General features: G+C 72.9%; 60 protein-coding genes (2 of these 60 running past the window's edge). 36 read left to right on the top strand and 24 right to left on the bottom strand.

All coding sequences use genetic code 11. From position 1 onward, the window contains the following. Nucleotides 1-959, bottom strand: the 5' portion of a protein-coding gene (fes, locus tag HD597_RS23305) for an enterochelin esterase (RefSeq protein ID WP_253744808.1). Its footprint begins 139 nt before the window's first position; the window shows 959 of its 1,098 coding nt (coding positions 1-959); the start codon lies at nt 957-959; its stop codon lies beyond the left edge, outside the window. A gap of 142 nt (nt 960-1,101) precedes the next feature. Between fes and HD597_RS23300 the strand changes: the two genes are divergently transcribed. Beyond that, a complete protein-coding gene (locus tag HD597_RS23300) occupies nt 1,102-1,923 on the top strand; it encodes a siderophore-interacting protein (protein ID WP_253744807.1) in 822 nt (273 codons plus the stop codon). 23 nt (nt 1,924-1,946) lie between these two features. Here the strand turns inward: HD597_RS23300 and HD597_RS23295 are convergent, their stop codons facing one another. Continuing rightward, complete coding sequence (locus HD597_RS23295) at nt 1,947-2,402, bottom strand: MarR family winged helix-turn-helix transcriptional regulator (protein WP_253744806.1); 456 nt, start codon at nt 2,400-2,402, stop codon at nt 1,947-1,949. Between the two features lie 70 nt (nt 2,403-2,472). Here HD597_RS23295 and gap point away from each other — a divergent pair, with 70 nt between their 5' ends. Next, nucleotides 2,473-3,477, top strand: a complete 1,005-nt coding sequence (gap, locus tag HD597_RS23290; protein WP_253744805.1) for a type I glyceraldehyde-3-phosphate dehydrogenase — start codon at nt 2,473-2,475, stop codon at nt 3,475-3,477. A 52-nt stretch (nt 3,478-3,529) separates the two neighbouring features. Further along, nucleotides 3,530-4,345, top strand: a complete 816-nt coding sequence (locus HD597_RS23285) for an alpha/beta fold hydrolase (RefSeq protein ID WP_253744804.1) — start codon at nt 3,530-3,532, stop codon at nt 4,343-4,345. Here the strand turns inward: HD597_RS23285 and HD597_RS23280 are convergent. Then, entirely contained in the window at nt 4,287-4,646 is a 360-nt protein-coding gene (locus HD597_RS23280) for a YybH family protein (RefSeq protein ID WP_253744803.1), read from the bottom strand. The genes HD597_RS23285 and HD597_RS23280 overlap by 59 nt on opposite strands. Nucleotides 4,647-4,687: 41 nt before the next feature. Between HD597_RS23280 and HD597_RS23275 the strand changes: the two genes are divergently transcribed. Further along, on the top strand, nt 4,688-7,258 hold the full coding sequence (locus HD597_RS23275; protein ID WP_253744802.1) for a DUF6493 family protein: 2,571 nt from the start codon (nt 4,688-4,690) through the stop codon (nt 7,256-7,258). Between the two features lie 83 nt (nt 7,259-7,341). On the opposite strand, the gene HD597_RS23270 is transcribed toward HD597_RS23275, so the two are convergent. Further along, nucleotides 7,342-8,835, bottom strand: coding sequence for an MFS transporter (locus HD597_RS23270; RefSeq protein ID WP_253744801.1), 1,494 nt, complete (start codon nt 8,833-8,835; stop codon nt 7,342-7,344). Then, complete coding sequence (locus HD597_RS23265) at nt 8,832-9,434, bottom strand: NADPH-dependent FMN reductase (protein ID WP_253744800.1); 603 nt, start codon at nt 9,432-9,434, stop codon at nt 8,832-8,834. The genes HD597_RS23270 and HD597_RS23265 overlap by 4 nt, the downstream gene beginning before the upstream one ends. A 98-nt stretch (nt 9,435-9,532) precedes the next feature. Between HD597_RS23265 and HD597_RS23260 the strand changes: the two genes are divergently transcribed. Together HD597_RS23260 and HD597_RS23255 are read left to right on the top strand one after the other, a co-directional pair. Continuing rightward, a complete protein-coding gene (locus HD597_RS23260) occupies nt 9,533-10,138 on the top strand; it encodes a TetR/AcrR family transcriptional regulator (protein WP_253744799.1) in 606 nt (201 codons plus the stop codon). Nucleotides 10,139-10,187: 49 nt separating this feature from the next. Continuing rightward, on the top strand, nt 10,188-12,884 hold the full coding sequence (locus tag HD597_RS23255; RefSeq protein WP_253744798.1) for a DUF6493 family protein: 2,697 nt from the start codon (nt 10,188-10,190) through the stop codon (nt 12,882-12,884). 80 nt (nt 12,885-12,964) lie between these two features. Here HD597_RS23255 and HD597_RS23250 read toward each other — a convergent pair whose 3' ends face one another. Continuing rightward, a complete protein-coding gene (locus HD597_RS23250) occupies nt 12,965-13,369 on the bottom strand; it encodes a RidA family protein (RefSeq protein ID WP_253744797.1) in 405 nt (134 codons plus the stop codon). 93 nt (nt 13,370-13,462) lie between these two features. Here HD597_RS23250 and HD597_RS23245 point away from each other — a divergent pair, with 93 nt between their 5' ends. Continuing rightward, nucleotides 13,463-13,843, top strand: coding sequence for a winged helix-turn-helix transcriptional regulator (locus tag HD597_RS23245; RefSeq protein WP_253744796.1), 381 nt, complete (start codon nt 13,463-13,465; stop codon nt 13,841-13,843). Nucleotides 13,844-13,887: 44 nt separating this feature from the next. On the opposite strand, the gene HD597_RS23240 is transcribed toward HD597_RS23245, so the two are convergent. Further along, nucleotides 13,888-14,691 (bottom strand): SDR family NAD(P)-dependent oxidoreductase, encoded by an 804-nt coding sequence (locus HD597_RS23240; RefSeq protein ID WP_253744795.1) that lies wholly within the window; start codon nt 14,689-14,691, stop codon nt 13,888-13,890. An 85-nt stretch (nt 14,692-14,776) separates the two neighbouring features. Between HD597_RS23240 and HD597_RS23235 the strand changes: the two genes are divergently transcribed. The 3 genes from HD597_RS23235 (at nt 14,777) to HD597_RS23225 (ending at nt 16,379) form a co-directional block, all read left to right on the top strand. Beyond that, nucleotides 14,777-15,412 (top strand): TetR/AcrR family transcriptional regulator, encoded by a 636-nt coding sequence (locus tag HD597_RS23235; protein ID WP_253744794.1) that lies wholly within the window; start codon nt 14,777-14,779, stop codon nt 15,410-15,412. A 417-nt stretch (nt 15,413-15,829) separates the two neighbouring features. Next, nucleotides 15,830-16,066 (top strand): DUF6289 family protein, encoded by a 237-nt coding sequence (locus HD597_RS23230; protein ID WP_253744793.1) that lies wholly within the window; start codon nt 15,830-15,832, stop codon nt 16,064-16,066. A 76-nt stretch (nt 16,067-16,142) separates the two neighbouring features. Further along, nucleotides 16,143-16,379 (top strand): DUF6289 family protein, encoded by a 237-nt coding sequence (locus HD597_RS23225; RefSeq protein ID WP_253744792.1) that lies wholly within the window; start codon nt 16,143-16,145, stop codon nt 16,377-16,379. A 77-nt stretch (nt 16,380-16,456) separates the two neighbouring features. Here HD597_RS23225 and HD597_RS23220 read toward each other — a convergent pair whose 3' ends face one another. The 3 genes from HD597_RS23220 to HD597_RS23210 form a co-directional block, all read right to left on the bottom strand. After that, nucleotides 16,457-17,431: a serine hydrolase domain-containing protein gene (locus tag HD597_RS23220; RefSeq protein WP_253744791.1), complete on the bottom strand. Its 975-nt coding sequence runs from the start codon at nt 17,429-17,431 to the stop codon at nt 16,457-16,459. A 127-nt stretch (nt 17,432-17,558) separates the two neighbouring features. Beyond that, entirely contained in the window at nt 17,559-17,897 is a 339-nt protein-coding gene (locus HD597_RS23215; RefSeq protein WP_253744790.1) for a YciI family protein, read from the bottom strand. A 5-nt stretch (nt 17,898-17,902) separates the two neighbouring features. Further along, nucleotides 17,903-18,271, bottom strand: coding sequence for a YciI family protein (locus HD597_RS23210; RefSeq protein ID WP_253744789.1), 369 nt, complete (start codon nt 18,269-18,271; stop codon nt 17,903-17,905). 292 nt (nt 18,272-18,563) lie between these two features. On the opposite strand from HD597_RS23210, the gene HD597_RS23205 reads away from it, so the two are divergent. Further along, complete coding sequence (locus HD597_RS23205; protein ID WP_253744788.1) at nt 18,564-19,538, top strand: SDR family NAD(P)-dependent oxidoreductase; 975 nt, start codon at nt 18,564-18,566, stop codon at nt 19,536-19,538. 189 nt (nt 19,539-19,727) lie between these two features. Here HD597_RS23205 and HD597_RS23200 read toward each other — a convergent pair whose 3' ends face one another. Next, the gene (locus tag HD597_RS23200) at nt 19,728-20,885 is read right to left on the bottom strand and encodes an alkaline phosphatase PhoX (RefSeq protein WP_253744787.1); all 1,158 of its coding nucleotides are present in this window, start codon (nt 20,883-20,885) and stop codon (nt 19,728-19,730) included. Between the two features lie 218 nt (nt 20,886-21,103). On the opposite strand from HD597_RS23200, the gene HD597_RS23195 reads away from it, so the two are divergent. Then, nucleotides 21,104-22,099, top strand: coding sequence for a GTP-binding protein (locus tag HD597_RS23195; RefSeq protein ID WP_253744786.1), 996 nt, complete (start codon nt 21,104-21,106; stop codon nt 22,097-22,099). Nucleotides 22,100-22,193: 94 nt separating this feature from the next. Here HD597_RS23195 and HD597_RS23190 read toward each other — a convergent pair whose 3' ends face one another. Then, nucleotides 22,194-22,667, bottom strand: coding sequence for a VOC family protein (locus HD597_RS23190; RefSeq protein ID WP_253744785.1), 474 nt, complete (start codon nt 22,665-22,667; stop codon nt 22,194-22,196). Nucleotides 22,668-22,768: 101 nt separating this feature from the next. Continuing rightward, nucleotides 22,769-23,692, bottom strand: a complete 924-nt coding sequence (locus tag HD597_RS23185; protein WP_253744784.1) for an AEC family transporter — start codon at nt 23,690-23,692, stop codon at nt 22,769-22,771. Nucleotides 23,693-23,973: 281 nt separating this feature from the next. Here HD597_RS23185 and ctaD point away from each other — a divergent pair, with 281 nt between their 5' ends. Together ctaD and HD597_RS23175 are read left to right on the top strand one after the other, a co-directional pair. Then, complete coding sequence (gene ctaD, locus HD597_RS23180) at nt 23,974-25,551, top strand: aa3-type cytochrome oxidase subunit I (protein WP_253759459.1); 1,578 nt, start codon at nt 23,974-23,976, stop codon at nt 25,549-25,551. 4 nt (nt 25,552-25,555) lie between these two features. Further along, nucleotides 25,556-25,789, top strand: a complete 234-nt coding sequence (locus tag HD597_RS23175; protein WP_253744783.1) for a hypothetical protein — start codon at nt 25,556-25,558, stop codon at nt 25,787-25,789. A gap of 21 nt (nt 25,790-25,810) precedes the next feature. Here HD597_RS23175 and HD597_RS23170 read toward each other — a convergent pair whose 3' ends face one another. Then, nucleotides 25,811-26,188: a winged helix-turn-helix transcriptional regulator gene (locus HD597_RS23170; protein WP_253744782.1), complete on the bottom strand. Its 378-nt coding sequence runs from the start codon at nt 26,186-26,188 to the stop codon at nt 25,811-25,813. A gap of 88 nt (nt 26,189-26,276) precedes the next feature. Here HD597_RS23170 and HD597_RS23165 point away from each other — a divergent pair, with 88 nt between their 5' ends. Continuing rightward, a complete protein-coding gene (locus HD597_RS23165; RefSeq protein WP_253744781.1) occupies nt 26,277-27,050 on the top strand; it encodes an alpha/beta fold hydrolase in 774 nt (257 codons plus the stop codon). Here the strand turns inward: HD597_RS23165 and HD597_RS23160 are convergent. Both HD597_RS23160 and HD597_RS23155 read right to left on the bottom strand, forming a co-directional pair. Continuing rightward, nucleotides 27,043-27,534: a hypothetical protein gene (locus HD597_RS23160; protein ID WP_253744780.1), complete on the bottom strand. Its 492-nt coding sequence runs from the start codon at nt 27,532-27,534 to the stop codon at nt 27,043-27,045. The two genes, HD597_RS23165 and HD597_RS23160, sit on opposite strands and share 8 nt — an antisense overlap. A gap of 76 nt (nt 27,535-27,610) precedes the next feature. Beyond that, the gene (locus HD597_RS23155) at nt 27,611-28,015 is read right to left on the bottom strand and encodes a hypothetical protein (RefSeq protein ID WP_253744779.1); all 405 of its coding nucleotides are present in this window, start codon (nt 28,013-28,015) and stop codon (nt 27,611-27,613) included. A gap of 269 nt (nt 28,016-28,284) precedes the next feature. Here HD597_RS23155 and ppk2 point away from each other — a divergent pair, with 269 nt between their 5' ends. Beyond that, entirely contained in the window at nt 28,285-29,079 is a 795-nt protein-coding gene (gene ppk2, locus HD597_RS23150) for a polyphosphate kinase 2 (RefSeq protein ID WP_253744778.1), read from the top strand. Between the two features lie 213 nt (nt 29,080-29,292). Here the strand turns inward: ppk2 and HD597_RS23145 are convergent, their stop codons facing one another. Then, a complete protein-coding gene (locus tag HD597_RS23145) occupies nt 29,293-29,913 on the bottom strand; it encodes an L-threonylcarbamoyladenylate synthase (protein WP_253744777.1) in 621 nt (206 codons plus the stop codon). A gap of 112 nt (nt 29,914-30,025) precedes the next feature. Here HD597_RS23145 and HD597_RS23140 point away from each other — a divergent pair, with 112 nt between their 5' ends. Further along, entirely contained in the window at nt 30,026-30,547 is a 522-nt protein-coding gene (locus HD597_RS23140; protein WP_253744776.1) for a signal peptidase II, read from the top strand. A gap of 12 nt (nt 30,548-30,559) precedes the next feature. On the opposite strand, the gene HD597_RS23135 is transcribed toward HD597_RS23140, so the two are convergent. Continuing rightward, a complete protein-coding gene (locus tag HD597_RS23135; RefSeq protein ID WP_253744775.1) occupies nt 30,560-31,216 on the bottom strand; it encodes a CatB-related O-acetyltransferase in 657 nt (218 codons plus the stop codon). Nucleotides 31,217-31,262: 46 nt separating this feature from the next. Between HD597_RS23135 and HD597_RS23130 the strand changes: the two genes are divergently transcribed. Next, entirely contained in the window at nt 31,263-31,931 is a 669-nt protein-coding gene (locus HD597_RS23130) for a TetR/AcrR family transcriptional regulator (protein WP_253744774.1), read from the top strand. On the opposite strand, the gene HD597_RS23125 is transcribed toward HD597_RS23130, so the two are convergent. Further along, nucleotides 31,905-32,528, bottom strand: a complete 624-nt coding sequence (locus HD597_RS23125) for a TetR/AcrR family transcriptional regulator (protein ID WP_253744773.1) — start codon at nt 32,526-32,528, stop codon at nt 31,905-31,907. The genes HD597_RS23130 and HD597_RS23125 overlap by 27 nt on opposite strands. Nucleotides 32,529-32,595: 67 nt before the next feature. Between HD597_RS23125 and HD597_RS23120 the strand changes: the two genes are divergently transcribed. After that, entirely contained in the window at nt 32,596-33,366 is a 771-nt protein-coding gene (locus HD597_RS23120) for an SDR family oxidoreductase (RefSeq protein WP_253744772.1), read from the top strand. A 21-nt stretch (nt 33,367-33,387) separates the two neighbouring features. On the opposite strand, the gene HD597_RS23115 is transcribed toward HD597_RS23120, so the two are convergent. After that, nucleotides 33,388-33,861, bottom strand: a complete 474-nt coding sequence (locus tag HD597_RS23115; RefSeq protein ID WP_253744771.1) for a carboxymuconolactone decarboxylase family protein — start codon at nt 33,859-33,861, stop codon at nt 33,388-33,390. 153 nt (nt 33,862-34,014) lie between these two features. Between HD597_RS23115 and HD597_RS23110 the strand changes: the two genes are divergently transcribed. From HD597_RS23110 to HD597_RS23050, 13 genes are all read left to right on the top strand, one after another. Continuing rightward, nucleotides 34,015-34,353 (top strand): YciI family protein, encoded by a 339-nt coding sequence (locus HD597_RS23110; RefSeq protein WP_253744770.1) that lies wholly within the window; start codon nt 34,015-34,017, stop codon nt 34,351-34,353. 38 nt (nt 34,354-34,391) lie between these two features. Then, nucleotides 34,392-35,513, top strand: coding sequence for an RNA polymerase sigma factor (locus HD597_RS23105; RefSeq protein WP_253744769.1), 1,122 nt, complete (start codon nt 34,392-34,394; stop codon nt 35,511-35,513). 76 nt (nt 35,514-35,589) lie between these two features. Continuing rightward, nucleotides 35,590-36,021: an ester cyclase gene (locus HD597_RS23100; protein ID WP_253744768.1), complete on the top strand. Its 432-nt coding sequence runs from the start codon at nt 35,590-35,592 to the stop codon at nt 36,019-36,021. A gap of 195 nt (nt 36,022-36,216) precedes the next feature. Next, nucleotides 36,217-36,597 carry a hypothetical protein gene (locus HD597_RS23095; protein ID WP_253744767.1) on the top strand — a complete coding sequence of 127 codons (381 nt, stop codon included), beginning with the start codon at nt 36,217-36,219 and terminating at the stop codon, nt 36,595-36,597. A gap of 127 nt (nt 36,598-36,724) precedes the next feature. Next, nucleotides 36,725-37,318 carry a PadR family transcriptional regulator gene (locus HD597_RS23090; protein ID WP_253744766.1) on the top strand — a complete coding sequence of 198 codons (594 nt, stop codon included), beginning with the start codon at nt 36,725-36,727 and terminating at the stop codon, nt 37,316-37,318. Continuing rightward, nucleotides 37,315-38,817, top strand: a complete 1,503-nt coding sequence (locus HD597_RS23085; protein WP_253744765.1) for an FAD-dependent monooxygenase — start codon at nt 37,315-37,317, stop codon at nt 38,815-38,817. The genes HD597_RS23090 and HD597_RS23085 overlap by 4 nt, the downstream gene beginning before the upstream one ends. 207 nt (nt 38,818-39,024) lie before the next feature. Beyond that, nucleotides 39,025-39,483 carry a cupin domain-containing protein gene (locus HD597_RS23080; RefSeq protein ID WP_253744764.1) on the top strand — a complete coding sequence of 153 codons (459 nt, stop codon included), beginning with the start codon at nt 39,025-39,027 and terminating at the stop codon, nt 39,481-39,483. 47 nt (nt 39,484-39,530) lie between these two features. Then, nucleotides 39,531-40,004 carry a hypothetical protein gene (locus HD597_RS23075; protein WP_253744763.1) on the top strand — a complete coding sequence of 158 codons (474 nt, stop codon included), beginning with the start codon at nt 39,531-39,533 and terminating at the stop codon, nt 40,002-40,004. After that, nucleotides 40,001-40,867, top strand: coding sequence for an alpha/beta fold hydrolase (locus tag HD597_RS23070; protein WP_253744762.1), 867 nt, complete (start codon nt 40,001-40,003; stop codon nt 40,865-40,867). The genes HD597_RS23075 and HD597_RS23070 overlap by 4 nt, the downstream gene beginning before the upstream one ends. Before the next feature lie 166 nt (nt 40,868-41,033). Next, nucleotides 41,034-41,549: a DUF2243 domain-containing protein gene (locus tag HD597_RS23065; protein ID WP_253744761.1), complete on the top strand. Its 516-nt coding sequence runs from the start codon at nt 41,034-41,036 to the stop codon at nt 41,547-41,549. Next, nucleotides 41,546-42,325: a cytochrome c oxidase assembly protein gene (locus HD597_RS23060; protein ID WP_253744760.1), complete on the top strand. Its 780-nt coding sequence runs from the start codon at nt 41,546-41,548 to the stop codon at nt 42,323-42,325. The genes HD597_RS23065 and HD597_RS23060 overlap by 4 nt, the downstream gene beginning before the upstream one ends. Before the next feature lie 28 nt (nt 42,326-42,353). Further along, nucleotides 42,354-44,066 (top strand): FAD/NAD(P)-binding protein, encoded by a 1,713-nt coding sequence (locus tag HD597_RS23055; RefSeq protein WP_253744759.1) that lies wholly within the window; start codon nt 42,354-42,356, stop codon nt 44,064-44,066. A 199-nt stretch (nt 44,067-44,265) separates the two neighbouring features. Next, entirely contained in the window at nt 44,266-45,180 is a 915-nt protein-coding gene (locus HD597_RS23050; protein ID WP_253744758.1) for an iron-containing redox enzyme family protein, read from the top strand. An 80-nt stretch (nt 45,181-45,260) separates the two neighbouring features. On the opposite strand, the gene HD597_RS23045 is transcribed toward HD597_RS23050, so the two are convergent. Further along, nucleotides 45,261-45,587 carry a hypothetical protein gene (locus tag HD597_RS23045; protein WP_253744757.1) on the bottom strand — a complete coding sequence of 109 codons (327 nt, stop codon included), beginning with the start codon at nt 45,585-45,587 and terminating at the stop codon, nt 45,261-45,263. 62 nt (nt 45,588-45,649) lie between these two features. Here HD597_RS23045 and HD597_RS23040 point away from each other — a divergent pair, with 62 nt between their 5' ends. Next, complete coding sequence (locus tag HD597_RS23040) at nt 45,650-46,123, top strand: hypothetical protein (RefSeq protein WP_253744756.1); 474 nt, start codon at nt 45,650-45,652, stop codon at nt 46,121-46,123. 16 nt (nt 46,124-46,139) lie between these two features. Here HD597_RS23040 and HD597_RS23035 read toward each other — a convergent pair whose 3' ends face one another. Continuing rightward, nucleotides 46,140-47,777, bottom strand: a complete 1,638-nt coding sequence (locus HD597_RS23035; RefSeq protein WP_253744755.1) for a hypothetical protein — start codon at nt 47,775-47,777, stop codon at nt 46,140-46,142. Here HD597_RS23035 and HD597_RS23030 point away from each other — a divergent pair. Beyond that, complete coding sequence (locus HD597_RS23030; RefSeq protein WP_253744754.1) at nt 47,776-48,108, top strand: hypothetical protein; 333 nt, start codon at nt 47,776-47,778, stop codon at nt 48,106-48,108. The genes HD597_RS23035 and HD597_RS23030 overlap by 2 nt on opposite strands. 131 nt (nt 48,109-48,239) lie before the next feature. Beyond that, complete coding sequence (locus HD597_RS23025) at nt 48,240-49,343, top strand: enolase C-terminal domain-like protein (protein ID WP_253744753.1); 1,104 nt, start codon at nt 48,240-48,242, stop codon at nt 49,341-49,343. A 59-nt stretch (nt 49,344-49,402) separates the two neighbouring features. On the opposite strand, the gene HD597_RS23020 is transcribed toward HD597_RS23025, so the two are convergent. Next, complete coding sequence (locus HD597_RS23020) at nt 49,403-51,346, bottom strand: rhamnogalacturonan lyase family protein (protein WP_253744752.1); 1,944 nt, start codon at nt 51,344-51,346, stop codon at nt 49,403-49,405. Nucleotides 51,347-51,499: 153 nt separating this feature from the next. Here HD597_RS23020 and lgt point away from each other — a divergent pair, with 153 nt between their 5' ends. Continuing rightward, the gene (gene lgt / locus HD597_RS23015) at nt 51,500-52,339 is read left to right on the top strand and encodes a prolipoprotein diacylglyceryl transferase (RefSeq protein ID WP_253744751.1); all 840 of its coding nucleotides are present in this window, start codon (nt 51,500-51,502) and stop codon (nt 52,337-52,339) included. 496 nt (nt 52,340-52,835) lie between these two features. On the opposite strand, the gene HD597_RS23010 is transcribed toward lgt, so the two are convergent. Then, on the bottom strand, nt 52,836-54,070 hold the end of the coding sequence (locus tag HD597_RS23010; RefSeq protein WP_253744750.1) for a TIM-barrel domain-containing protein. The gene runs 1,594 nt beyond the window's last position; the window shows 1,235 of its 2,829 coding nt (coding positions 1,595-2,829); its start codon lies beyond the right edge, outside the window — the gene reads right to left on this strand; its stop codon occupies nt 52,836-52,838.

Below are 54,070 nucleotides of genomic sequence, written 5' to 3'. Positions count from 1 at the left end.
TCCCGCACCAGCATCCACTCCAGCGCGCCGGCCTCGACGTGGAAGCGCACCGGCAGCCGGGGCGCCCGCGCGTACCTGCCGGTCAGCCACTCGGGGTCGGCCTCGCTCCACCAGTACGAGCCGGACTGCGACAGCACGTTGCCGAACCGCTCGGGAGCCACGAACGCGGCGTAGGAGGCCGTCAGGCCGCCGAAGCTCTGCCCCGCGATCACGGTGAGGCCGGGGTCGGCGCTCGCCTGCCACTCGCGCTCCGCCCACGGCAGCAGCTCGCCGGCCAGAAAGCGGACGAACGGCTCGTGACAGGCCAGCTCCCGGTGCCGGGTGGACCGGTCGACGGAGTCGGGCATGAGCACGACCGCGGGCGGGAGGTGACCGTCGGCGATCAGGTTGTCGACGGTGGGGCCGATCCGCCCCGCCCACATCTCGCCGTCGAGCAGCACCACGACCGGGTACGGCCCCGTCCCGTGCTCCGGCGGCGTGTGGACCCACACGCGCCGCCCCGCCACCCCGGCCTCGGTCACGCGCCCCTGGGGAACGCCGGGCCTGGCGTCGCGGTAGGGCTGGGGCGGGGCCTGGGGGAGCTCCAGCAGCGACGACGGGTGGCGGTCGGGGGAGCTCGGGACCGTACGGGGATTGCGGGGGTCGGGCAGCGCGGCGCGCCTGGCCTTCAGCCACGAGTCCCGGTCGGTGCCGGGCAGCGTGGTGCAGGGGAGGATCTGGTAGCTGGCACGCAGGTCGGCGTCGAGCTCGTACGTCAGGTGCAGCAGGCCCGTCCCGGGCAGCGGGGTCATGACGTGACCCGTGATGTCGCCGGCGTGCCGGTCGCGGTCGGTCACGGTGTTGATCAGCACGACCGCGCGCTCGTCCGCGGAGGCGGCCTCCCACAGGAAGGTCACCCGGTACCTGCCCGGTGTGTCCGCGGGCTCGATGACGGGAGTGGCCGGGGATGGGGGCGTCATCTTCAAGACCTCCGGTCTGGCATCATAAGGTAAGGCTAACCTAAATTAGGTAGACCTTTCCTGGCCGCCGTGGCGTCGTCCTCGACGATCCGGTCACGGCCCCGGCCGCGAGCTGCCCCACCCCCCGACACGAGGACCCCGCATGGCCAGAAGCAACCTGCACAGCAACCGGATCAAGCCCCGGACCTCAGAACTGCTCGTCCTCCAGGTTCTCCGCCGCGAACGCCTGTCCCCGCACTTCGCCCGCGTCACGCTCGGCGCCGGCGACGTCAAGCGTTTCGTGCCCATGGGCTACGACCAGTGGTTCCGCCTCTTCCTCCCCGTCGCCGCCGACTCGCTCGCGCGCCTGCCGGACAAGCTGACCACCCTCGGCTACGCCAGGCTCCTGACGATCTCCAAGACCTCCCGGCCGGTGCTGCGCAACTACACCGTCCGGGCGTACCGCCCCGACGGGCCCGAGGGCCCCGAGCTCGACGTGGACTTCGTCCTGCACGGCTCGGCCGCCGGCGGCACGCCCGGGCCCGCCGCCCTCTGGGCCGAGACCTGCGCGCCCGGCGACAGCGTGGCACTCATTGACGAGGGCGTCGGCTTCAACCCGCCGCCGGGGACGCGCAGGGTCGCCCTCGTGGCCGACGAGAGCGGGCTGCCCGCGATGGCGGGAATCCTCGCCTCCCTTCCGCCGGACACCGTGGGGCACGCGCTGGCCGAGATCCCCTCACCCGAGGACCGTCAGCCGCTCCGCGCGCCCGACGGCGTCGAGGTGACCTGGCTCGTCCGCGACGACCACACCGCCGTGCCCGGCGCCCTCGCCCTGGCGGCCGCCGTCGCCCTGCCGCTGCCCGGCGAGCCCTTCTACGGCTGGGTGGTGGGGGAGTCGGCGCTGCCCACGGCGCTGCGCCGCCACTGGGTGCGTAACGGCGTGCCGAAGGAGCACATCATGTTCTGCGGCTACTGGCGCCACTGACCGCGGGGTCCCGGCGTCCGGGCTCAGCCGGGCCGCCGGGCGCGCCCGAGCTCGGCGAGCCGGGCGAGGGCGGGCAGCGCGCCGGCGATCGCCCGTCGCTGCTCGGCGCTCAGCTGGGCGAACAGCGGGGCCAGGTGGCGCGTCCGGTCCTCGTGACGGGAGCGGCCGATCCGGCGGCCGGCCTCGGTGATGTGGACGAGGACCGCGCGCCCGTCGGTGGGGTCGGGACGGCGCTCCACCAGCCCGTCGCGCTCCAGCCGGGTGACCAGCTGGGTGATGGCGGGCTGGCTGACCTGCTCGGTTCTGGTCAGGTCGGTCAGCCGCATGGGGCCGCCGCCGAAGGCGAGCGTGTCGAGCACCGACAGTGTCGTGAACGACAGCTTCTCCAGCATGGGCAGCCGGATGTAGAAGCGGTTGAAGTTCTCGATCGCCGCGGTGAAGGCGTCGACGTCCAGGTCGTCGTCGGAGCTGTCGTTCACGGCCACCACTATATATTGAGGATTTATATAAGATGCTTATGATGTAGGCCCGTTGAGAGGAAGGGCACACATGACTGTTCGAGTGGGCATCAATGGCTTCGGGCGCATCGGCCGCAACGTCTTCCGCGCGACGGCGGCCCGGGGCGCCGATCTGGAGATCGTCGCGGTCAACGACCTCGGCGACGTGCCGACCATGGCCCACCTGCTGGCCTACGACTCGATCCTGGGCCGCTTCCCCGGCGAGATCACCGCCGGGCCCGGCGTGATCCGCGCCGGCGAGACCAGCTTCAAGGTGCTGGCCGAGCGCGACCCGGCCGGCCTGCCGTGGGGAGATCTGGGGGTGGACGTGGTCATCGAGTCCACCGGCCTCTTCACCAGCGCCGCCAGGGCGCGCGCACACGTGGACGGCGGCGCCAGGAAGGTCATCATCGCCGCCCCGGCCAGCGGGGAGGATGTCACGATCGTGCTCGGCGTGAACGACGACGCCTACGACCCGCAACGCCACACGATCATCTCCAACGCCTCCTGCACCACCAACTGCCTCGGCGTGCTGGCGAAGGTGCTGCACGACGCGGTCGGCATCGACTCCGGCATGATGACCACCGTTCACGCCTACACCCAGGACCAGAACCTCCAGGACGCGCCGCACGAGGACCTGCGCCGCGCTCGTGCCGCGGCGCTCAACATCGTCCCCACCTCCAGCGGCGCCGCCAAGGCCATCGGCCTGGTCCTGCCCGAGCTCCAGGGCCGGCTCGACGCCTTCGCCCTGCGGGTCCCCGTCCCGACCGGCTCGGTCACCGACCTGACCGTCACCACCCGCCGCCCGACCACCGTGCGGGAGGTCAAGGACGCCTACGCCGAGGCGGCGGCGGGCCCGTACAAGGGCCTGCTGTCCTACACCGAGGCGCCCGTCGTCAGCGGCGACATCGTCACCGATCCCGCCTCCTGCGTCTTCGACGCCCAGCTCACCCGGGTGCTCGGCTCGCAGGTCAAGGTCGTCGGCTGGTACGACAACGAGTGGGGTTACGCCAACCGCCTCATCGACCTGGCCCTCATGGTCGGCCGCACCCTGTAGACGATCGGCGGCATGAGCGGCCTCAGCGCTGAAGTTTCACTATGTTGTGAATATGGTGAATCTTCCGTCCGTGCTCTCCCTTCAAGGCTGCGACCTGCGTTACGCCGACAGCGGCGGTGACGGCCTGCCGCTGGTGTTCTCGCACGGGGCCGGGGCCGACCACGTGATGTTCGACGCCCAGCGGGTGCACCTGCGGGACCGGGGGTATCGCGTCGTCGTCTGGGACCTGCGCGGCCACGGCCTGTCGCGCCCGGCCGGCGTCCCGTTCACCGCCGGGCAGGCGGTGGCGGACCTGTGCGCGCTGATCGGCCACCTGGCGCTGGACCGGCCGGTGCTCGTCGGGCAGTCGCTCGGCGGCAACCTCGGCCAGGCCGTCGTCCGGCGGCACCCCGGCCTGGCCCGCGCCCTGATCGTCATCGGCGCGACGTCGAACACGGCGCCGCTGTCCTGGAGGGAACGCCTGCTGGTGAAGGCTGCCGCGCCGATGTTGTCGGCGATGCCCGCCAGGAACCTCCCGGGGCTGATGGCCGACGCCTCTGCGGTCACCCAGGACGCGCGGACGGACGCCCGGCGGGCCTTCGGCCAGTTGTCGAAGAAGGAGTTCCTCCAGGTGTGGCGGGCGACCGTCGCGTTCCTCTCCCCGGACCCGGGCTATCGCACACCGGTGCCCCTGTGCCTGATCCGGGGAGAGCGGGACGGCACCGGCAACATCGCCGCGGCCATGCCCCGGTGGGCCGGGACCGAGAACGTCCAGGAGGTCGTCATCCCCGGCGCCGGCCACATCGCCAACCAGGACAACCCGCGGGCGGTCAGCGAGGCGATCGAGGCGTTCCTGCGGACCCTCCCGGTCCGGGGCCGTCCCGGATGACGCGCCGGATGACGCGCCGCCCAGGCGGTGCCGTGGGGTTGTCGATGACGTGGCGCCACCGCTCGTCCGCGCCGCGCCGTACGACGTCGGAGGCCGTGCCGCTCAGGTCCACCTCGTTGCCGTCGCGCGCGGTGCCGCGCATCGACCGGTCCACGATGAGCAGCGCGAGGTCGCCCGCGACGTACGCGTGGGGCGGGCGGGCCTCGACCGGGAGGCCGAAGCTCTGCAGGTGCCGGTCGGCGGCCGGCCGGGCGGGGCCGGTGACGGGATGGCCGGGCACGGGGAGCGGTCCCTCCCTCATGATCCCGGAATTGTCGTAACCGCTCGCTAGTGTCCCGGGGCATGGCACACGCGCTGGTGGCGCACTCGGGCGCCCACCCCTCACCCGCACCCGTGACCGCCTGGGAGGAGACCCTCGCCAGGGTCACCTCCGGCGACGCCACCGGGCTGGCGGCCTACCTGGTCACGCTCGACGAGCCGGGCCGCGGGAAAGTCGCGGCGGAGCTGCCCGGCTACGTGACGGCCACGGCGCGCACGGCCGGATGGCGGGAGTGGGCCCGGCAGGGCAGGCCGCTCCTGGTGGCCGGCGTGGCCTGCATGGGCGGCGCGTCCGCCGTGACGGCGTGGCTGTTCCGGCGCGAGCTGCCCCGATGGCTGAACGACGATGACGTCGAGCTGCTCGTCGGCCTGCTGCGGCGGCGGCCCGTGGAGTGGCAGGCCGACGTGGCCCGCCGCATCGCCGCCCGCATGCGCCTGCCGGAGCCGCGGCACTGGGCCGTCGCCGCCGCGCTCGTCCGCGAGACCGGCATCGAGCCGCCGGACGGCGAGCCGTTCATCGTCGGCTGGCTGCGCCGGCTGCACCCGGAGACGGCCGGGCGCGACCCGCTGGTGGCCGCGTACGGGCCGCGCATCCTCGAGCTCGACGCCCTCGCCCAGACCTCGCTCTGGCAGGTCGTCGAGACGGTCGTGCGCCTCGTCCACGACGGCCTGCTCGACCGCGCGGCCGTCATCGACGCCGTCGTGCGGCGGCTGCTGCGCGACGGCCCGGCGGCGCGGGCGGAGCTCGCCGGCCTGCACGACCGCCTCGACCTCGACATCGACGAGTCGGCCAGGCACACCAGGGACTACACGGGTCTGCTGCCCGCCGGCCCCGTCGCGGTGGCCGACGTGGCGCTGGCGCAGCTGCGGCGGCTGGAGGAGGCGGGGCGGCTGGAGGAGGAGCTGTTCGCCGAGGCGATGGCGGCGCTGGCGTTCCGGCCGGAGAAGAAGCTGCTGCGCGCGGCCATGTCGTGGGCGGGCGACGCGGTGCTGCGCGAGGCGGGCCGCGTGGACACCGTCCTCGGCACCCTCGCCACGATCTTCACTCAGGACACGCTCGCGCTGCAGGAACGCGCCGTCCGCCTGGCCGTCAGGCTCGCCCCGCAGGCCGGGCCCGCCGGCCGCGAGGCGGTCCGGCAGGCGGCGGCGGAGCTGCCGTCGCAGCTGCGGGAGCAGGTCTCGGCGGCGTACGGTGGCGGCATCGCCGAGGCGGCCCCGCCCGCCGCCCCGCCGCTGCCGGTGGGGGAGTGCCCGCCGCTGCCGCCGCCCATCGCCTCGCCCGAGGAGCTCGTCGTGGAGCTGGCCGCGTTCCGCTGGCCGCCCGACGTGTGGGTCTTCGAGCGCCTCCTGGCGGGCCTGGCCGAGTGGTCGCACCGCGACCCCGAACGGCTCAGGCAGGCACTGCGGCCGTGGTGGCACCCGTTCACCCCCAGCGCGTACGGGCACCATGGCCGCGAGTTCCACGAGAACCTGTTCATCGCCGTCCACCGGGCCTTCCTCGCCTTCGCCGCCCCCGAGCGGAGCAGGAAGCTGACGGCGCAGCCGCCGGGGCGGCGGCGCTACCCCGACGCGCCCGGCGCGCCGGAGCTGCTCTACCGGCGCCGCGCCCTGGAGCTGGTGACCCCCTTCGAGGAGGGCGCCGGCTATCCGATCCTGCTGGCCACGCCCACGGCGGGCAGCGGGCACGTCGAGCCGTCCGTGCTGCTCGACCGCCTGGAGCGGCAGGAGGCCGCCGGGGTGCGGGCCCTGCCGGCCGACCTGGCCCAGGCGCTGCTCCGGCTGCCCCGCCGGTTCGCGCCCGCCGACGTCGAGCGGGCCGCCCGGCTCACCTCGGAGGCGGGCCGTACGTGCGCCGCGTGGATGCGCGACGGCGGCATGCCCGACCCCGAGGCGACCGTGACCGTGCACGGCGCGGGTGACGACGTGCGGCTGCGGGCCTGGCTCGGCGCGCCCGACCCCGGCCTGCCCGGGGAGATCCGCGCCCTGTTCGAGGTGCAGGACGGTCACACGTACTCGCTGACCTGGTGGCCGCTCGCCCTCCCCGCCCACCGCGAGCTGGCGGCGGCCCATCTCGTCGGTTACCTGCCGTGGTCCATGGACGCCAACGACCGGCAGACGCAGGCGCTGATCGCCCTCGCCGCGGGCGACGGAGCCGTCGGCGCCGCCACCGCCCACGCCCTGGCGTACGGGATGGGGCACGTCAACCCGGCCGAGCGGGCCGCCGCGACCGACGCCTTCCTCACCCTCGCCGCCCGCGGCGAGACACCGGCCGAGGCTCTGGCCGCGGCGGTGACGTCCCTGGTCACGGCCGACCTCGTCAAGCTCAACCGGGTGGTCTCCGTCCTCGACGACGCCACGCAGGCGGGGGCGCACGAGGCGGTGTGGGCGGTGATCTCGGGTGTGCTGGCGGGCCTGCTGCCCAGGGAGGGGGAGCGTCCTCGCGCGGGCGCGGCCGATCTCCTGGCGGCGGGGGCTCGGGCGGCCAGGATCTCGGGCGTACGGGCGGAGCTGCCGGAGGTGGCGGCGGTCGCCGGCCGCAAGGGGTCGAGCCGCCTGGTGCAGGAGGCGCGGCGGCTGATCCGGCTCGTGGGGTGATCCGGCTCGTGAGGTCGCTCGTGGGTGATCGGCTCGCCGGCTGACTTCGGCTGGCCTGGGCTGGTCGTGGCTGGGCGGGTGGGCTACGGCAGCGCCGACGGCCGGGGTCGGGGCGCCGCGGGGACGGCCGCCGCCGCGGCGGCGCGTCCGGGGCGGGGCGCAGCGAGCAGCGCCCACACGGCCGGCGCGGCCACCGCGCACACCCCGCTCGCCCCCCACAGTGCCACCTGCCAGGCCCCGGTGAGCCACGAAGCCTCCACGGCCCGCCCGGCCCCGGCGAGGCTTCCCGCGAGGATGCGCGCGGCACGGTCGGGATCGCCGGCGCGGGCGTGCAGCCCGGTGGCGAGCGCCGTGCCGAACAGGGTGGTGGCCAGCGTGCCACCGCCCGCGCGCACGGTGTTGAGCAGCCCGGTGGCCATGCCGATCCGTTCCTGGGCGACCTGGTTCACGGCCTGCGCGTCGGTGATCCCGATCATCAGCCCCATCCCGGTTCCGAGCGTCGCCAGCGGGCCGAGCAGACCCGCCACGCCGAGATCGGGGCGCAGCGTGGTCAGCCAGGCGTTCCCCGCCGCGATCAGCAGCAGGCTCGCGGTGACCAGCGCGCGGGGCGGCACCCCGCGGTTGATCAGCAGCCCGCCCACCTGCGGAAGGAGCAGCACGGGTGTCGTGAGCCCCAGCATGATCAGCCCGGCGGCCTGCACGGGGAGACCGCCCGCGCCCTGCAGATAGGTCGGCAGGTACGCGGTCACCCCCGCGGGCCCGGCGGCCAGGACCAGGCCGGCCAGCGTCCACGCCACGAAGCGGCGATCACGCAGCAGCCCGAGATCCAGCACCGGATGCCGGGCCCTGCGCTCGACCAGCACGAACACCACCAGCATGGCCAGCCCCCCGGCCAGCGGCACCAGCACCAGGACACTGGCCCACCCGGCCGCCGCGGCCTGGTTGACGCCGAACATGGTCAGCCCGAGCGCGCCGATCAGCGCCAGCGCCCCGCCCACGTCGACGCGCGGCCTCTCCTCCGCCCGCGAATCGGCCATGGCGGCGGCGCCCGCCAGCATGAGCAGGCCGGCCCCGGCGAAGACGGCGAAGGCGGCCCGCCAGCCGAGCGCGCCCACCAGCCAGCCGGCCAGGCTCGGGCCGACGGCCATGCCGACGCCGGCCGTCGTGCCCATCGCCGCGTACGCCCGGGTGCGGGCGCGGCCGGTGAAGGCGCCGCCGAGCACGGCGCCGCCACCGGTCATCACCCCGGCGGCGCCGACGCCGGACAGGGTCCTGGCGACGTTCAGCGTCAGGATGTCGCCGGCGAGGGCGCTCGCCAGCGCGCCCGCGGTGTAGACGAGGGCTCCGGCGGCGAAGACCCGGCGCCGGCCGTACAGGTCGCCGAGCGACCCGGCCACCAGCATCATGGCGGCGGCCGCCAGGAAGTACCCCACCACCACCCACTGCAGGGCCGCTCCCGAAGCGCCGAGGTCGGCGCCGATCAGGGGGAGCGCGACGGTGGTGCCGGACATCAGCATCGGCAGCGTCAGGAAGCCGAGCAGCACCGCGGCCAGCGTCCCGGCGCGGCGGCCTGTCATGCCGCCGCCATCTGGTGGCGCAGCGTCCTCAGCGCCCCGGACCAGGCGATGACCTCGTCCAGCAGCTCCACCAGGGTCGGCTCCTGGTGCGGGCCCGGGGCGATCACGCCGGGCTCGGCCGGGTCGGTGATCTCGAAGTCGGTGAACGCGGACAGCGCCACCTGCGTGCGTACGTTGGCCACCTGCACCTCGGTCATGACCTGGCGCAGGTGCTCCACCGCGCGCACGCCGCCGTGCACGCCGTGGCTGACGAAACCGGCCGCCTTGTTGTTCCACTCGGCGAACAGGAAGTCGATCGCGTTCTTCAGCGCCGCGGGCGCCGAGTGGTTGTACTCCGGCGTGACGAACACGAACCCGTCGAAGGAGGCGACGGTTCGCGCCCAGCGGTTGGTGTGCGGGTGCCGGTAGTCGCCGAACAGGGCGGGCGCCGGCTCGTCCAGCACTCCCAGCCCGAAGCCGGCGAGGTCCACCACCTCGAAGGCGGCCTCGCTCGCCGCGACGGCGGGGTGGTGGCCGGCGACCTCGGCGACCCAGGCGGCCGTGACCGCGGTCCGGCGGTGGGGACGGGTGCTGCCGACGACGATGGCGATCCTGATCATGTCTGTCTCCTCGTGCTCTTCAGCGTGACGTCCGGTAAAGTACAACGAGCGTGGCAAAAAGTAAAACGCTCAATGTACTTTGATGGAGGCAAGCACCGGTGACCAGGGAAGACAAGCGCAAGGCGATCCTGTCCGGCGCCTTGACGGTGTTCGCCCGCGACGGCTACACCCGGGCCAGCGTCGACGCGATCGCCCGCGCGGCCGAGGTGTCGACGCGGACGATCTACAACCACTTCGCCGACAAGGCCGTGCTGTTCCAGGCGGTCATCCAGGAGAGCGCCGCGCGGGCCGCCGACGCGCAGCTCGCCGTGATCGAGCGCCACCTGCGCAAGGTGACCGACCTGGAGGCCGATCTCGTCGACTTCGGCCGCGAGATCGCCGCCCCCGCCGGTGACGGCCACGCCGAGCACTTCGCACTGGTACGGCAGATCAACGCCGAGGCCGGGCACATCCCGCAGGCCGCGATCGACACCTGGCAGGAGACGGGCCCGCGCCGCGTGCGCCGCGAGCTCGCCGGACACCTGCGCCGATGGACCGAACAGGGGCTCCTGCACGCCGAGGACCCCGACCGGGCCGCCGTCCACCTCCTGCTGCTGATCTCCGTCGCCGACCCGTCCTACCAGGGCGCCGTGCCCACGGAACGGGAGATCGCCGAGACCGTGACCTCGGGGGTCCGGGCGTTCCTGCACGGCTACCTCCGCTGATCGCCGGCCCGCCACGAGACTGTCGGTGCGGTGCCCTACTGTCGCCGCCATGACCAACGCCTGGGACGCGGTCCGCGCGGCCATCGACGCCGAGGACACCGCCGCCGTCGCCGCGCTGCTGATCGGGTTCGACGACGCGCAACGGCGCGAGGTGGCGCGCGAGCTGCCCCGATACCTGCCGGTGGTGCGGCGGGCCGGCGAGCGCCGGGACGCCGAGCGCGTTGCGGGCAGGCAGGGCTGGTGGCGGTCGCTGCACGCCGAGGCGGAGAGGGCGGACCGGAGCGTGTGGGACCTGCCCGGGTTCTCCGAGGGGCGGGTCCGCTGGTACGTGGGCGCTCGCTGGATCGAGGTCATGCGGGTGGCGGGAGCCGGGGCCATCGCCGGCGCCGCGGGCGTCGCCGCCTGGCTGAACAGGCGCGAGCTGGTCAGGGGCTGGGTTCCGGCCGAGCTCGACGACGTCCCGGCGATCCTCGACGTCGTCGCTGCCAGGCCGGTCGCCTGGCGGGAGGATCTCGCCGCACGGCTGGCGCTGCGCCTGCGCGCCGCCCGTCCCCAGGAGCGCGACGGGCAGGTCCTGCTGGCGCTCGCCCTGCTGCGCGCGACCGGGGTCGAGCCGCCCCGGCACGACCCGCTCACCCTGGCCTGGATCGCCGCCGCGCCGGTCGCGGACCTCGGCGTGGATCCGCTGCTCGACGCCATGGTGCCGAGACTGTTCGAGGCGGAGGGCGTGGGCCGGCTGCTGCGCCGCGACTACGAGCTCGGCCCCGCTCTGGCGGCGCTGGCCGCCGACGGCCGGATCAAGCGCGCCGCGCTGCTCGACGGCTGCCGCACCCGCTTCCTGCGCGGCGGCCAGGCCGCCGACCTGCTCTTCTTCGTGGAGCTGCACACCCGGCTCGACCCCGCGCCCGAGGAGGTCGCACCGCACGCGCGCGACTACGCGGCGATGCTCGCGCTCCCCGCCGCCAACGTCGCCGACCTGGCCTTACGGCAGCTCCGCCAGGCGGGGGTCACGCCGCCGGCGGAGGCCGCGGAAAGCCTGCTGTTCCGCTCGGAGGGCAGGCTCGTACGCGCCGGGCTGTCCCTGCTCGACCGGGTGCTCAAGGAGCCGTCCGAGGAGATCGACGCGTACGCGCCCGCGCTGGCCGCCGCGCTGACGAGCGGCTCGGCCGAAGCCCGGCAACGGGCGGTGAGGCTCGCCGTCGGACACGCGGGCCGGTTCGGGCCCGAGGCGACCGCGATGATCAGGGACATCGTGGCGACGCTGCCTCCCGGCCCGGGCGCGGCGCTGGCCGCCGCCTTCGGGGGTGAAGCGGCACCCGAGCCGCCGCGTCCCCGATTCCAGCCCCAGCCGTTGCCGGCCGTGCCCGAGCCCGAGCCGATGCCGCCGATCACGCACGCCAACGTCCTGGCCCGCGTCTCGCTGCGCGAGTCCGACTGGATGCAGCCCGAGCGGTGGCTCGACGGCTTCGTGCGGCTGGCGTCGGACGAGCGGCGGGAGTCACTGATCGCCGAGCTGGCACCGGTGGCCGCGCGCTGCCGGGACCAGGAGTACCGGCGTTCGACCTGGCATGACACCTCCACCTGGGCCGCCGCCATGGCGCGCGAGCTGATCGAGCCGGGAGCCGATCGCAGAGCCGTGCGGGGTGGGCGGGCCGATGCTGCGCGGCGCGTCCCGAAGACGAAACACCTCGCCATGGGGCGGCTCATGCCGCTGGCCCGCTTCGCCGAGGTCTACCAGTCGCTGCTGGAGGGCCGGATGCCGCCGTACCTGCTGGCCACGCCCACCCGCGCCAACGGGCTGCTGGACGCGGAGGCGCTGGTCGAGCGGCTGGAGGGCTACGAGCGCGACGGCGTGCAGGCGCTGCCGCTGGACCTGCGGCAGGCGCTGCTGCGGCTGGGCCGCGGCAGCGTGACCGCCGGCGCGGTGAGGCGGGCGGCGCTGCTCGCCGCCCCGGCCGGGCGCCGGGCGCACCGGTGGCTCACCGACCGCCCGGCTGACCCCGAGGTGGTGCTGCGCTGGACGACGGATCAGGACGATTCGTTCGTCGAGGCCGAGGTCGTGCTGGGGCCGGAGCACGCGGAGCTGTTCGGGGACCTGCCCGTGCCGGGCCCGGGGGGCGAGAGCTGTGAGCTGCTGCCGCCCGTCCCGCGCCCGGCAATCGAGAGCTGCGAGCTGCTGCTGCCCGTGCTCGCCGGGCACCGGGGGCTGGCGGCCGCGTTCTCGATCCGCGGCTTCATGCCGTACCGGGCGGTGAGCGAGCCCGCGGCCCGCGACCTCGACCGCCTGGTGCTCGCCGACGGCCCCGGCGGCCCCTGCCTGGCGCTGCTGCTGGCCCGTCACCTGCTGGAAGGGCCCGACGGTGACGGGGTGCGGCCGCTGCTGCTCCTGGCCGCCTCCGGCGGGCTGCCGGGTGCCGAGCTGGGCAGACAGCTGGCCGCCCTGCTCGAACGCGGCCAGGGCCGGGCCGCCGATGCCATCGCCGCGCTCACGGAAGCCGCCAGGCTGGGGGCGCACCGTGAGGTGTGGCAGGTCCTGACCGGGCTGCTGCCCGCGTACCTGCCCGGCACGGGGGAGCGGGCGACCGGCGCGCACGTGCGGCTGGTGCGGTTCGCCACCGAGGTGGCGGGGTGGACGGGCGCACGCGGGGAGCTGCCGGTGGTGGCCGGGCTGGCAGCACGGGCCCGTACCAGCGAGCTGGTCCGCCAGGCCCGCGACCTGCACGCCCTGCTCACCGGCCCGGCCTGAGCCGCAGGGCACGACCGCGCCGGACCGGTGGGCAGGCACGCCCTGCACGGCGACCTGGCGACGCGCCGGCGCCTGCCGGCTCAGTCGATGATCGCCGTGACCTCGGCCTCGACGAGGATGCCGGGCTCGAAGAGGATGTCCACGCCGATCAACGCGGCAGGCGGCGTGGCGAGGTCGAACTCGCGCGCCGCCTGCTCGACGCCCGCATTGAAGGCGTCGTACATCTCCCTCTTCCATCCCGCGGCGTACCACGTGAATCGCACGACGTCGTGAAACGTCGCCCCGGCCGCGTCGAGCGCCTTGGCGACGTTGCGGTACACCTGGGCGACCTGCCCGGCGAGATCGCCCGGCGCGACGAGCTCACCGTTCTCGTCCCAGGCCACCTGTCCCGCGATGTGCACCTGCCTGCTCCCGGTCGCCACCGCGACGTGGTGGTAGAGCGGGACGTGAACATGCCTGTCAGGGTTGATGAGCGAAACAGCCACCAGATCTCCAGTGCTCTCTTGTAGTTACTCAGGAACTGTAGGAGAGTGTACGCTGACGTGGAAGAACGCACTTTTCAGTGACTGGGGAACCAGATGGTGACCAAGCAGTTCAGCGGCCTGTCGGACGAGGCGGACCTGAGGCGCGCCGACTCCCTGGCGCGGGAGATCTTCTCCGACGTCGCCAACAAGTGGGCGTTGCTGATCATCGAGGCTCTCGGCGAGCGCACCCTGCGCTTCAGCGAGCTGCGCAACGAGGTCGAGGGCATCAGCCACAAGATGCTCACCCAGAACCTGCGCATGCTGGAGCGCAACGGCCTGGCCGAGCGGAAGGTGCACCCGACGGTGCCGCCGCGCGTCGAGTACACCCTCACCGAGCCGGGCCAGGCCCTGCGGGCGACGGTCGATCTGATCTGCGGCTGGACCCACGAGTACTTCGGCCACATCGAGTCCGCCCGCCGCCGCTTCGACACCTGAGCCGCCACTGACGGAACGCGGCCGCTTCGAGGCCCGAACGGCCTTCAGCCGAACGCGGCCAGCGCGACCGGCTGCCACTTCCGCCAGGTGGCGAGCCGTTCCTCGTACTCGGCCGCCACCGGCTCGAACGACTTGCCGAAGAAGATCCGCGCCGGCGGGTCATCGGTGTCGGCCAGCTCCAGGATCGGCCCGCGTGTCGCCTTCGGGTCACCGAGGTCCCACACGGGCTCGGTGGCCGCGCGGACCTCGGCGTAGTCGGGATGCTCGGCGCTGCTGCGGATGCTGCCGCCGCCGAAGTCGGTCGCGTAGGGTCCGGGCTCCAGGCAGATCACGTGGACGCCGAAGGGCGCGACCTCCTTGCGCAGTGACTCCGACATCCCCTCCACCGCCCACTTCGAGGCGTGGTAGCCGCCGATGCCGGGATAGGCGCGCACGCCGCCCTCGCTGGTGACCTGGATGATCCGGCCATGGCCCTGGGCGCGCAGGAGAGGCAGGACCGCCTGCGTGACCCACAACGTGCCGAAGAAGTTGGTCTCCATCTCGGCGCGGATCTCGGCCTCGGTCAGCTCCTCGACCATGCCGAAGTGGCCGTAGCCGGCGTTGTTGACCACCACGTCCAGCGTGCCGAAGTGCTCGGCGGTCTGCCGTACGGCGGCGAACACGGCCGCGCGGTCGGTGATGTCGAGCCGCAACGGCAGCACGGCCTCACCGTACTGCTCGGTGAGGGGACGCAGGGCGCCGGGATCGCGTGCGGTGGCGGCGACCCGGTCGCCCCGCTCCAGCGCGGCCTGCGCCCACTCGCGGCCGAACCCCTTCGACGTGCCGGTGATGAACCACGTCTTGGACAACGTCCTCGCGCCTCTTCTCGATCGATGCCATCCGCTATAACAGTAGCATGGAGTGTATTAATTCCACTGCTGCTACACTTTCCGCATGGAAGGCAGGCGAGACAGGAAGAAGCGGCAGACCCGCGAGCGGATCCAGGCCGCGGCGCTGGAGCTGTTCACGTCGCACGGCTTCCGCAACACGACCATCGCGGCGATCGCCGAGCGCGCCGACGTCGCGACGCGCACCGTCACGCTGCACTTCCCCACCAAGGAAGACCTGCTCTTCGCCGACGACCCGTTCGCCCCGCGATCCCTGGCCGCCTGCCTCGCCGGGCGCTCCGGCGACGCGCTCGCCGCGGTCGGCGAGTGGATGCGCGACACGATGCGCGCGCTCGACGAACACGACGCCGAGCAGGGCCGCGCGCCGGGCGAGGTCTGGTCCCGGCGCACCAGGCGCGCCGCCCTGATCGCCGAGGACGACGACCTCCGTGGCCGTGCCCGCGCGAGCTACTACGAGCTGGAGCGCCTGATCGCCGCCGCCATCGGCAAGGACGTGGGCCTGCCGGCCGACGCGCTGGCCCCGCGCCTGACGGCGTACGCGGTGGTGGGCGGCCTGCGCGAGCTGTACATGACCCACGAGGCCGCTCGCCGCGAAGAGTTGCCCGCCCTGGTCGGCCGCGTGCTCGATCACGCCCGCGCGGGCCTGGCCGCGCTCACGGCCGCCTCGCCGTCGCCGCAGTAGACGGCGCCGCCGTCGCAGGGGGAGTGCGCGACCGTCGTGGCCGGTCTGGTCGGGCGGAGCGCTCCTTCCGTTTCGGATGCCCGGATGACGGTCGTTTGTCTGCGCCATTCCCTGGCCGGTGCGCGGGAGGCTCCGCCGAAAAGCGCGGGCGGCGGGCCGATAATCACTTCTCGACGTCCCGATTTCATCGGGTGGAGGGGAGTCGCCGCAGCCAGGGGCCGTGTCGCGGGCTCGGCTCGCGGGTTCTCACGAGAGAAACGCATGGCGGCCGATATGTCGCTGCGAATCAATACGGGCATGACGAATATGAGCCCCTCTTGCCTTTTCTTGCTACACGACGCATTATTTCGATCATCGGCTGGGGCGCCCACGAAGCCGTGAACCTTCGTGCTGTTCAGTACTCAGGAAGGACCGTCGATGATCCGACGCGCGCTCCTCGCCGCGGCTCTGGCCGCCACCACCCTCGCGGTCCTGCCGGCCGGTACGGCCCAGGCCAGGGCCTGCAAGATCGACCACTACTGCACCACCACCTACTACTCCGACGCCGCTCTGACCAACGCCGTCGGCGGCAAGCAGGAGGACTGCGACGGGACCACCCGCACCTGGGGAGTCCGCGGCCCCTACCTGACCTGGTACGAGAGCCCCTGCTTCTGACCCACCCGTCCAGCAGGTTCCCAGCGTGTGCGCTGCAACCGATCCTCACCGTTCCCCCGCTCAGAGAGGACGATTCATGATCCGTCGCGTGCTGGCCGTCGCCACCCTGGCGAGTGCGGCGCTCGCCACCGTACCGGCCGTCGCGCAGGCCGCCCCCATCTGCCGGGCCGGCTACCTGTGCAACACCCAGTACTTCTCCGACCCCGCCCGCACCAACCTGGTCGGAGTCAAGACGGAGTTCTGTGACGGCGAGGTTTCGACCTGGGGCAGGGTCACCGGCTACATCACGTGGTCCGCCAGCCCCTGCGCCTGACGAGAGACAGCCGGCGGGGCACGCATCGGCGCCCTGCCGGCGCCCTTCCGGCTCCCTGGCCCGGCGGCTGCCCGATCTCAGAGGGCGCGGGCGATGGGCCAGGCGCCGGGGGAGGTGTTGGAGAGCACGGTGCGGGTGGTGCCGGTGTGCGGGTCGTGCGCGGACTTGAACGACGCGCCGGCGTCGTACCCGACCAGCATCACCGTGTCGGTGCTCTCGTGCAGCCAGAATCCGAGACCGTAGCGCATCGACTCCTGGGGTACGGCGCAGCGCGGCCGTACGACCTCTTCGACGGAATCCACGATGTCGCCGGCGAAGAGCGCGCGCCAGAAGGCCGAGATGTCGGCTGCGGTGGTGTGGATGCCGCCGTCGCCGGTGGCCAGCACCGGCAGATGGAAGACGTTGGAGCGGTTCACCCCGTCCAGGGGCAGGTAGCCGACGGCCGCGTCGGCGGGCAGTTCGTCGGAGCGCAGGAAGTCGGTCCTGGTCATGCCGGCCGGGCGGAGCACCCGCTCCCGGACCAGGTCGTGGTAGCCGGAGCCGCCGGCCCGCTCCGCCAGCAGGGCGAGGACGACGAACCCGCCGTTGCAGTAGCCGAACCGCTCGCCGGCCCGGAACTTGGCGGGGTGCCCGTCCAGCAGGGGCAGGAACGCCTCGGTGGTGGTCAGCTCGTGCGCCGCGCCGATGAAGTAGTCGGTGATGTCGGTCTCGACCTCTTCGTCCAGGTAGTCGCCGATGCCGGACGTGTGGGTGAGCAGATGCTCGACGGTCACGTCGTCCGCGATCAGCGGCAGGTCCTTGCCGAGCAGGGAGCGGGCGGTGGTGTCCAGCTTCAGCGCGCCGTCACGGACCAGCGAGAGCACGGCCAGGGCGGTGAACCCCTTGCTGCCGCTGGCGATGCCGAATCTGGTGTCCACGGTGTTGGGAACGCCATAGGTGCGGTTCGCCGCCCCGTAGGCCTTCGCGAACTCGATCTCGCCGGCCCGGTCGATCCAGGCCACGCCGGAGAAGCCGGTCTCCTCGGCGATCTTGTCAATGTCCGCCTGCGGCATTGGCGCAGCCTAACCCAGCCCCGCGCCAGGAACGAACCCATTTTGATTCCGCCCGCACGGCAGGGCGATGGCGCAGGCGCACGTCGAGGACCCGCGGGCGGCAGGTCCCCGGCGTGTCAGATCGTGCTCACATCTCCAGCCCGGACGTGCCCATCAGCGGCCGGACCTCCACACCCCAGGCGTGGCCGCCCGCCATGAGCCCGGCCAGCTCGACGGCGCGCTCGCGGCTCTCGCAGTCGAGCAGGTACTGGCCGGCGACATGGTGCAGCGCCTGCCGGTAGGGGCCCTCACTCACCTCCACCGCACCGTCGCGGACCCGCACGAAGGCGCTGATGGACGGGTCGGCCAGGGCGTGGGCGCTGATGAGCTCGCCCGACCGGGCGGCCGTGGCCAGGATCCGCTCGTGGCCGAGGCCTTCCCCCGGCGGCGCGGCAGCGGTCACGTAGACGTTCAGCAGGAACTTCACCGTGCTCAGCCGTCGGCCGTGCCCGCGAAGACGACCGGGCGCACCTCGATGCCGAGACCTTCGACGCCCGCGTCCGGAATGAGCGCGGCCAGCTCCAGGGCGCGTTCCCGGCTGTCGCACTCCACCAGGTAGTAGCCGCCGAGGAACTCCTTGGCCTCCAGGTACGGCCCGTCCGTCACGACCGGGGAGCCGCGCCGGACGCGCACCACGGCGCTCTGCGACGGGTCGGCCAGCGCCGCGGTGCTGATCATCTCACCGGACCTGGTGATCGTCTCCATGAACGCGCCGTGGCCGCTCATCACCTCGTTGCGCTGCTCCTCGGTCAGCGAGTCCCACACCTGCGGGTTCGAGTGCATGATCAACAGGAACTTCATGTCATCTCCTCAAGGATCGGGCGGCACCCCCGCGGGCGCCGTTCACCATGGGGTCGGAGCCGGCATCGCATTCTTGCGCCCGCCGCCGCGGGAATTTTTCGCCGCCACCGCGATCTCTCCGCGAAAGGGCACCTGACCTCGTCGAACGGTCAGGACTGGAGTATAGGCAGGAGCCTTCCGCGGGGTGGGTGGCGACCCTTTGGGCCGATCCCTGCCCGGCCCCGGCGTCACCCGGGCGCGTTGATGGCCGTGCCGGTACGTGCGAGGGTGGCAGCGACGAAGGGGCTGATCGATGAGATCGTTCACGGGAAAGACGGCCGTCGTCACCGGAGGCGGCGCCGGGATGGGGCGCGAACTGGTGGTTCAGCTGGCTGCCGAGGGCTGCTCGGTCGCCGCCTGCGACGTCGACGACGCCGCGCTGGCCGGCACCGCCGAGCTGGCCGCCAAGGCCGCATCCGGCGGTGATGTCCGGGTCACGACCCACCACTGCGACGTGTCGGACGAGGCCCAGGTGACGAGGTTCCGCGACGAGGTGGTGGAGCGGCACCGGACCGGCCACATCAACCTGCTGTTCAACAACGCCGGCATCAGTGGCGGCGGCAGCTTCCTCACCAGCCCGCGGGCCGAGTGGGAGCGCACGTTCGCCGTCTGCTGGGGCGGGGTGTACAACTGCACGCGCGCGTTCATGCCGCTCCTGGTCGCCAGTGACGAGGGGTGCCTGGTCAACACCAGCAGCGTCAACGGGTTCTGGGCGGCCGGGCCGGGCGTGCCGATGAGCGCCTACAGCGCCGCGAAGTTCGCCGTGAAGGGCTTCTCCGAGGCGATGCTCACGGACCTGCGTGTCAACGCGCCGCACGTACGGGTCGCGCTGGTGATGCCGGGCCACGTCGGCACCGGGATCGTGATCAACTCCCGCCGGATCCACGGCGGCTCGGAGCCGGACGACATGACCGCCGGGGAGCTCGCGAACGCCCGCGCGCTCGCCGCCGTCGTCGCCGGTGTTCCCGCCGACCGGCTGAGCGACGAGGAGGTCCGCGCGGCGGTCAGGAGCATGGGCGAGGCCTTCCGCGACAACGCGCCGCTGTCGGCCGCCGAGGCCGCGACCGTCATTCTCGACGGCGTGCGCGCGGGCACCTGGCGCATCCTCGTCGGCGACGACGCCCGCGCCCTCGACGCGGCGATGCGCGCCGACCCGCTCGAGCTGTACCGGGCCGACAGCCCGGCTCTGGCGGCCGTCTTCCCCCGCCTGTGGGGCCGCGAGGAGTGACCGGGCTCGGCCGGAGGGTCCGCGCGCTGCTGACGTCCGCGCGGACGGCCGGCGCGTGGGCCACCCCACCGGTATCGGCCGGCGTCGCGGCGGCGAGGACGTGGTCCGGCGTGACGGTGCCCGGCGCCGCCGGGACGTTCCGGTGACGGCGCCGGGGGCGACGGCGCCGGCGGGCGCCGTCCGATCCGGTCAGCTGCGGAAGGGGCCGGTCACGCAGTACGTGATGCCACCGGACGACGACCCCGACGTCCCCCGCTGGGACGAGAAGTACAGCCGGTCGCCGGCCGGGCTGAAGGCCGGCCCGGTGATCTCCGACGCGCTCTGCCCGTTGATCCGCAGGAACGGCGAGATCTTGTCATCGGGCGTGATCAGGCAGATCTCCATGTTCCCGCCGTCCTCGGCCACGAAGAGGTCGCCCGAGGAGGAGCCGGTGACGTTGTCGACGCCGGTGAGCGGCGGCGTCCCCGGGCTGACCAGGCTGTCGTCGTAGGCCAGCTCGTAGGTGCCGCTGGTCAGGCCGACCTGCCACACCCGGTTGTCGCCCTTGGTGGTGAACCAGACGGTGCCGTCCGCGTAGTGGCAGCCCTCGCCGCCGTTGAAGGACTTCGAGCCCGGCACCTGGCTGCGCGTGGCGGTCGGCGAGCCGTCGGGGTCGGGGACGTCCGCCCAGGTGAAGGAGCCGGAGGTGGCCGAGCCGGCCATCAGGACCTGCAGGGTGCCCGACGACAGGTCGCCCCAGGTCGTGGGGACGAAGCGGTAGAACCGCCCGTCGGTCTCGTCCTCGGTCAGGTAGACGACCCTTCGTACGGGGTCGGCCGCGGCGGCCTCGTGCTTGAACCTGCCCAGCGCGGGCCGCTGCACGGCGGCGCCGCCGAACGGGTACGTCTCGTAGACGAAGCCCCGGCTGACCTCCTCGCACGACAACCACGTGTTCCATGGCGTCTTGCCGCCCGCGCAGTTCGTACGGGTGCCGGACAGGATCCGGTACGCCGAGGTGACGTTCCCGCCGGCGTCGAAGCGGATGGCCGAGGCGCCGCCGCCGGGGTTGATCTCGGAGTTGGACACGTAGATCCAGCCGCTGCCGTCGGCGAAGCACGCGCCGCCGTCGGGAGCGTTGTGCCAGGTGTAGGACGTGCCCGGGACGGCCTGGCCGGAGCGGGCGATCACCCGGCTGGTGAAGCCGGCGGGCAGGTGGATGCCGTTGGCGTCGGCGGCCTGCAGCGCGCCGTACGGGCCGGGGGCGTTCTGGGCGGGCGCGGCGAGGGCCGCTCCTTGCCAGAGACTGCCGGAGAAGGCGATCGTGCCGGCGCCGAGTACCGAGGCGCGCAGGAAATGGCGGCGTTCCATCGACGAACCTCCTGAAGAGGGGGGTGCAGCCTCGCCGACAGTAAGTCGAGCACATGGACAGGGATCTGTCAGGAAAGTTAACGACAACGGGGTGCTGAACCACATTCAGGAAGCTCGTCACCGTTTGTGCAAGTCATGAACAGGCGGCCGAGCCGGCCGGAGGCGCCGGTGTGCCAAGATGGTGATAATGGTTTTCATTATATTTTGAGGGGGTCCGCGTGACCACACCTGTCGTCCTGGTCGCCGGTCCGTACGCCGGCGCCCGCGCGGCCGTCGTGCGGCGGCTGCTGGCCGATCATCCGGGATCCGTGGCGATCCGTCACGACCTCGGCCCGGGGCCGCTCCCCGGCGCCGCCCTCCTGGTGCTGGAGCTGGCGGACACCGCCGAGCCGCGCCCGTTCGCCGAGGCCGTCGCCGCCCGCGCGGGCCTGCGCCTGGCCGCCGTGCTCACGGCCCTCGACGCCCGCCACATGCCCGTCGACATCCTGCGCGGTGATCGCCTGCCGGGCCGCGACGAGCGGTACGTCGCCGAGGTGCTGGCCAGGCAGGTCGAGTACGCCACCCATCTCGTCCTCGACGGCGGCGACGCCGAGGACGGCGAGCTGGCGCGGACGGTGCTCGCCCACCTGGCGCCCGCCACCCCCGTCCACCACCTGCGCGACGGCCTGCCCCGGCTGGCGGGCCGGACGGCGTGCCCGCGGGAGCTGGCCGACCGCGTCGATCCCGCCACCGCGCTGCTGCCCTGCGAGGCCAGGACCGGCGCGGTCACCACGGTCGTCTGGCACCGGTTGCGGCCCCTGCACCCCGGCCGCCTGTTCCAGGTCACCGAGGAGCTGGCCGCCTGCTCGGTACGCGGCCGCGGCCGCTTCTGGCTGGCCTGCCGGCACGACCGCCTGCTGGCCTGGGACTCGGTGGCGGGCCGGCTCACCGTGCGCGACGCCGGCCCCTGGCTGGCCGCCCGGCCCCCGTCGGCGTGGGACGCCTGCCGCCCGGCCCGCCGCGCCGCGGCCGCCCTCGACTGGAACCCGCTGACCGGTGACCGCGTGCAGCACCTCGTCTTCACCGGCCCCGACCTCGACCACCGGCACATCACCGGCCTGCTCGACGGCTGCCTGCTCGACCGGGCGGAGATGCTGGCCGGCTCCGACGCCTGGAGCGGCTACGACGACCCGTTCTCCCTCGTCCTCGACGTGGACACGATGATGCCGTCCTAGCGGATGATGCCGTCCTAGCGGACGCCGGGGCCGGGCGGTCCCCGAGCGGAACACCCGGCCCCGGCCCATCGTCACGAACGGCGCAGGAAGCCGCTCACTCGCCGGCGGCCGCCCGCAGCGCGCCGATGTCGATCTTCTGCATGCCCAGCATGGCCTTCATCACCTGCTGCGCCGTCGCCGGGTCGGGGTGCTGGAGCAGCTCGGGGAGCTGCCTGGGGATGATCTGCCAGGACAGCCCCCACCGGTCCTTCAGCCAGCCGCACTGCGACTCCTCGCCGCCCTCGGTGAGCTTGGCCCACAGCGCGTCCACCTCCTCCTGCGACTCGCAGTTGACGTAGAGGGAGATCGCCTCCGTGAACGTGAACTGCGGCCCGCCGTTCAGCGCCAGGAACCGCTGCCCGGCCAGCTCGAACTCCACCATCATCACCTTCTGGGCCTCGCCGGGCCCGGCCTCGCCGTGGCGCTGCACGCTGACGATGCGGGAGCCGGGGAACAACGAGGTGTAGAAGGTGGCGGCCTCCTCGGCCTGGTGGTCGAACCACAGGTACGTGGTGATCTTCTGCTCCATGGCGGGTCCCTCCTCAGGGGTTCGTCGTCGTCCTTCACCAACGCGTCGTACGGCCGGAGCGCGGATCGACACGATCCCGGAGAAATTTTTCCGGACCTCCGTCAGCCGAGCACGGCGCCGATCGCCGTCATGATCGGGATGGACAGTCCCGTGGTCAGCAGCACCGCGCCACGGGCCAGGCGCCTGCCGGTGTCGTAGGTGACGGCGTAGACGTAGATGTTCTGGGCGGTGGGCAGCGCCGCGAACAACGTCGCCGCCAGGAGCTGCGTGCCCTCCAGGCCCAGCGCGAAGCGGGCGGTCACGTACGCGAGCGCGGGCTGGGCGAACGCCTTGAGCGTCACGGCCAGGGCGATGTCCTTGCCGACGCCCTCCTCCTCCGGGGCGCTCTCCGCGCGGCGCGAGCCGTACAGGCTCAGCCCGTACGCCAGCAGCGCCACCGGCACGGCCGCGCCGCCGAGCAGGTCGATCGGGCGCATGACCGTGACCGGCAGCGAGATCCCGCTGAGCGCGAGCGCCAGGCCGAGCAGCGAGGCGACCGTGAGCGGGTTGCGGAACGGCAGCAGCAGCACCGCGCGCGGCGAGCGGGAGCCCTTGTCCAGGATCAGGAACGAGACCGGGGTCAGGACGAGGAGCTGGAAGAGCAGGATGGGGGCCACCAGGGCGGCGTCGCCCAGCACGTACAGCGAGATCGGCACGCCCAGGTTGCCGGCGTTGACGTACGACGAGGCCAGCGCGCCGATCGTGGCCTGCCCCGTCGTCCGCCGCCAGAGCAGCTTGGCCACCAGCACGAACACGAGCTGCGTGACCGCCACCGCGATGATCTCGGTCAGCAGCACCGGCGAGAGCAGCGCGCCCAGATCGGCCCGCGACACGGTGGCGAACATCAGCGCCGGGGTCGCCACGAAGAACGCCAGCCGCGACAGCACCAGCTCGTCACTGGCCCGCAGCAGGCCGATGACACCGATGACGTAGCCGAGCACGGCAACCGACACCAAGGCGGCGAACGCCGCGACAACCCCCGACAACCCATTCCCTCCCAAACTGGACGTTCAGGAGGTTATCTGAGGTGTCCAAGCCGATCCGGTCCGGGCTCCGGGCGCGGCACCGGCATAGGTGCCCAAGGAGGGGGTAAGCCCGTCGTACGGCGCTGACCTGCGAAAATACCGTCATGTGAGGGCGCCGAGAGCACCACGGGGCAAATGGGGGTTCTCCGGTGACCATTGACGAACCGCGTACTGACAGACCGTTGACGTCCGCCGTGGCGCCGGCCGAGCCGACGAGCAAGGGCCGCCTCGTCGTGCGCTGGATGTCGACCACGGACCACAAGGTCATCGGCTACATGTACCTCATCGCCTCCTTCGTGTTCTTCTCGCTGGCCGGCGTCATGGCGCTGATCATCCGGGCCGAGCTCGTCCACCCGGACCTGCAACTGGTGAGCAACGAGCAGTACAACCAGCTCTTCACCATGCACGGCACGATCATGATGCTGCTGTTCGCCACCCCGCTGTTCGCCGGGTTCGCCAACGTGATCATGCCGCTGCAGATCGGCTCGCCGGACGTGGCCTTCCCCCGGCTGAACGCGGTGAGCTTCTGGCTGTTCCTGTTCGGCGGCATCATCGCGGTCAGCGGCTTCTTCAGCCCGTCGGGGGCGGCCAGCTTCGGCTGGTTCGCCTACACGCCACTGTCGGACGCGGTCTTCTCGCCCGGGATCGGGGGTGACCTGTGGATCATGGGGCTGAGCCTGGCCGGCGTGGGAACGATCCTCGGCGCGGTCAACTTCATCACCACGATCATCTGCATGCGCGCCCCCGGCATGACCATGTTCCGCATGTCGATCTTCACCTGGAACGTGCTGCTGACCAGCATGCTCGTGCTGATGGCCTTCCCCGTGCTGGCCGCCGCGCTGCTCGCGCTGGAGGGCGACCGCAAGCTCGGCACGCAGTACTTCACCCCGGGCAACGGCGGCGCGATGCTCTGGCAGCACCTGTTCTGGTTCTTCGGCCACCCCGAGGTCTACATCATCGCCCTGCCGTTCTTCGGCATCATCACCGAGGTCATCCCGGTCTTCAGCCGCAAGCCCATCTTCGGCTACATCGGCCTGGTCGGCGCCACCATCGCCATCGCCGGGCTGTCGATGACCGTCTGGGCGCACCACATGTTCCCCACGGGGCAGGTGCTGCTGCCGTTCTTCTCCTTCTTCACCTTCCTCATCGCGGTGCCGACAGGCGTGAAGTTCTTCAACTGGATCGGCACGATGTGGCGCGGGCACCTGAGCTTCGAGACGCCGATGCTGTTCGCGGTCGGGTTCCTCATCACGTTCCTGCTCGGCGGCCTGACCGGCGTCATCCTCGGCTCGCCGCCGCTCGACTTCCACGTCACCGACACCTACTTCGTGGTGGCCCACTTCCACTACGTGGTGTTCGGCACCGTGGTGTTCGCCATGTTCGCCGGGTTCTACTTCTGGTGGCCCAAGATGACGGGGCGCATGCTGCACGAAGGGCTCGGCAAGCTGCACTTCTGGCTGCTGTTCATCGGCTTCCACGCCACGTTCCTGGTCCAGCACTGGCTCGGCGTGGCCGGCATGCCGCGCCGCTACGCCGACTACGGCCCCGACGACGGCTTCACCGACCTGCACCTGTTCTCCTCGGTCGGGGCGCTCATCCTGGGCATCTCGACGCTGCCGTTCCTGTTCAACGTCTGGTACACCGCGCGCCGGGCCCGGAGGGTGGTCGTGGACGACCCGTGGGGGTTCGGCAACTCCCTGGAATGGGCCACCTCCTGCCCGCCGCCCCGGCACAACTTCACCGGCATGCCCCGCATCCGCTCCGAACGACCGGCCTTCGACCTGCATTATCCGCACGTCGGCGGCCGAGCGGCGGAGTGACGGCGTGGACGGCCTGTCACCGCGGGAACGGCTCGCGCTGGCGGCGATCGAGCTCGAACTGCTGCGCAGCGGGGAACGCCTGGCCAGCCGGCTCAGCGAGTTCAACGAGCGGGCCGAGCAGGACGGGCCGCGCCGCTTCTGCGACCACGTCAGCCGCACCGAGGTGGCCGCGGTGGCCGCCATGGCGCTGCTCCTCGCCGCCATCCTCACGCTGGTGATCGTCACCTGCGGCAAGTGACCGCGCCGGACGGCGCCGTCCTCACCCCCGGGCCCGGGCGTCGTACTCCTGCCGCGCCGCGACCAGGGCCGGGATGGCGCCGCGGGCCCACCGGGCGAGCAGTTCGAGGGGCTCGCGGACGTCCTCGGCCAAGGGCGTGATGGCGTACTCGACGCTCGGCGGCGCGTCCGGGTGCACCGTGCGGGTGACCAGGCCGTTGCGTTCGAGGTTGCGCAGGTTGAGCGTCAGCATGCGGCGGCTGACGCCCTCGATCGCGCGCTCCAGCTGGGTGAACCTGCGCGGCCCCGCCCCCAGCTCGACCAGGATCTGGATGCACCACTTGTCGCCGATCAACCGCAGCACCTCCGGCAGCGGACAGTCGGTGACCTGGTCCGTTACGACGGTGTTCCGTTGTGACAAGAAAGTGCCTCCTTTTCGAACCCGTCGATCATGCCCCAGGATGACTCCCGTTACAAGAGGTAACGTTCCTGCTCAGGGGGTTCTGATCGTGTACTACGCGCGCAGCGACGGACAGCGCATCGCCTACCAGGTCGCCGGGAACGGCGGCCCGCCCGTGGTCCTGCACCCCGGCATGTTCGAGGACGGCGGCCACTGGGCGCACCTCGGCTACACCGCCGTCCTGGCCGCCGCCCACACCGTGATCGCCGTCGACCCGCTCGGGCTGGGCGCCAGCGACGCGCCGCACGAGCCGCAGGCGTACACGGCGGAGCGCCGGGCCGGGTACGTCACCGCCGTCCTGGACGACCTCGGCCTCGACCGGGCCGCGTTCTGGGGGTACTCGCTGGGGGCCATGACCGGTTACGCCGTGGCCGCGTACGCGCCCGAGCGGCTGACCCGGCTGGTGGCCGGCGGCTTCGACCCGGACGGCTTCCGCTCCCGGGTGCCGGCGGTGCTGGCCGCGCTCGGGCTGCCGGGCGACCACGACGTGTACGAGATCGTCAAGGAAGGCGCGCTGGGGCATCCGTACCAGGTGGCGGTCATCGAGGCGGGCGACCCTGCCGCGTACCGGGTGAACTACGACATGTTCTCCCGCGAGCCCGGCCTGGGCGCGCGCCTGGCCGCCTCCGGGGTGCCCGTCCTGATGTACGCGGGCACCGCCGACCCCTGGCACGACCCGATGCGCGAGCACGCGCTCGCCCACGGCGCCCCGTTCTTCTCCGTCCAGGACGCCGACCACGGCCAGGCCCCGCGGCGCTCCCGCCAGGTGCTGGAACAGGTCCTGCCGTTCCTGGAGGAGCGCCCTGAGCCGCCGGTCAGTTGATGCAGTCCTGCTTGTCGAGCCCGAAGGCCAGCTCCCTGACCTTGCCCTTGGCGTAGAGGAAGGCGTAGTAGGCCTTCGGGTTGCCCGGCACCGTGGTGTGGACGATCCCGCTGGGCGAGGTCCGCAGCCCCGGGTAGGCCTTCCTGACCTGCTTCGCGGACGAGCCCAGGCCGATCCCCTGCGGCGTCCGCATCCCCTTCTGCGCCAGGATCACGGCCACGCCGACCCGCTTGGAGATGTACAGGCCCACGCGCCCCTTCCCGGCCGGACGCGCCCTGAGGTTCCAGCCGGAGCACGGGCCCGCTCCGGCCGGCATCCTGAGCACGATCTTCCCGGTGGCCCGCGCCTTCGTGGCGCTCATGCCGAGCTTGACGGAGCCGTAGCCGTACGGGCCCAGGGCGGGCTCCTTCGCGGCCACGGCGGGCGCGGCGGTGACGGCGGCCAGCGCTCCGCCGGCCAGCAGCGCCACGAGTAGCTTCTTCATGAATGTCCTCCCCGTTGTCACGACACGTGCAGATTCGCCCGGCGGAGCCCGGCGGATCACCACGAAGCCTGACCCGCTACTGTCCCGGCCGCAGGATGGTCTTCCACGCCGAGCACTCGCCGGTGGGCCGCTTGGCCGTGCCGCGGCAGACCTGGACCCTGACCTGCCGCGTGTTGCGGTAGTCCTTCCTGAACGTGCCGACGCCAGGCACGCAGTTGTAGAAGCCGTGCTCGCGCCAGCGGCCGTTGCGGGAGTCCTGCGCGCGCAGCACCGCCCACGCGCAGCCGCTGCCGCGCGTGTCCTCCAGCTTGCCGTCCACGACGTGGCCGAACTGGTGGACGGCCACCTCGCCCCAGGCGGTGGCCATGCCGTCGGCGGAGTGCACGGCCCGCCACTTCCACATCGCCGGGGTGGCGGCGGCCGGGGCGCTGAGCGCCAGCGAGACGGCGGCGGCGGTGGCGAGGACGACGAGCGAACGCATGAGGGAGCTCCACGGTGCGGTGACGATCTGACCCACCAAGAGATAGGGCGCCGCTCTTGTGATCGGCTTGGAGCTGAGTGCGGCCGGCGCGGACGCGTGCGCCGCGCCCGCGGCAAGCCGGGCACGTGAGCGAGCGGTCTACCTGCTGTTCAACGATGGGTACCCGGGTAGCACGGCCGATCGGTCCCAGGCGCCCGGGCTGGGACCGAACACCCGCGGCGGTGGAGGCGGGCGGCACGGCGTACGGTGGCGGGACGGAGGTGGTGGGCATGAGCGCCGGCAGGCTGCGACGCAAGCCGTACGAGAAACGCCTGATCCAGCTGCAGGCGGAGCTGGTGAAGCTGCAGGAGTGGGTGCGGGCCGAGGGGCGCCGCGTGGTGGTGATCTTCGAGGGGCGGGACGCCGCCGGCAAGGGAGGCACGATCCAGCGGGTGGCCGAGTACCTCAACCCGCGCGTCACCAGGATCGTCGCGCTGCCCGCGCCCACCGAGCGCGAGCGTACGCAGTGGTACTTCCAGCGTTACGTCCAGCACCTGCCGGCCGCGGGGGAGATCGCGCTGTTCGACCGGAGCTGGTACAACCGCGCCGGGGTCGAGCGGGTGATGGGCTTCTGCACCCAGGAGGAGTACACCCGGTTCCTGCACCAGTGCCCGATCTTCGAGCGGTTGCTGGTGGAGGACGGCATCCTGCTGCGCAAGTACTGGTTCTCGGTCAGCGACACCGAGCAGGAGCGCCGCTTCCGCGACCGGCTGGAGGACCCGATGCGGCGCTGGAAGCTGTCGCCGATGGATCTGGAGTCGATCACCCGCTGGGAGGAGTACTCGCGGGCCAAGGACGAGATGATGGTGCACACCCACATCCCCGAGGCGCCGTGGTACGAGGTGGAGGGCGAGGACAAGCGGCGGGCCAGGATCAACATGATCTCCCACCTGCTGTCCACGATCCCGTACGGCGAGGTGGAGCGCGCGCCGCTGAAGATCCCGGCCCGGCCCGCCCCGACGGGGTACCGGCGCCCGCCGAGGGTGGAGACCCCGGTGCCCGACGTGACGGGGGATCTCGGCTGACGGCGTGCGGGCAGGACCTTTCTGCGCCCGCGGGCCCTGCCCCCTCTCCGCCGGCCTGGCCGGCCAGGCGTGGGTGGACTGGCCGTTCATGGCCGGCCTGCTCGGCATCGGCCTGGCCCTCGCCGGCGCGGGCGCCACGCTCGGGCTCGGGCACCGGCAGCCTGCCCATCGTGCGGCGCACGCCGTGGCTGAAGTGATCGGTCGCGCTGTGCCCTACTCGAAGAGGGACGGGTCTCCCGTCCCTCTTCTCAGAATCTCGGGCTCGTCCTGCGAGAGGTCGATGACGGTCGTGGGGGTGGCGCCGCACTCGCCGGCGTCGATGACGGCGTCCACCACGTGGTCGAGCCGCTCCTTGATCTCCCAGCCCTGGGTCAGCGGATCGGTCTCGTCCGGCAGCAGCAGGGTGCTCGACAGCAGCGGCTCGCCGAGCTCGGCCAGCAGCGCCTGCGTCACGACGTGATCGGGGATCCGGACGCCGACCGTCTTCTTCCTGGGATGCAGCAACCGCCGCGGCACCTCCTTGGTAGCGGGCAGGATGAACGTGTAACCGCCCGGCGTCGCCGCCTTGACCAGCCGGAACACCGCGTTGCTCACATGAACGAACTGGCCGAACTGGGCGAAGTCCCTGCAGATCAGGGTGAAGTGGTGGTCGGTGCCGAGGCCGCGGACCTCCCTGATCCGGTCGAGGCCGTCCTTGTTGCCCAGCCGGCAGCCCAGGGCGTAACAGGAGTCGGTCGGGTACGCGATGAGCCCGTCCGTGTGCAAGAGCTCGACGACCTGGCTGATCAGGCGGGGCTGGGGGTTGTCGGGGTGGAGATCGAAGTACTTGGCCACACCTGGGATCCTAGAAGCGGTCCGCCCTCGCGGGGCACACCGGCACCGCGCGGCTGATCCACGTTGCCGGTACATTCGTCCCCAACCAGTCAGGGGAAGGCGAGGTTCGAACATGCCGGAGAACCGCACCGCACGCGGCATGCGGCCGTACGGGTGGATGCTGGTGCTGGCCGCGGCGGTCCTGCTCGTGGACCAGTTGTCCAAGCTGTGGGCGGTCTCCGCGCTCGCGGACGGCCGGACCATCACGGTGATCCCGGGCGTGATCGAGCTGCGCCTGCTGCTGAACTCCGGCGCCGCGTTCTCGATCGGCGAGGGGGTGACCTGGGTGTTCACGCTGACGACGACCGCGGCGGTCGCGGGCATCCTGTACGCCGGGCGCCGCCTGCACTCCCCGGCCTGGACGGTCGTGCTCGGCGGGCTGCTGGGCGGCGCCACCTCCCACCTGCTCGACCGCCTGTTCCGCCCGCCGGGCTTCGCCCAGGGCCACGTCGTCGACTTCATCGGCTACGGCAACCTGTTCGTCGGCAACGTCGCCGACATCGCCCTGACCCTGTGCTGCGTCCTGCTCATGCTCCTCACCCTGCGCGGCATCCCCCTGGGGCCCGTCGCCGAGGAGGGGCAGCCCTCGTCGTGACCCGATCGGTCCTCACCCGCGGTCGGCGTGCGGGGCGGCGGCCTCCAGGTCGGCGACGCTGCCCGACATGATCGTCCGTACGTGGCCGGTGATGTGCTCCACCGGCCAGTCCCACCAGGCCACGGCCAGCAGCCGGGCGACGTCGCCGGCGCTGTGGCGGGTGCGGATGAGCCGCGCCGGGTTGCCGCCGACGATCCCGTAGTCGGGCACGTCGGAGGTGACCACGGCGCCGGCGCCGATGATCGCGCCGTGCCCGATGCGCACGCCCGGCATCACCGTCGCGCCGTACCCGAACCAGACGTCGTTGCCGACGACGGTGTCCCCGCGGCTCGGCAGGCCGGTCAGCAGGTCGAAGTGCTGCGCCCACGAGCCGCCCATGGTGGGGAAGGGGAAGGTCGAGGGGCCGTCCATGCGGTGGTTGGCGCCGTTCATGATGAACCGCACCCCCGTGCCCAGCGCGCAGTACTTCCCGATGACCAGCTTCTCCGGCCCGTAGTGGTAGAGCACGTTGCGCGTCTCGAACGCGGTCGGATCGTCCGGATCGTCGTAGTAGGAGAACTCCCCGACCTCGATCAACGGGGACTTGACCAGCGGCCGGAGCAGCACCACCCGCGGCTGCTCGGGCATCGGGTGCAGCACGGCCGGATCGGCGGGAACGAGCGGATTCATGGCGGAGCCCCCGTTAATGCGACAAGATTTACATTAGGATGGTGGCATGACGCCGTCCGAGGAGCAAACCGGAGACCGGGCGAGGACGTCCGGGAGCGCGCAGCCCCGGCGCCGCCCTGGCGGTCGCACCGGCCGCACCCGTGCGCAGGTGCTCGACGCGGTCCGCGCCGAGCTGGCCGAGCACGGCTACGACGGGCTCAGCCTGGACGGCGTCGCGGCCCGCGCGGGCGTGCACCGGGCGACGGTGTACCGGCGCTGGCGGGACGTGGGCGGCCTGCTCGCCGACGTCCTGGAGGCGACGACGAGCGACGACGACTGGCAGCCCCAGGACACCGGCTCCCTGCTGGGCGACCTGACCGTGCTGAACAGCGAGAACCTGGCCGCCATGACCGCGCGGCCGTCGATCGCGGCCGCCCTGATCGCCGCCTCGTTCCGTTCCGAGGAGGCCGCCCGCGGCCTGCGGCGGCTGTGGGAGGACCGCTACGCCCGCTGCGAGGTCATCGTCGCCAGGGCCGTCCGGCGCGGCGAGCTGCCCCCGGCCACCGACGCGCGGCGGCTGCTCGTCGCCGCCACCGCGCCGCTCTACCACCACCTCGTGCTGCTCCGCACGGCACCGGACCCGGACCTGCCCGCCCAGGCCGCCAGGGCGGCGGCCCTGGCCGCCTTCGCCGGCGCCTTCGGCGAGGGCTCACCGGCCGGCGGCGCCTCCAGGTGAGAGCGGGCTCTGGCCGAACACCGCGGCGAGAGCCCTTCCGATCAGATCGGGCAGGTCGCTGCGCCCGTCGTCCTCGGCCCAGCGCACCAGCGCCGTGTGCAGGGCGGCCAGGCAGGCACTGGCCGCGGCCCGGGCCTGGAAGGCCGTCTCGGGATCGGCGGCCTCCTGCCCGAGGGCGTCGATGATCGCCTGCTGCAGGGCGTACTGGTTGTCCAGGTGCCTGGCCCGCAGGGCGGGGGTCGAGATCATCAGCCGGAGGCGGGTGAGCAGGAACTCCCTGTCCCGGTCGTCGTCGGTCAGCGCCGCGGCCGAGCCGATGAGCGCGCCGCCGATGCGGTGGACCAGCGGCTCGCCCCCGGCCGGCGCGGCGAGGTGCTCGGCGACGAGCCGCCCGTGCTGGTCGGTCAGCACCAGGTCCTCCTTGGTGGGGAAGTGCCGGTAGACGGTCATGGGCGACACCCCGGCGGCCTCGGCGACGTCGGTCACGGTCGTCGCGTCGTACCCCCGCTCCGCGAACAGCCGCACCGCGTGCGCCTGGATCATGCGCTGGGTCTGGGCACGCCTGCGCGCCCGAAGCGTTGAGTGCTGATCCGTCATGTGGTAGACACTACCGCAGTGGTAGTCACTACCAGATAGGTAGTGACTAACGGATGGGAGTAATGACATGGACGGCAGAACGGCTCTGGTGACCGGAGCGTCGCGCGGCATCGGCCAGGCGATCGCGATCCGGCTGGCGGCCGAAGGGGCGATGGTCGTCGTGCACTTCGGCACGGACAAGGACGGCGCGCTGGCGACGGTCGGCGAGATCGAGCGCGGCGGCGGGCGGGCGGTCGCCGTCGGAGCGGAGCTGGGCGCGGACGGCGACGTCGAGACGCTCTTCGCGGGGGTCGAGGCGGCCCTGGCGGGCGGGCCGCTCGACATCCTGGTCAACAACGCGGCGGCCCCGCCGGCGGGGCCGATGGGAGTCACGACACCGGCCGAGTTCGACCGGCTCTTCCGCGTGAACGTACGCGCGCCCTACTTCATCATCCAGCGGGCGCTGCCGCTGCTCCGTGACGGCGGCCGGATCATCACGATCTCGTCCGTGGCGACCCGGATGGCCAACCCCGTCCAGACGTCGTTCGCCATGACCAAGGGCGCGGTCGAGACGATGAGCCTGACCCTGGCCAACGAGCTCGGAGCCCGCGGCATCACGGTGAACGCCGTCGCTCCCGGCGCCACCCGCACGCCCGCCAACGGGGCGGTCTTCGAGGCGCCCGGCGTGGCGGAGCTCATCGCCGGGTCGACGGCGCTCGACCGGCTGGGGGAGGCCGGTGATGTGGCCGACGTCGTCGCGTTCCTCGCCTCCGACGCCGCGCGCTGGGTCACCGGCCAGGTCATCGACGCCAGCGGCGGCCTGTTCCTGGGGCCGCGCCTGCAAGCGGCAGGAGCGTGAGCTCCCTGCCGGAGCGCCCGGTCACCCCCACTGGCCGGGCTGGTAGCCGCCGGCCGGCTGCCGGGTGATGACGTTCAGCCGGTTCCAGGTGTTCATGAGGGCGATCAGGCTCACCAGCGCGGTGAGCTGCTCCTCGTCGTAGTGCTCGGCGGCCTCGGCCCAGGCCTCGTCCGTGACGCCGCCGGCCGCGTCGGCGATGCGCGTGCCCTGCTCGGTCAGCTCCAGCGCGGCGCGCTCGGCCTCGGTGAAGACCGTGGCCTCGCGCCAGGCCGCGACCAGGTGGAGGCGCACGGAGGTCTCGCCGGCGTGCGCGGCGTCCTTGGTGTGCTGGTCGACGCAGACGGCGCAGCCGTTGATCTGGCTGGCCCGCAGTTGCACCAGCTCGCGGGTGGCGGCCGGCAGGGGCGAGTCGTGCACGGCCCTGCTCGCTGAGACGATGTACTTGGCGACCTTGGCCCCGACGGGGTTTCCTGCGTAGTTGAGACGGGCGTCCATGGTGATCTCCTTGTCGTTTTCGACGGGTACACCTCCTCGACGAAGCAGGCCGGCGCACGGGGACGGCCCGGGAGAAATGCCGGAGGGTGTCCCCTGGGCGGTCGCCGGTTCGTCGTACAGGAGAGAGCCCACATCGTCCCCGCGGAGGCCGCCATGCAGTACGCCCTGATCATCTACGAGGAGCCCGGCTACCTCGACGCCCTGCCGGAGGCGGAGCGCGAGGCGGCGTACGCGGAGTACCACGCGCTCGCCGAGGACCCCCGCTACGCCGGCGGCGCGCGGTTGCAGCCGGTCGAGACGGCGACCGGCGTGCGCGTGACCGGCGGCCGGACGCTGGTGACCGACGGGCCGTTCGCCGACACCAAGGAGGTGCTCGGCGGGTTCTGCCTGGTCGAGGCGGCCGACCTGGACGAGGCGATCGAGCTGGCGGCGCGCGTCCCCGCCGCCAGGCTCGGCGGGACGGTGGAGGTCAGGCCGGTGATCCGGCTCTGAGCACGCTGGAGGACGTCTTCCGCGACGAGTGGGGCCGGGTGCTGGCCTCGCTGGTCGGGTTCCTCGGTGACTTCGACCTGGCCGAGGAGGCCGTGCAGGAGGCGTTCGCGATCGCGGCGGAGCGCTGGCCCGCCACGGGCATGCCGGACAGGCCGGGCGCGTGGCTGGTGACGACGGCCCGCAACCGGGCGATCGACCGGGTGCGCAGGGAGCGCGCCTTCGCCGGGAAGATCCACCTGCTGCACACACCCGAGGCCGCCATGGACGAGCTCGACGACACAGTGATCAAGGACGAGCGGCTGCAGCTGATCTTCGCCTGCTGCCACCCGGCGCTGCCACTCGACGGGCAGGTGGCGCTCACGCTGCGGGCGCTCGGCGGCCTGGACACCGCCGAGATCGCCCGGGCGTTCCTGGTCTCGGAGGAGACCATGAAGCGGCGGCTGTCCCGTGCCAAGGCCAAGATCAAGGCGACCGGGATCCCGTTCGCCGTCCCCGCCGCGCACCGGCTGCCCGACCGGCTCGACGCGGTGCTCGCCGTGGTCTACCTCATCTACAACGAGGGGTACCGCGGCCGGATCGACCTCGGCGCGGAAGCCCTGCGCCTGGGCCGGCTGCTGGCCGCGCTGCTGCCCGGCCAGCCGGAGGCGCACGGCCTGCTGGCGCTGATGACGATCCACCACGCCCGGCGGCGCGCCCGCTTCCGCGGTGACGACCTCGTGCTGCTCGACGACCAGGACCGGTCGCTGTGGGACCAGCGCCGGATCGCCGAGGGGCGCGCGATGCTCGACCGGGCCATCGCGCTGGGCGGGCGGGGCGCCTACGTCGTCCAGGCCGCGATCGCGTCGCTGCAGGCGCGTGAGCGGATCGACTGGCCGCAGGTCGCCGCGCTGTACCGGCGGCTGGCGGGCCTCACCGGCTCCGCCGTGGTGGAGCTCAACCGCGCGGTGGCGCTCGCCCAGGCCGGCGACCCCGCCGGGGCGCTGCGTGCCGTCGACCGGCTCGGCCTCGACGGCTACCTCTACTTCCACTCCACCCGCGGCGAGCTGCTGCGGCGGCTCGGCCGGGGCTCCGAGGCCAGGGCCGCGTACGGCAGGGCGCTGGAGCTGGCCACCTCGGCCCCCGAGCGGCGCTTCCTGACCCGCCGGCTCGAACAGCTCTGAGAGCTGTCCCGCGGGCGGGCGCCCGTTCGTCGCCTGGATGACAACCGTTCACACCGTGCCCGAGGAGAGGTCACACATGCCGACGAACCAGGCGGCCAACAAGGCGGCGTTCCGCCGCTTCCACGAAGCGGTCGGCAGCGGCGACCCGGACGTCATCGCGAAGACCATCGACGAGGTCGTCGAGCCGGACGTGCTGTTCCACGCACCCGTGCCCACCGGGGCGACGGGGAGGCAGGCGATCGCGCAGGTGTGGGACCTGCTCCTGCGCGCCTTCCCCGACCTGCGCGTCGAGATCGAGGACGTGATCGCGGAGGGCGACAGGGTCGCCTGCAGGAACACGGTCACCGGCACCCACCGGGGCGAGTACCGGGGGCTCGCGCCGACCGGCAGGACCGTGACGTACAGCGAGATGTTCGTCGTGCGCTTCACCGGCGGCCGGATCGCGGAGATCTGGGGGGTCGTGGACCTCTACTCGCAGCTGCGGCAGCTCGGCGCGCTTCCGGCGTAGGGCCCCGCTGACCTGGGCGGTCATTTGTCCAGCGTTCGTCCGGGGATCGGTGGACGAACGCTGGACATTGATCGCTTGCCGTCCGCCAGGGCCGCCGGACAGCGTGGTGAGCGAGCCCCGGTGCCGACGTCGCCGCCCGACGGGGGTGGCAGGCGAAGCCGATCCGGGGCGTTCCCCGAGACAGGAAAGAGGATCATGAGGTATTCCAGACTCGCCCCCGCGGCCGCCGGACTCTGCGCCGCCCTCGCACTGCTCGCCGTCCCCTCCACCGCGTCCGCCCAGTCGTCCCACACGGCGCAGGCCCAGGCACTGAGCGTGCACCGCAAGTCCGCCTCGTGCACCTCGCCCCGCGGACAGAAGATCAACATCTCGTGGGGCGACGGCAACGTCTCCACCACCGTGTACTTCAACAACCACTGCAACCAGAAGCGGTGGATCGAGCTGAAGTTCGTCAAGCAGAACCACGACTTCTTCTGGAAGTGCTTCTCGGTGAACCCGCGCACCAGCGGCAAGAAGAAGATCGGCCACTCCAACCCGGACCAGGTCGTCATCACCAAGAAGCTGACGAACTGCTAACTCCCTCCGACCGGAAGGGCCCCGCCGCCGGCGGGGCCCTTTCTCGTTTGACAGACCTCCGCGCCCGCCTAATACTCGGATCCGAGCAATAGGAGGCAAGCGATTGGGAACGAGTAATCGACGCCCGGTGTCGAACGCGCTGGGCCTGGCCGTGCTGGGGCTGCTCATCGAGTCCCCGCTGCACCCGCACGCCATGGCCGCCACCCTGCGTGAGCGCGGCCAGGACCGGGTGTTCAAGGTGACCACCGGCTCCCTGTACGACGTGGTGCGCGCGCTGGAGCGGGCCGGCTGGATCGAGGCGCGGGAGACCGTCAAGGTCGGCTCCCGGCCCGAGCGCACCGTCTACCAGCACACCGCGCTCGGCCGGGCCGAGTTCACCCGCTGGGTGGAGGAGCTGATCCGCGTCCCGTCCGCCGAGTACCCGAAGTTCCTGTCCGCGGTCGGCTACCTGGGCGCGCTCGGGCCCGCCGGCGCCGTGGACGCGCTGCGGGACCGCGCCGCGCGGGTGCGGGCGGCGCTGGAGGAGCACCGGCGCGAGCACGGCGAGCTGCTGGCGGCCGGCACGGTGCCGCGCCTGTTCGTGGTCGAGGTGGAGTACGCGATCCGGATGCAGGAGGCCGAGCTCGGCTGGATCGAGGAGATCGCGGCCGACGTCGAGACGGGCCGGCTGGCCTGGCCGGAGGCGTCCGGCTGGGTGCGGGCCGAGGAGGAGGGCCGATGAACGGCGACGGCATGATCGTGGTGGCCGGCGCGGGTCCGGCCGGGCTGATGCTGGCGGCCGAGCTGACGCTGGCCGGGGCCGAGGTGATGGTGCTCGACGGGCTGCCGGAGCGCTCGCCGTACTGCAGGGGGTTCAACCTGAACGCCCGCAGCCTGGAGCTGCTCGACCGGCGCGGCATCGCCGGGCGGTTCCTGGCCGAGGGGCCGGTCGTCCCGGCGGGCATGTTCGCCGACCCCGCCCGGCCGCTGGATCTGACGGTGATGGACACCGACCATCCGTACGTGCTGGGCATCGCGCAGACCCGCGTCGAGGAGCTGCTGGAGCAGTGGCTGGCCGAGCTGGGTGTGCCGGTGCGCTGGGGGCACCGGGTCGTCGGCCTGGAGCAGGACGCCGGCGGCGTCGAGGTGACCGTCGAGTCCGGCGGCCGGCGGCGGCGCACCCGGGCCGCCTACCTCGCCGGCTGCGACGGCAGCCGCAGCCTGGTGCGCAAGCGCGCCGGGATCGGCTTCCCCGGCACGCCCGCCACCCGCTACGGCGTGCTCGCGGACGTCGAGCTCGCCGACCCCGCCGCCCTGCCGTTCGGCATGACCAACGGCGAGCGCGGCACGGTGTTCGTGATCCCGCGCCCCGGCTACGTCCGCATCGTGCTCGACGACCCCGAGCCGCCCGCCGACCGCGACGAACCTGTGACGCTGCCCCGCTTCCAGCGGCTGCTGGACGACCAGCTCGGCCGCCGGGTGGAGCTGCGCGAGCCGCGCTGGCTCACCCGCTTCGGCGACGCGGCCCGCCTGGCGGACCGCTACGTCGCCGGGCGGGTGGTGCTCGCGGGCGACGCCGCGCACATCCACCCGCCGACCGGGGCGATCGGGGTGAACGTGGCGCTGGCCGATGCGGTCAACCTCGGCTGGAAGCTCGCCGCCACCGCGCTCGGGCACGCGCCCGGAGGGCTGCTGGACAGCTACCACGACGAACGGCACGAGGCCGGCGAGCGCCTGCTGAGCACCATCCGTGCCCAGTCGGCCCTGGCCGGCCACGACCCCGCACTCGCCCCGGTGCGGGCCCTGTTCGGCGAGCTGGTCGACCGGGTGCCCGGCGCCGGCAAGTACCTCGCCGAGCTGGCGACCGGCGTCAGCACCCGCTACGACCCGAAGATCCCCGGCGACCACCCGTGGCTCGGGCGCCTCGCCCCCAACCTGGAGCTGACCCTCGACGGCCGCCGCACCAGCGTCGCCGAGCTGCTGCGCCCCGCCCGCCCGCTCCTGCTCCGCCTCGGCGACCGGCCCCTGCCGGCGGCCGGCGGCCGGGTGGACACCTGCGACGCCCGGTGCCCCGGCCGGCCCGGGCTCGAAGGGTTGCTGATCCGCCCCGACGGGCACACCGCCTGGGTCTCCACCACCTCCGACCCCCAGCCGGACAGCACTCTGGCCACGGCCCTGGCCACCTGGTTCGGCGCTGCCGCCGAACGGCAGGCGGCGCAGCGCCGCGGCCTCGTCCCGTGAGCGCCCCCGCCGGCCCGTGGGTGAAGTGGCGTTGCACGAGCAGGAAGAGTATCCACGGGAGCACCATGATCACGCACAGGGTAAGAGCCCGCCTGCGCGCGACGCGTGCGGTGCCGGGAGTGCGCCGGTCCGCGGCGGCCGGCACGCCTTCGAACAGGGGTCCGCACGGGTCGTGAGCTCGGCGCGGGCCGTGGGAAGGGTGGTGGTATGACGCCACCACCCGCCTCGCGGATCCGGACGCCGATGATCACCACGCCGGAGGGCCAGCAGACCGTGTCGTTCCTCGGCGAGCTCTACCACCTGCGGGTCACCGGCCCCGACACCGGCGGCGCGTTCGCGGTCGTGGAGACCTGGGGCCGCCGCGGGCACGGCAGCCCGATGCACGTGCACCGGGCCGCCAGCGAGACGTTCGTCGTGCTCGAAGGGGAGCTGCGGGTGATCGTGGACGGCCAGGAGCATCCGGCCGGCGCCGGCTGCGCCGCCGTGCTGCCCGCCGGGCGGCCCCACGGGTTCGTGGTGACCAGCGACTGCGCCCGGTACCTGACGCTGCACCACGGCCCGGCCTTCGCCGACTTCCTGGTCGAGGCCGGCCCGCGGCGGGCCCCGCTGGACGAGATCGCGGCGCGGTACGGGATCGACATCGTCGGACCACCCCCTCTGCCGTGAACTCGCTACTTGACGGACGATAGCAAGTACTTGCTATCGTCCGTCAAGTGACGACGACCGACGAACACGTCGAGCTGGTGGCCGCGCTGGTCCGGCTGCTGGAGACCCGGGTGCTCGACCCCCTGGAGATCCTGCTGGCCTCCGGTGAGCTGCTGACCCCGATCAAGGACCGCCTGCGCATCGAGGCCGAGGTCTGGGCCGCTCAGCTGCTCGGCCGCGACCAGCGGCAGGCCACGCTGACCGCTGCCAGGCTGATCGCGGTGCTGTTCCCCGGCGACGGGCCCTTCGACCCGCCCGAGCAGTGGTGGCGCACCCCGCTGGGCCGCGCCGTGGCCCGGGGCGCCGGGCACCCCTCCGCGACGGCCGTCTCCTACTCCACGGCGGGCGCCATGCTCGGCATCACCCGCCAGGGCGTCCACGACCTCGTCAAACGCGGCAAGCTCGACAAACACCCCGAGGGTGGCGTCACGACCTCCTCCATCCACGCCCGGCTCAACCGCCCGAAGGAGAATGCCCAGTGACCGCATCCGACCTCGTCATCGACGACCGCCCGGTCCGCCTGGCCGTCCGCGACCACGGCGGCGACGGCGCCCCCGTCCTGCTGCTCCACGGCCTCGGCGGCACCCTGCTGCACTGGGACGAGGTCGCGCCCCTGCTGACCGGCTCGCACCGCGTCGTCGCGATGGACCTGCGCGGCCACGGCCTGTCGGGCGAGGGCCCGTGGGAGTGGGAGGCCGTCCTGGACGACGTCCGCGCCGTCATCGACCACCTCGGCCTCGACGAGCCCCTCCTGGTCGGCCACTCCCTCGGCGGCATGGTCGCCGTGCGGTGGGCGCTGCGCCACCCGGACGGGCCAGGCATCGTCAACCTCGACGGCCTGCGCTCGGCCGAGACCGAGCCGCGGCACTACGCCGGCCTCGGCCCCGAGGACCTCCAGGCGCTGCTCGCGGAGCTGAAAGCCGTCTTCGACGCGCAGACGGCGGCGATGGCGCAGCCGCTGCCGGAGGCGCACGCCGCCATGTACCCGCAGCGGGCGCTGCTCACCACGGACGAAGGCGTCTTCGTCCGGCCGGGCGCGGCGCTGGCCGGGCAGGTCAGGTACGACCCGTACTTCCTGGACAGCGTCCCGCCGGTCGCGGAGATCCGCTGCCCCGCCCTGTTCGTCCTGGCCACGCGAAACCTGCCCGGAATGCCCGGCCGCGTCGGCGAGCTCATGCCGGCGCTGCGCGCGGGCATCCGCCGCGACCTGCTGCCCCTCCTCGCCGACCGGCCGCACCTGCGCGTCCTGGAGCTGGACGCCAGCCACAACATGCTCGCCGAGCAGCCGGGCGAGATCGCGCGGGCGGTGCTGGGGTTCCGCGCCGAGACCACCGGCCGCTCGTAGCCGGCCGAGCAGGCCGGCGGAGTCAGCCTGAGCAGGCCGGCGGAGTCGGCCCAAGCAAACCTGCGGAGTCGGCAAGGATCACGGCTGGACAGCGGCCGCCCGGGCGTGCCGTGGACCTGGCGGGGTAGGCCACCGCCCGGACGCGACGCCCGCGAAAGGGAGCCTCATGGCCACGCGCAACGCCATCGCGCTGCCCGCGACGATCCTCGGAGTCGGGCTCGGCGGCTTCGTCGACGGCATCCTGCTGCACCAGCTCCTGCAGTGGCACCACATGCTGAGCAGCACCGACACCGACAACGCCGGCATCCGGTACTACCCGGTGGACACCGTCCCCGGCCTGCGGATGAACACCGTGTGGGACGGCCTGTTCCACACCTTCACCTGGCTGGCGGTGCTCATCGGGCTCGGCCTGCTCTACTCCCGCGTCACCGCCTCCAGGGGCCGGGTCTGGCGCTCGCGGAGCCTCTGGGGCTGGATCCTGGTCGGCTGGGGCCTGTTCAACCTGGTCGAAGGCGTGATCGACCATCACCTGCTGGGCATCCACCACGTCCGCACCGGCCCCGGCCAGATCTGGTGGGACCTGGGCTTCCTGCTCCTCGGCGCGCTGCTGGTGCTCGGCGGCTGGGCGCTGCAGCGCGGCGGCGGGCAGCTCGACCTGTGCCGGGACGGCGAGCGGGCGTGACGGCCCACCACGACCACGCGGGCGCGGTGGCGCCCGTCCTGCTGCTCCTGGCCCTGGCGGGCTACCTGACGCTGGCCGTCCGCGCCGCCTCCTGGAAGGGCTGGCGCACGGCGGTGTTCGCCGCCGGGCTCGCGCTGGTCGCGGCGGCCCTCATGGGGCCGATCGCCGCCTGGGCCGCGACCGACTTCCGCGGCCACATGGTGCAGCACCTGCTCATCGGCATGCTGGCGCCGCTCGGCCTGGTGCTCGGCGCGCCGATGACCCTGCTGCTGCGCTCCCTGCCCGCCGCCCGCGCCCGCCGCCTGACCGGGCTGCTGCGCCGCCGCGCCGCGCACGCCGTCGCCAACCCGGTCACCGCGCTGGTGCTGAGCACGGGCGGCATGATCGTCCTGTACTGCACGCCGCTCTACCGGCTCGCCACGGTGAGCGGCTGGCCGCACGCGGCCGTGCACGCGCACTTCCTGCTGTCGGGCTGCCTGTTCGCCTGGGTGATCGCCGGGCCCGACCCGGCCCCGCGCCGCCCCTCCGTCGTGGCCCGGCTGGTCGTGCTGGGCGTGGCCATCGCCGCGCACAGCGGGCTGTCCCAGCTCATGTACGCCGGCCTCGCCGTGGACCTGCCCGTGCCCGAGGACCAGCGGCGCGGCGCCGCCGAGATCATGTACTACGGCGGCGACCTCGCCGAGCTGCTCCTGGCCCTCGCCCTGGTCGCCACCTGGCGCCCGCACCCCGCGGCGCGGCGGCGCGTGACCGGAGCCACAGCAGGTCACAGCGCCTGACCGGTGCCCGCCCGGGTAGCGGGACGGCATGGGGGAACAGGCCATCGCGGTGATCGGAGTGGGGCCGCGGGGCCTGTCGGTGCTGGAACGCCTCCTGGTACGGCTGCGCGACACCCCTCACCGCGGCGGCGGCGAGGTGACGATCTGGGCCTTCGACGCGGTCGGCCACGGCGGCGGGCGGGTGTGGCGGATCGACCAGCCCTCCTGGCTGACGGCCAACACCACGGCCGGCGAGAGCACGATGCGCTCGCCGGGCGACGACGGGCTGCCCGCCCACCGGTTCGGCACGATGGCCCGGTGGTCCGGGCTGGAGCCGGGCGCGTACCCGGCCCGCCGGCTGTACGGGCAGTACCTGGCCGACGTGTTCCGCGCGCTGTGCGCCACGGCGCCGCCGCACGTGCACGTCCGTCCCGTACGGGCCGAGGTCACCCGGATGACCCGCGTGCCGGGCGGGCTGCGGCTGGTCGCGGGCGGCGCCGCGTACCGGGTGGACAAGGCGGTGCTCGCCACCGGCCACGGCAGCCTGGAGCCCGACGAGCGGCAGCTCGCCTGGCTGCGGCACGCCGACGACCACGGCCTGCGCTACGTCCCGCCGGGGCTGGCCGCCGAGATGCCGCTCGACGACCTGCCGCCAGGGGCCGAGGTGGCGGTGCGCGGGTTCGGGCTGACCTTCTACGACGTGATGCGGGCCGTGACGCTGGGCAGGGGCGGGCGGTTCGTGCCCGGCCCCGCCGGGCTGCGGTACCTGCCCAGCGGCGACGAGCCGCGCCTGCTGGCCCTCTCTCGCGGGGGCCTGCCGTTCCTGGCCAGGCCGGCGGTGCCCGACTTTCCCGCGCCGCCCGTACGGCTGCGGGTCGTGACGGAGGAGCGGCTGGCGGAGCTGCGCGCCGTGGCGCTGGCGGCCACCGGCACGCCGCAGCTCGACTTCGCCCGCCTGGTCGAGCCGCTCATCCAGCTGGAGGCCGACCTGGCGTGCTCGACCGGGGCCGCCCACCCGCTCACCCGCCTGGCCAGGCCCTTCCGCGACCGCTGGTTCACCAGCCCGGACGACTACCACGCCGGCCTGGCCCGGCTGCTGCGCGCGGACGCCAGGCACGCGGGCGACGGCTGCGTCGACGGCACGGTCAAGGCGGCCACCGAGATGCTGCGCGCCATCCGCCCGCTGCTTCCGCAGGTCGTGGACTTCGGCGGGCTGCTGCCGCACTCGCATCGGGACTTCCTGGGCCGGTTCGTCCCGGAGAGCTTCGTCCTGTCGGCCGGCCCGCCCGCGGCGCACGTCGACCAGCTCGCGGCGCTCCTGGAGGCCGGGATCGTCGCCCCCGTCGGGCCCGGGGCGGCCGTGGAGCGGGTGCCCGGCGGGTTCGGGGTGTGGTCGCCGCAGGTGGGCGGCTCCCGGCGGGTCACGAAGGCGCTCGTGGACGCCCGCGCTCCCGCGCGCGACCTGTCCAGGGACGCCTCGCCGCTGATCAAGCAGCTCCTGGCGGACGGGATGGTCAGCGAGTTCGTGAACGTGGACCCGGCCACCGGAGCGCGCTTCGACGCGGGCGGGCTGGCCGTGACGCGGGCCCCGTACCGGGTGATCGACGGGATGGGGCGGGCCGTGCGGGACATCCACGCGCTGGGCGTGGCCACCAACCACACCCGCTGGTTCACCGAGGTCGGCACCGGCAGGCCCGGCCAGGACAGCCCGTTCTTCCGCGACGCGGACGCGATCGCCGCCGCCCTGCTCGCCCGCCCCTGAGCAGCCGCCGTTCCTGCCTGAGATCGTGACGAGGAGGCGGGTGGCCGCCTCCTCCTTCGGCAGCCCTGACCGGACCCGAAGGCGAGTCGTTTGAGCGGGCGGGGGCGGGGCAGATGACCGCGACCAGCAGGCGAGCTGCCGGCGTTGGACGCACACGCCCGTCGCGGCACAGCCGGGACCCTAGCGGAGGAGGTTCGTGATGCGTCTGCCCGTCGCCCGCGGCCCGATCACGGCCGCGCTCTTCGCCCGCCTCGGCGGCCCGCCGGGCGAGCTGGACCCGCCGCTGGTCACCCCGCCACCGGCCGCGGCACTCGACGACGGCGACCTCCAGCTCGCCCTCTTCGCCTGCTACGAGCTGCACTCGCGCGGCTTCGACGACGTGGACGACCTCTGGGAGTGGCAGCCGTCGCTGCTGGCCACCCGCCGGGAGCTGGAGCGCTCCCTGGAATCCGCCCTCGCGCTCGCCGTCCCGCGCCCGCGGGCCGTCGCGCCGCAGCACGTCCGCCACGCGCTGGCCGAGCTGGTGGCCAAGGACGAGGCGAGCGCCCCGTCACCGGCCTCCCAGCTCCAGCGCGAAGCCGACCTGGGACGCTACCGCGAGCTCGTCGTGCACCGCTCGATCCACCACCTCAAGGACCCGCACACCTGGGCGCTCCCACGCCTGCCCGGCGACCCCGAGCCGGCACTGGTCGCCGACCAGGTCGGCGGGGCCCAGCTGTTCCGGGCCACCATGAGAGGGCTCGGCCTGGACGACACCTACGGCGCCTACCTGCCCGACGTGCCCGGGATCACCCTGGCCGTCTCGAACGTCATGTCGCTGTTCGGGCTCCACCGGCGGTTGCGCGGCGCGCTCGCGGGACACCTCGCGGCCCTGGAGCTGACCTCGTCACCGCCCGGCCACCACACCGCGCTCGCCCTCTGCGCCGACCTGGCCGCCCAGGAGCCGTCGCTGACCGGCGACATCCTGCACGGCGCCGCCTGCGCCCTGACCCTCGAACGCCGCTGGGCCGAGCACGTCATGGACCGCTGGCGGCACGGCCTGAGCTCCCTGGAGGTTCCTGAGCCGGTGAAGCACGGCGACCAGGAAGACGAGACGGTGGCGGCGACGGGCTGAGGCCGCCACGGCCCCTGGCCGTGGCGGCCAGGGGCTCAACCGGAGGCCGCTCGCCCCGCGAACGCCCGGACAGCCCCCCGCTAGAAGGCGGTGAACATGCGCGGCCCGCCGGACAGCCGCGCCGCCTCCTCCCGCGCCACGGCCGGGGACACCTTCGGCGGCGTCCGCCTGATCTCCGCCTCCAGCTCCGCGACCACCGTCTCGGCCTGCTGCCTGAGCCGCCGCCGGTGGTGCCCCAGATCCTCCCCGAACCGTCTGGCGACGGGCCCGATCCACACCGCGTCGCCGGAGAAGAGCTCGAACGGCTCGTCCAGTGCCGCCCGCAGCCTCGCGATGTGCCGCTCGACCTTGACCAGTGCCTGTTGCAGGGCGATATAGCGGGGATTGTCCACCGGGATCTCGGTCATCGCGGCCGACCCATCCTGGCGTTACGGGTACGGCGAGGGCTCGGTGCCGGAGGATGGGAGCGGTGGGGCGGGCGTTCGGAACGGAGACGATCTCGATGGCATCGGTGTGGCGTTGTGCGGCTGCCTTGGGGGGTCTGGCTGTTCTGGCGGGTTGCTCGACGGCCGATGCGGGGCCGACGGTGGAGAAGGCGGGGGAGACGCTGCAGCGGCACATCACCGAGTTGATGGAGTCGGTGGATCCGGAGGAGACGGTGGTCACCGATGCCGGGGGGAAGGATGTCGCCTGCGGCGCCGACGGGGTGAAACGTACCTACGGTGTGCGGTCCGTCTTCTCCAGATCCAGCGTCCTGCTGCTTCCCGAGATGGCCGGAACGCTCAGCACGACGTGGGGCTACAAGGTGCATGAGGCCTACAAGGCCGGTTCGCCCAGGACGACGCTCAAGCTCGCGTCGTCCCGCACCAGCATCACCTTGGAGACGCTGAGCGATCACGAAGCGGTGGCCACTGGCGTAACGGACTGCCTTCCCCGCGGCTAGCCCAATCACTGTCACCTCAGTCTCCTTCCAGAACCTTCTTGAACTCGGGGTCAATCGTGGACAGGTGGTTCTCCACGTTGTCCCGTTCTCCGGCGAACTGCCTGGCCGCTCTGGCGGCCATCCTGCCCAGCATCCGGCGGTCCGCCTCGTCATCGAGGCTGCCGTTCTCCTCCAACCACGCCAGAAAAGCCTTGGTGGCCCGCGGATCTGCGCTGATCTCCACGTATGGTCGCAGCCGCCCGTTTTCATCGGCGATGAGCGGGTCGGCCGGTGGTCGGAAGCCGACGGGAGGATTCTTCGAGGTGTAGCCGTGCGCGACGAGCCCGGCGGCGATCTCGTAGAGGACGCCGCGCGCGTGGGCCAGCTCCTGCTTGGTGACCTCCGGCAACCGAGGGTCGGGTTCCACCATGGCTCCGATGCCGTCTTTAATCCCCCAGCTGAGAAACATCCAGGCCGCAGACGCGGGTAGCCCTCCTGCAGCGGGGAGGAGGAGCATTCCCGCGTCCATCCCCTTGTCCAGAACTTGCCCGAAGCGCTCGACTTCTTCCTGATCCTTGAGGTCTGCAATGCCTCTGACGGCCTTCATCGCGGCGAACTGCAACCCGGCGACCGCGCCCAGCCGGGCGAACGCCAGCTCGACGCCGGTGTCCGATTGCCGGCGATCCAGAGGAGGGAAGGCCAGCAGGTGCCGGTCCGCTCGCACGCCCGCCTCGAACAGCCGCTGAGTGAGCGCCGCCATGCCCTTGTTGAACGGCTCCATGTGCGCATCCGTGTCCGCGAAGGTCTGCAGGAAGCGATAGCTGTCCGTCAGGGACAGGCGGAACATCGGGGTGGTCCCCACGAGTTCGTCGTCGAAGTGACCGAAGCGGCTCGGCAACTGTGAGTCCGGATCGAGCACTTGGGCGCTCGCGGCGAACTCCATGGCATAGGCCCCGGCGATCTCCGCGAAGTGCTTCCGCATCGCGTCGTTCCCCACCAGCTCAGGCCCCTGCGTGATCACCTGGAACGCGAACGCCGCAGCCCCCTCCCGATCCTTCCCCTCATGCACTCCGGATGCCGCCGCCAGCGCCCGTCCGAACGCCTCGCCGGCCTCCAGGTCCCCCGACACCGCCGCACTCAACCCGGCAAGATCCGAAAGCACGGCCCGAGCCGCCGTGGCGTCATGCGACAGCGCGGAGAGGATCCGCCCGACGACGTCCACCCGCCCCGAGGCCTGCAGATGGCGCCGGGCCACCGCGGTGAGCCACTGGGTCGGGAAGGCGCCCTCGCTGACGAGCCAGGACAGCGACTCGGAGTCGACGCCCTCCCCGCCCCGCTCGAGGTCGCTCATGACCGAAGGGAAGCGGGGATCCGGGGGAGAGGCGGTGGTGGCGGCGGCGAGGAGCCGGCTGAAGCCGCCGAGGAGCCGTCGCTCCGGCGGGCCGGGGCGCAGGCCGGTGGCGGCGGGCCCGAAGAGGGCGAGAATGTCCTGGGGGAGCGCGAGGGTGCGGGTGGTTCCGAGGTGGCCGAAGAAGGCCGCGGCGAAGTCGGGGTCGTCCTGGTGGGCGAGCACGCGCTCCAGGAGCTCCCTGAAGCGGTGCGGGGCGTCGTTCGGCAGCGGGCTGCTCATGCCGTGCTCGGCCGCCCGGAGGTGCCGCAGGTAGAGCTCGCCCATGGCCGCGCCTTCGCGCCGGGACTCGGGCGGGCTGGCGTACGGCATGGTGGCCTCGTCGTACGTCACGATGCCCGGCGTCCAGCCGGGGACGCGCCTGCGGATGACGCCGTTGCGGGCCCGCAGCTTCGGCACCTGGCCGCGCACCCAGCGTTCGATCTCCACGAACGGCGTCAACGTCAGCGTGCCGACCCCCAGCCGCGTCAGCTCGGCCCTGATCGCCTGGGTCTGCTCGGCGACGTCCACGCCGGCGCGGTCCAGGGCGGCGGCGAAGCCGTCCATGCGCGCGGGGTCGATCCCCGACACCTCGGGCCTCCACGGGCCGTGCGGATGAGCCACGCGCCGCCACCTCCCTCGACCCCGGAGGCGGTGGCCTGGCCGGACCGTGCGGAGTCACAACCTTCCCACAGGTACGAGCGCCGCACGCCGCCTTTCAGCGCGGTGCCGGTGGGGTAGCAGCAGTCAGTGAGACAAAGCACGATCGACGAGGTCGCGGCGGCGGCCTACCGGGTTCCGGCGCAGAGCCCGGAGGGCGACGGCACGCTCGCCTGGGAGGCGACCACGATGGTGGTGGTCACCGTGACGGCGGCGGGTGTCACGGGGACGGGCTGGACCTACGCCCCGGCGGCCGCGGCCTCGTTCGTCACCGGCACGCTCGCCGGCGTCCTGACCGGCGCCGATGCCGAGGGCGTCCCCGCGCTGCACGCCGCGATGGCGCGCCAGGTGCGCAACGCGGGGCGGCCGGGCGTCGCCGGGTACGCCGTCTCCGCCGTGGACGTGGCGCTGTGGGATCTCAAGGCCCGCCTGATCGGGATGCCGCTGGCCCGGTTGTGGGGGACGGCCCGTGACCGGGTGCCGCTGTACGGCTCAGGCGGCTTCACCACCTACGACGACGCCACGACCGTGGCGCAGCTCTCGCACTGGGTGCACGAGCAGGGCATCGGCCGCGTCAAGATCAAGATCGGTGAGTCGTCCGGCAGCCGGCCCGAGCGCGACCTGCACCGGGTGGCGCTGGCCCGCCGCACGATCGGCGCGGACGCCGAGCTGTACGTGGACGCCAACGGCGGCTACACCGCCAAGCAGGCCGTCCGCGTCGCCGAGCGGATGGCCGAGCAGGACGTCACCTGGTTCGAGGAGCCCGTCTCCTCCGACGACCTGGCCGGGCTGCGGCTGGTGCGCGAGCGGTGCGCCGCCGACGTCACCGCCGGCGAGTACGGCTGCGACCTGGGCTACTTCACCCGGATGTGCGCGGCGGGGGCGGTGGACTGCCTGCAGATCGACGCCACGCGGTGCGGCGGCTACAGCGGGTGGTTCGCCGCCACCGCCGTGGCGGCCGGTCACCATCTGCAGGTGTCCGCGCACTGCGCCCCGAACCTGCACCTCCCGGCCGCGGCGGCCACGATCAACCTGCGGCACATCGAATGGTTCCACGACCACCAGCGCATCGAGGCGGAGCTGTTCGACGGCGCCGCCGATCCCGGCGGCGGCGAGGCCGGCCCCCGTACGGACGCGCCCGGCCACGGCCTGACGCTGAGGCGGGCCGTGGCCGGGCGGTACCGCGTGGCGTGATCCCGGCCGGGGGCACCGCGTGGCCTGATCCCCGCGGGCCGCCGCCGGGTGGCCTGATCTCAGCCGCGCGGACCGGCGTACCTGATCCGCGGCTGGGGCGGCGCCGTCATGCCGTGGCCCAGGAAGTAGTCCACGTTGCTCGACTGCAGGTACCCCTTGAGGGTCAGGCCGTTCCGGTAGGCCGGGTTGTGCGCCAGGGTGTAGAGGCGGGTGCCGGTCGGCCGGTCGGTGGTGAAGATGATCAGCTCGTCGAAGCCGGCGCCGGTCAGCACCACCTCCTCCCGCCAGTCGCCCAGGATGTCGCCCACCAGGTGCGGGTAGACCGAGTTGCCCAGCGCGGTGACCGCGCCGTACTGCGAGGTGGTCACCACGCGGGGCAGCGCCCAGGGCTCGGCGGGGGCGGCCGGGTCCCACTTCTCGATGCGGGCGTCGCGCCGGTCGGGGAAGGGGTCGGCGTTGAACAGCTCGCGCAGCGGGTCGCCGTCCCACCACACGCCCATGTGCGGCCAGGGCTGCCTGGTGGTGTCGGGCTCGGCGAGGCGGTTCGCGGCGGCGTTGTAGAGGCCGTTGGGCCTGCCCTGCTCGTAGTTGACCTCGCCGTTGATCGACCAGGTCTCCATGCCGGGGAAGCGGGGGTCGAGGTCGGCGACCATGCCGCGGCCCGCGTCGGCGCCGGGCGCCTCGGTGGTGTGCTTCCAGATCATGGCGCCGGTGGCGGCGTCGTAGTAGTAGTCGAGCAGGCCGCCGGGGTGGTCCTGCTGGATGCCGTAGCCCTCCAGGCCGGGCCGGGCGGGGTCGATGTCGGCGATGAACCAGCGGTCGCCGTGGATGATCCCCTGCGGGGCGAGGCTGTAGCGCAGGGTGCCGTCGCCGTTGAGCAGGAACCCGATCTCGCCGACCTCGTCCTTGCCGTCCCCGTCCACGTCCACGATGCGGGTGTTGTGCCCGTCCGGGAGGTCCTGGTCGCCGCGCAGGAACTTCCACTGGTTCGTCAGCGAGCGGCCGTCGAACTTCCAGGCGGTGTACATGAGGTTGAAGTCGCCGCTGCCGATGCGGTTCTTCATGTACGCGACCAGCGAAGGCGTCCTGCCGTCCAGGTGGCCGACGCCGAAGCGGGCGTACATCGGCCCGTCGGCGAGGTAGTCGTCCGGCACCGGCGCGACCGCCCTGGGGGCGCCGGTCCGGCCGTCGAGGATGGCGATGGACTGGCGGACGTCGTCGCTCTCGGTGTGCTTGCTGCCGTCGCCGAAGGTCACCCCGTCGGCGACCCGGACGGCCACTTCCGCGCGGCCGTCGCTGTCGAGGTCGTGGACGGTGACGCCGTCGTTGTGGCCGACGTCGATCGTGGCCGAGCCGCCCTCGATGTTGTTCTGGTTCGTGCTGTTGGGGCCGAGGTCCATCTCCCACAGGAAGGTGCCGTCGCCGCGGTAGGCCTCCAGCTTCTGCGGCACGGTCTGGCGGTCCAGCACGTAGTCGTAGGCGCCGTCGCCGTCGAGGTCGCCGACCCAGACGAACTTGATCCGCCCGCCCGGGCGCAGCGGCACCCGCACCACCGGCTCGACCGCGTGGCCGGCCGTCAGGGTGAACGCCCTGCTGGGGGCCTGCGGCCGGCGGTCGAGCACCGGCCGTACGCGGTAGCGGTTGGTTCTGCTCAGGTCGGCGGTGGCGTCGACGTAGTTGGTGCCGCCGGTCAGCACCCCTCGGTTGAGCCTGCGGTACGGCCCGCCGTCGGTGGACCGCTCGACGTCGAAGCCGAGGCGCTCAGGGTCGAGCCCGAGCAGCCGCCAGCTCACCAGCACCTCCCGCTCGCCCGACCGCACGGCCACCACCCCGCGGTCGAGCCGCTCCATGACCCGCGCTCCCGGGCCCGCGCCGGAGGCCCCGGCCTGCGCCAGGGCCGGGGCGGACGCCGCCGCGCCCAGGGCCAGAGCGGTCAGGACGCAGAGCGTCAGCGCCTTCAGGCGGCGGGTCCTGCCGCGTCGATCTCGTGCCGTCATCGTCATGGGGGGCTCCAGAGGGTTGAACCGTTTACTATCCGATGGAATAGCAGCATGGGTTCAAAGCACCTGTCAATCCGTGGAAACGTTTTATCAGGGCGGTGAAACGATCCCCAATCGTTAGCCGTCCGGCCGCCCGCCATGGCTACGCTCTCCACCATGGGCCTCGCCTCGATACCGAGCCCCGCCCAAGGGGCCTGGGACCTCGGATTCATCCCGATCCGGGCCTACGCCCTGTGTTTCATCGTCGCGATCGGCTTCGGCATCTGGCTGAGCGAGCGCCGCTGGCGCGCCCGCGGCGGCGAGAAGGGCCTGATCGGCGACGTCGCGTTCCCCGGGGTGATCTTCGGCCTGATCGGCGCCCGCCTCTACCACGTCATCACCGACTGGCAGACCTACTTCGGCCCGCGCGCGATCAAGGAGCCCTACCAGGCGCTGTTCCTCTGGGAAGGCGGGCTCAGCATCTGGGGCGCGGTCGCCCTGGGAGGCGTGGGCGTGTGGCTGGCCTGCCGCCGCCGGGGGCTGTCCCTGGGCGCCGTGGCCGACACGGTCGCGCCCGGCATCGCGTTCGGGCAGGCGATCGCCCGCTGGGGCAACTGGTTCAACCAGGAGCTGTACGGCAGCCCCACCACCCTGCCCTGGGGCCTGGAGATCGACCAGGCGCACGGCGGCGAGCCGGGCGTGCTCTACCACCCGACGTTCCTGTACGAGTCACTGTGGTGCACGGCCCTCGGCTTCGCGCTGATCCTGGCCGGCCGGCGGTTCACGCTGCGCCACGGCCGCCTGTTCGCCCTGTACGTGGCGGGCTACACGTTCGGGCGGTTCTGGATCGAGGGGCTGCGGATCGACCCGGTCGGCGGGGTGGACCACGCGGTGCTGCTCCTGGGCCTGCGGATCAACCAGTGGACCTCGCTGCTGCTGTTCGCCGGCGCGCTGGTCTACCTCTGGGCGACCCGCGCCAAGGACACGGAAGAGGTCGTGGTGCCCGCCGCGCGTTAGCGGAGTCCGGTGGGCCGCGCGCACGAGAACGCCCCCGACCGCTCACGCGGCAGGGGCGCCCTCACGGGGTGGGCAATCGATCCCCTAGACCGGTAGTCCTACCCAGCCAATCCGGTTTGTATGCATTTGTCCGTTTTGTTCGGATCGGTGATCCGTCACCCGTCCCGGTGGTCCTCGCCGGGGCAGAAGGTCGGGCGGCTGTTCTTGACCGAGCGCAGGTTGTCCAGGCTCATCCAGCCGTGGGTGCCGGTGCCCTTGACGCGGGCGAACACCCAGTGCTTGCCGTACCTGTTCAGGGGTCCAGCGGTGGAAGTAGAGGACCTGGCCCGCCCGCAGCCTGGCGACGTTCCCGCAGGCGGCGTACGGGCCGGTCTTGAGGTTGAACGAGCCCTTCATGACGCCCGAGCCGTGGTCGACGTTCACCGTCCTCGGGGACGGGCAGCCGGGCTTTCCGCGGCGGCTCGCGAGGGGGCAGGGCCCCGTCGCGAGCCGCCGGTCAGAACGTGCCGGTCGTGGTGCCGGCGCTGCCGCTCGGGGGCGTCGTGAGCGAGCTGTTGCCGCCGGGCTGCCACTGGTCGGCGGTGTCGGGGAAGTTCGCCTCCTGCCGTTTGACGCACTTCCACTGGATCGTGGCGCCGGGCGGGAGCTTGCCGATCGTGCCCGTCCAGGTCGGGTAGGCGGTCGGCGACAGCTTGACGGCACTGGCCACCGACCAGGCGCCGAGCTGCGGCGCGCTGCCGACCGCGTAGACCGACTGGCCGGGCGTGGTGGTGCCGTTGTGGCAGGTGAACGTGGCCGACACCGGCGCCTGCCCGAGCGTGAACGTGAACGTCTTGGCCGTCGTGACGGCCGTGCCCGCCGACTTGGCGACGACGACGTTGCCGCCCGCGTTGTACCAGCCGCTGGCCGCCGCGTCGAAGCCCGCCTTGGTGGCGTGCTGGGTGAGCGGGCCGCCGTTCAGCGTGACGGCCGAGGCCTGGGTGTCGGTGACGAGCTCGATGACGTTCTGCCTGCTGCCGGGCGCGCCGGTGTAGGTGCCGCTGGAGGCGGCCACGGTGACGGTCGCCGTGGCGCCGGTGAGCTGCTGGTTGATCTGCGTCGTCCGGACGGCGCCGGTCCGGTAACCCGTCGAGGCCCCGTCGTCCTCGTAGAGGGTGAAGCCGGTGGCGGCGGTGTCGGGGTGGACCCGGGCGATCAGCTCGTTGCGGGTGGTGGCGTCGGTGCGCCTGCCCGTGACGTTCATGGTCTTGTCGTCCACGTGCATCTTCGGCAGGATCGCGCCCGCCCGGGCGAAGGCCGGCAGCCGGAAGACGCCGTTCACCCACAGCGGCCGGTCGGTGAACCACTGGCCGGTGCTGGTCAGCTTCTCGCCCGTGGCGTAGTCGTACCAGGTGCCGGCGGGGAGGTAGACGTCGCGCTCACGCTCGCCCGCGCCCGCCACCACCGCGACCAGCAGGTCGCGGCCGATGAGCTTCTCGTGGCCGGCCTCGCGCAGGGTCAGGTCGTTCTGGTGGTAGTACGCGGGCGGCGGCACCACGGGCTCGCCGAACTGGTGGGCCCGATGGGCGAGGGAGTAGTAGTAGGGCGTCAGCTCGTAGCGCTGCCGGAGGTTGGCGAGGTTGCTGGCCGTGTGGCCGATCTGGTCCGGTGAGGTCTGCGCGCAGTTGCACAGGTTCTCCGTGTGCGGGCGCACCGGCACCTCGAACCAGGCGCCGTTGGCGAACCACTGCG

Source organism: Nonomuraea thailandensis (assembly GCF_024172165.1).
In the GTDB taxonomy this organism is placed as follows: Bacteria; Actinomycetota; Actinomycetes; order Streptosporangiales; family Streptosporangiaceae; genus Nonomuraea; species Nonomuraea thailandensis.
The sequence above is the reverse complement of the archived record's forward strand: the minus strand, read 5'-3'. Positions and strand labels throughout refer to the sequence as shown.

Excerpts from the sequence above, each read along its gene's own strand:
- HD597_RS23300 (WP_253744807.1), top strand. The coding sequence starts at position 1,102 with ATGGCCAGAAGCAACCTGCACAGCAACCGGATCAAGCCCCGGACCTCA.
- gap (WP_253744805.1), top strand. The coding sequence starts at position 2,473 with ATGACTGTTCGAGTGGGCATCAATGGCTTCGGGCGCATCGGCCGCAAC.
- HD597_RS23285 (WP_253744804.1), top strand. The coding sequence starts at position 3,530 with ATGGTGAATCTTCCGTCCGTGCTCTCCCTTCAAGGCTGCGACCTGCGT.
- HD597_RS23280 (WP_253744803.1), bottom strand. The coding sequence starts at position 4,646 with ATGAGGGAGGGACCGCTCCCCGTGCCCGGCCATCCCGTCACCGGCCCC.
- HD597_RS23275 (WP_253744802.1), top strand. The coding sequence starts at position 4,688 with ATGGCACACGCGCTGGTGGCGCACTCGGGCGCCCACCCCTCACCCGCA.
- HD597_RS23270 (WP_253744801.1), bottom strand. The coding sequence starts at position 8,835 with ATGACAGGCCGCCGCGCCGGGACGCTGGCCGCGGTGCTGCTCGGCTTC.
- HD597_RS23265 (WP_253744800.1), bottom strand. The coding sequence starts at position 9,434 with ATGATCAGGATCGCCATCGTCGTCGGCAGCACCCGTCCCCACCGCCGG.
- HD597_RS23255 (WP_253744798.1), top strand. The coding sequence starts at position 10,188 with ATGACCAACGCCTGGGACGCGGTCCGCGCGGCCATCGACGCCGAGGAC.
- HD597_RS23245 (WP_253744796.1), top strand. The coding sequence starts at position 13,463 with ATGGTGACCAAGCAGTTCAGCGGCCTGTCGGACGAGGCGGACCTGAGG.
- HD597_RS23235 (WP_253744794.1), top strand. The coding sequence starts at position 14,777 with ATGGAAGGCAGGCGAGACAGGAAGAAGCGGCAGACCCGCGAGCGGATC.
- HD597_RS23230 (WP_253744793.1), top strand. The coding sequence starts at position 15,830 with ATGATCCGACGCGCGCTCCTCGCCGCGGCTCTGGCCGCCACCACCCTC.
- HD597_RS23225 (WP_253744792.1), top strand. The coding sequence starts at position 16,143 with ATGATCCGTCGCGTGCTGGCCGTCGCCACCCTGGCGAGTGCGGCGCTC.
- HD597_RS23220 (WP_253744791.1), bottom strand. The coding sequence starts at position 17,431 with ATGCCGCAGGCGGACATTGACAAGATCGCCGAGGAGACCGGCTTCTCC.
- HD597_RS23210 (WP_253744789.1), bottom strand. The coding sequence starts at position 18,271 with ATGAAGTTCCTGTTGATCATGCACTCGAACCCGCAGGTGTGGGACTCG.
- HD597_RS23205 (WP_253744788.1), top strand. The coding sequence starts at position 18,564 with ATGAGATCGTTCACGGGAAAGACGGCCGTCGTCACCGGAGGCGGCGCC.
- HD597_RS23200 (WP_253744787.1), bottom strand. The coding sequence starts at position 20,885 with ATGGAACGCCGCCATTTCCTGCGCGCCTCGGTACTCGGCGCCGGCACG.
- HD597_RS23190 (WP_253744785.1), bottom strand. The coding sequence starts at position 22,667 with ATGGAGCAGAAGATCACCACGTACCTGTGGTTCGACCACCAGGCCGAG.
- ctaD (WP_253759459.1), top strand. The coding sequence starts at position 23,974 with ATGTCGACCACGGACCACAAGGTCATCGGCTACATGTACCTCATCGCC.
- HD597_RS23160 (WP_253744780.1), bottom strand. The coding sequence starts at position 27,534 with ATGAAGAAGCTACTCGTGGCGCTGCTGGCCGGCGGAGCGCTGGCCGCC.
- HD597_RS23155 (WP_253744779.1), bottom strand. The coding sequence starts at position 28,015 with ATGCGTTCGCTCGTCGTCCTCGCCACCGCCGCCGCCGTCTCGCTGGCG.
- ppk2 (WP_253744778.1), top strand. The coding sequence starts at position 28,285 with ATGAGCGCCGGCAGGCTGCGACGCAAGCCGTACGAGAAACGCCTGATC.
- HD597_RS23140 (WP_253744776.1), top strand. The coding sequence starts at position 30,026 with ATGCCGGAGAACCGCACCGCACGCGGCATGCGGCCGTACGGGTGGATG.
- HD597_RS23135 (WP_253744775.1), bottom strand. The coding sequence starts at position 31,216 with ATGAATCCGCTCGTTCCCGCCGATCCGGCCGTGCTGCACCCGATGCCC.
- HD597_RS23130 (WP_253744774.1), top strand. The coding sequence starts at position 31,263 with ATGACGCCGTCCGAGGAGCAAACCGGAGACCGGGCGAGGACGTCCGGG.
- HD597_RS23125 (WP_253744773.1), bottom strand. The coding sequence starts at position 32,528 with ATGACGGATCAGCACTCAACGCTTCGGGCGCGCAGGCGTGCCCAGACC.
- HD597_RS23120 (WP_253744772.1), top strand. The coding sequence starts at position 32,596 with ATGGACGGCAGAACGGCTCTGGTGACCGGAGCGTCGCGCGGCATCGGC.
- HD597_RS23115 (WP_253744771.1), bottom strand. The coding sequence starts at position 33,861 with ATGGACGCCCGTCTCAACTACGCAGGAAACCCCGTCGGGGCCAAGGTC.
- HD597_RS23110 (WP_253744770.1), top strand. The coding sequence starts at position 34,015 with ATGCAGTACGCCCTGATCATCTACGAGGAGCCCGGCTACCTCGACGCC.
- HD597_RS23100 (WP_253744768.1), top strand. The coding sequence starts at position 35,590 with ATGCCGACGAACCAGGCGGCCAACAAGGCGGCGTTCCGCCGCTTCCAC.
- HD597_RS23095 (WP_253744767.1), top strand. The coding sequence starts at position 36,217 with ATGAGGTATTCCAGACTCGCCCCCGCGGCCGCCGGACTCTGCGCCGCC.
- HD597_RS23085 (WP_253744765.1), top strand. The coding sequence starts at position 37,315 with ATGAACGGCGACGGCATGATCGTGGTGGCCGGCGCGGGTCCGGCCGGG.
- HD597_RS23080 (WP_253744764.1), top strand. The coding sequence starts at position 39,025 with ATGACGCCACCACCCGCCTCGCGGATCCGGACGCCGATGATCACCACG.
- HD597_RS23065 (WP_253744761.1), top strand. The coding sequence starts at position 41,034 with ATGGCCACGCGCAACGCCATCGCGCTGCCCGCGACGATCCTCGGAGTC.
- HD597_RS23055 (WP_253744759.1), top strand. The coding sequence starts at position 42,354 with ATGGGGGAACAGGCCATCGCGGTGATCGGAGTGGGGCCGCGGGGCCTG.
- HD597_RS23050 (WP_253744758.1), top strand. The coding sequence starts at position 44,266 with ATGCGTCTGCCCGTCGCCCGCGGCCCGATCACGGCCGCGCTCTTCGCC.
- HD597_RS23045 (WP_253744757.1), bottom strand. The coding sequence starts at position 45,587 with ATGACCGAGATCCCGGTGGACAATCCCCGCTATATCGCCCTGCAACAG.
- HD597_RS23030 (WP_253744754.1), top strand. The coding sequence starts at position 47,776 with ATGGCCGCGCCTTCGCGCCGGGACTCGGGCGGGCTGGCGTACGGCATG.
- HD597_RS23035 (WP_253744755.1), bottom strand. The coding sequence starts at position 47,777 with ATGGGCGAGCTCTACCTGCGGCACCTCCGGGCGGCCGAGCACGGCATG.
- HD597_RS23020 (WP_253744752.1), bottom strand. The coding sequence starts at position 51,346 with ATGACGATGACGGCACGAGATCGACGCGGCAGGACCCGCCGCCTGAAG.
- lgt (WP_253744751.1), top strand. The coding sequence starts at position 51,500 with ATGGGCCTCGCCTCGATACCGAGCCCCGCCCAAGGGGCCTGGGACCTC.